Source organism: Citrobacter sp. GW821-FHT07H02 (assembly GCF_059418505.1).
This window is the reverse complement of the sequence record NZ_JBWKPZ010000027.1, coordinates 1-53,346: the sequence shown is the minus strand read 5'-3', so window position 1 is coordinate 53,346 and position 53,346 is coordinate 1. Positions and strand designations below refer to the sequence as shown.

Genomic DNA, 53,346 nt, shown 5'->3' with positions numbered 1-53,346 from the left:
ACTAATTCCAGACGGCGCGCCAGCAAATCCAGCAGCGCCTTGTCCACTTCATCTATTTGATCGCGTAATGCGGTCAACTCAGCAACCATAACAAGCCTCTTATGCTACACGCGCCGCCAGATGACCGTTCAGATTTCCACGAATTTCACGCAGCAGTGCGTCGGTGGCTTCCCAACTAATACACGCATCTGTCACAGACACACCGTATTTCATATCGTTGCGCGGCTGCTCAGAAGACTGATTGCCTTCGTGAATGTTGCTTTCAATCATTAAGCCAATGATTGAGCGATTTCCATCTTTAATCTGCGCAACCACAGACTCAGCCACGGCAGGCTGACGGCGGTAATCTTTATTTGAATTACCATGGCTGCAATCTACCATCAGAGAAGGATGCAGTCCTGCCTGTTCCATCTCTTTTTCGCATTGTGCGACATCGGCAGGGCTGTAGTTAGGTGCTTTGCCGCCGCGCAGTATCACATGGCCATCAGGATTCCCCTGAGTCTGCAACAGCGCGACCTGGCCCGCCTGATTGATCCCAACGAAACGGTGAGACTGTGCTGCGGCACGCATCGCATTGATCGCTGTCGCCAGGCTGCCATCCGTCCCATTTTTAAACCCAACCGGCATGGAAAGACCCGATGCCATTTCGCGGTGAGTTTGCGATTCAGTGGTACGAGCGCCAATAGCGGACCAGCTGAACAGATCGCCCAGGTATTGCGGGCTGTTAGGATCCAATGCCTCTGTTGCCAACGGCAGTCCCAGATTGACCAGGTCAACCAGCAGCTGACGCGCAATTTTCAATCCGGCTTCCACATCAAAAGAGCCATCCATATGAGGATCATTAATCAACCCTTTCCAGCCAACGGTAGTCCGGGGTTTTTCAAAATAGACGCGCATCACCAGGTAGAGGCTATCGCTGACCTCTTCGGCAAGGGCTTTAAATCGACGAGCATATTCCAGCGCAGTTTCAGGATCATGAATAGAACACGGCCCACACACCACCAGCAGACGAGGATCGCGACCGGCGATAATGTCAGAGATGATTTTACGTGACTGGGCGATTTGCGCCTCTTGTGACAAACTCAGCGGGAATTCCGCTTTCAGTTGTTCTGGCGTCATCAGTACCTGTTCGTCAGTGATGTGTACGTTGTTCAGCGCGTCTTTTTGCATGATGGTGATCCTGTTTAGCTCGTTTGCGATAGTTTTCCTCAGTGAGGATGGCGTAACGATACCACAACAGGTAAAGATTTCAATCCACATTCCGTAAATTTTATTTTACAGGCATCAACTTTAGTGCAGCCAGTAAGCATCTTTATGTAATTATAAATTTACACTCCGGTATTTATTAATCCGCTATGCTTTGAAAAACACAGGAGAACCGGCAATGAAGCGATTCACAGGCGCACTACTCATAATACTTCTCAGCGGATGTCAGATAGATCCTTATACGTTCTCCCCTACCTGGACCGGTACTGACTGGTACGATGCCGGTATTGAAGATGCCATTGCAGGATATGCCGTTAAAGATAACGACATGCTTGCCGATACCTTTAATGACCCGGAAGTCGACCGGGCGCAATACCTTAAAGGCTATGCGGAAGGCCAGCGAAAAACCTGCCAGCAAGATTTAGCGTATGCCAGAGGCCTGGCAGGGAAAACATTCCCCGCCAGCTGCGATACCGTAGAAAATGTCAGCGAGATACGCAGCGCCTGGCAAAAAGGTGCCGACGAAGGGGCAAGCGCAATACGGCTCAATTAATAAAAACCTTACGAATAAATACTCGCATGAGATTTACCTTAAGAGACATCTATTAATCTGTAGGGTGTAATGACTCTCAGGCAAAATAATGTTATTTTGTTGTAAACAATCACGGATGTATTTAAATGCTTTACAGCTGATGCTGGTGAGGACCTGTCTATGATATTTTCTCACCGACTCATATTACTGCTAACTCTTTTAATGGCGGGATTGCCACTTTACGCTGCGAGCATGACCGACGAAGCCAAATCTGTGCGTTCGATAGTTTCTGGCATCGTCAGCTATACACGCTGGCCTTCGTTATCAGAACCACCAAGGTTGTGTATTTTCTCCTCGTCTCGTTTCACCAGTGCACTTGGAGATAGTCATTCGGGGCCATTACCCTACCAGCCAGTTATCATCCGCTCGGAACAGGAAGCACTGACCGCGCGTTGCGATGGTTTTTATTTCGGAAATGAATCCCCTACCTATCAGGTGGAATTAACGAATAAATATCCGTCTAAGGCATTGTTATTAATTGCAGAACAAAATCCCAAGTGTATTATCGGCAGCGCTTTTTGTTTGATTATTAACAATGATGAAGTCAGATTCTCCGTTAATCTGGATGCACTCTCGCGCAGTGGCGTCAGAGTAAATCCGGACGTATTGATGCTTGCACGGAATCAAAAGCATGGGTAAGAATCTCTCCCCAATCACGCGGCCGACGTTCAAACGGACATTACGACGCATCAGTATGATTAGCGTCGTGGTGACGATGACCCTGATCTGGTTGCTGTTATGCGTGGCGTCTGTTTTGACGCTGAAACAGTATGCGCAAAAAAATCTGGATTTGACCGCCGCCACAATGACCCACAGCCTTGAGGCTGCGCTGGTGTTTTCTGATGGGACTGCTGCGGCAGAAACGCTGGCGGCGTTGGGGCGACAAGGCCAATTTTCAGCGGCAGAAGTCCGCGATAAAAATCAGAAATTGCTCGCAACCTGGCATTATGATGCCAGAGCCACCGACGACAAGCTGAGTAGCTTAGTCAACCACTGGCTGTTTCCGCTACCGGTCACTCAACCGGTCTGGCATAACGGCAATGTGATCGGTGAAGTTCGCCTGACCGCCCGTGACAGCCTCATCAGCCATTTTATCTGGTTGTCTTTGGCGGTCCTTACCGGGTGTATTTTACTGGCGACAGGCATTGCGATTCTTCTCACTCGCTATTTGCACAATGGCGTGGTTGACGCACTGCAAAATATCACGGACGTGGTACACGACGTGCGCACTAATCGTAATTTCTCACGCCGGGTTTCCGAGGAGCGCATTGAAGAGTTTCATCTATTTGCGCAGGATTTCAATAGTCTGCTGGATGAGATGGAAGAGTGGCAATTACGACTGCAGGCTAAAAATGCCCAGTTGTTGCGTACTGCACTGCACGATCCATTGACCGGTCTTGCAAATCGGGCTGCATTTCGCAGCAGCATTAACGCGTTGATGAACGATAATTCCGCCCGTAGCAGCTCGGCATTGTTATTCCTGGATGGTGATAACTTTAAATTAATTAATGACACCTGGGGTCACGCAGCTGGCGACCGCGTTTTAATTGAAGTGGCGAAAAGGCTGGCGGAATTTGGCGGTAAACGCCATCACCCTTACCGCCTCGGCGGGGACGAATTTGCCATGGTACTTTATGGCGTTCATTCAGAATATGAAGTCCAGCGCATTTGCGCCGCGCTTTCGCAAGAGTTTAACCGGCCTTTTGATCTGCTTAATGGGCATCTAGCGAACATGACGCTGAGTATTGGTTTCGCCCTGACGTGGGAAAATGCGACCGCTGAAAAATTACAAGAATTGGCCGATCGTAATATGTATCAGGCTAAACATCAGCGTTCTGCACGCTGGATTAAATAATAAGGAATTACACACATGATGAAGCGTCTTTTTTCTCCACTTATTCTGGCCACCTTGATTTTGACGGGTTGTCAGGCACAGCCGCAGGGCAAATTTACCCCCGAACAGATTGCAGCGATGAAGTCATACGGATTTACCGAATCCGCCGGAGACTGGTCTTTGGGACTTTCCGATACCATCCTGTTTGATAAAAATGACTACAAACTGCGCCCTGAAAGCCAGAAGCAGATCCAAAGTATGGCTTCCCGATTATCGTCTACCGGACTGAACCATGCCCGCCTGGACGGTCACACAGATAACTACGGCGAAGACAGCTACAACGAAGCGTTATCACTCAAGCGTGCAAATGTGGTGGCAGATGCCTGGGCTCAAGGTGCGAACGTTCCGCGAACGAATCTGACGACGCAGGGTTTAGGCAAAAAATACCCGGTCGCCAGTAATCAAACGGCAAAAGGCCGTGCTGAAAACCGCCGCGTCGCCGTCGTTATCAGCACGCCTTAATCATTAGTCGGCTGACTGCGCCTGGAGAGCACGAGAAGCACTGAACCAGCGCAGCCAGTCAACAACCATAAACAGCAAGAGACTGACTCCCAACACTGGCATCACTACCCCCAGCGCGGCAGCCAGAACCGCCAGGCCGACCCTTCCTTGCCAGTTGATCGCAAGAATCCCCTGAGCAAGCGTCTGAACGGGATTAACCTCCGAGCGTGCCGGGCGACGGTTCCACCACAGTCGATAGCCGATCACAATCATCAGACATAGCCCAACCCCGAACGCGATCAACGCGACTTGGTTTAACACGCCAAACAGTATCCCCATATGAAAATCCACACCCCAGCGCGTCAGTTTCGCCATGAGCGGGAAATCAGAAAAATGCGTACGATCGATAACGTGCAGGGTTTGCGGATCCACAGAGACAGCATCAACCTGAGTTGGCCAACGGCGATCGATTTCCGTCACCGTCCAGCCATGCTGCGCGTCCTTTGGCGGTCGGATCTCCAGTCGGCTGGCATCGATTCCTGACACCTGCGCAACATGCAACACTGCATCAAACGCGTTTGCATCAACGCTTTTTGCAGGCATCTCCATTCCCACAGAGTGCCCATGATGACCAGCATGTTCATCCTGCACTGGCATAACGCCATCCCGTTGTGTGTTCACCTGCGGTGTTAGCCAGCCAAAAGTGGCCCGCATTTTATCCACATTGCCGCCAGCCCACTGCGACCATGTCAGGCCGGTTGCCGAGAAAAGCAGCATCCCCACGAGCAAAATCCATCCCAGCGTGACATGTAGACGGCGATGACTCTGTTCGCGGTTTTTCAGCCGACGTTTAGGACGGGTAAAATACCAAAGCGTAATGCCGCCCAGCGCCGCCACCCACATCCAGGAGGCGGCCAGCTCGCTATAAATTCGCCCAACATCGCCGAGCAGCAAAGAGCGGTGCGCATAGTCGATCCATTGTCGCAGCGGTAAAATACCGCTGGTGCCATAGACCGTCATATCGCCTGTTACCGCCAGCGTAACCGGATCAATAAAAATTGCCCGGTTCTCCGACGCATTCAATACAGGGTCGGCAAACATGACGCGTGTCGTTTGCCCCGCTTCCAGAGCCGGACGCACAGCATGCAATCGCAAATGTCCGCCGGTTACCTGTTCAGCGATGGCGATTTGGGCCGCCAGCGGCTGCGTCTCACCCTGAACACTGCCTTGCAGCGCTTGCGAATAGAGCGCCTCCTCCAGCTGTGGCGTCGCCACATACAGCGTCCCTGTTAAGGCCGCCACGAAAATAAATGGCCCGACGAACAGACCAATATAGAAATGAAGACGTCGCAGCAGGGTAATCCATGCCGCGCGTGAAGTGCAGGTGGTCATACTTTTCCTCAGAACAAGCAAAAGAGTGCCGTGACGCTTTCGCGCACAGACTTATTGTAAGAATCAGGAAATAGCAGACCTGCGCGGCGGCGCGCGCGTATTGGGGAGAAGCCAGGGAAAGAAATGCCAGTGTTTAACAATCGGTCGCGGGGGCGCACTTTTCTGCCGGAGCAATATTGCGCATAGCAGAAGCACAATCGCCAGAATCAACCCAGGAACATGCGCGAACAAGACACAATAGCCGCACGCTTCTCCATGGTCGACGGGCATCGTTGCGGGCGCAGACTGTTGATGATGCTCATCGGGTTCAGCCATCATGCTCATCTCATGATACATGCCCGGCATTGCACTCATGGGGTCTTTTTGCAGAGAAACCGAGATCAGCGGCGCGACAACAACCAGCAGGATCGCGAACAGCGCGAGCCATGCCGCGTTGTATTGATGACCTGACTGGCGAAATGTCCCGATATCCACGGTTCCTCCTGCGACGACGGAGGCATTGTAAATGATACATGACAAAAAAGTTAACAAAATGAACCAATCAGTCATAAAAAAAGGGCCAGCCAATTGGCCAGCCCTTTTTAACAGGATGTCGCCTGAGCGATATCTTAGTTAAGACGCTCCTATTAACACCCTCTAACAAACAACCACTTATCTTAAAAAACAATTAGTTAATGTAATTTTTAATGCAGTGAATTGCAGTATTATGCAAGCTCTGCCGCCATATTGCCGCCAACATAAAGCGACAATGGATTAAGGGTAACAGCTTGCTCAAGATGGTCAGGAGCAAAGTGCGCATACTTCATTGTTTCTCGAATGTTGGCATGCCCGAGTATTTTCTGCAGCACCAGTATATTTCCGCCGTTCATCATAAAATGCGCACCAAAAGTATGACGCAAAACGTGAGTCTTCTGCCCTTCCGTCAACTCAATGTTCGTAAGTTTGAGCATCTTCTTAAAGTCCTGATAGCAGGGCTTGAACATTCTACCCTGACGTTCGGACAACTCGTCGTACAGCCATTTAGGAATCGGAACCGTGCGATTCTTCTTACCTTTGGTTTTGGTGAAAGTCAGCTTGCAGGGGGAAAGTTGGGGACGTGTAAGTCTCTCGGCTTCTCCCCATCGTGCGCCGGTAGCTAGGCACACCTTAACAATCATCGTAAGATTTTCTTTGCCATATTGTTCACAGGCTCGGAACAGCTCCGGGAGCTGAGACAAAGTTAGCCAGGACATTTCTTTCTCAGCTTCTTTGAATACGCGAATCCCGTCCAGTGGATTGGGTAAACTCCACTCCCCTAATCGTCGCAGTTCATTGAACACCGCTTCAAGGTATTGCTGCTCGCGATTGACAGTTATAGGTTTGGCGATCCATTTCGCCGGGTCTTTGTGATAGCCGTTGTCTATTTCGCCACGTAATCGACGGTCACGGTAATGAGCCCAATCTTTAGCGGTAAGACGAGATGCAATAGGGTCGCCCAACCCGTTACATACAATTTGAAGCTTAGCTAACCGCGACTTACTGGCAACCAACGCCTGTCCATGTAAATTATGCCAAAGCTGGATAATCTCACTTAAGCGTCGGCGGTCTTCTTTCTTGCCAAGCCACGGCTTATCCTCACTCTCATTTTTCGTGAATACCTCGAATGCCTCGGCCTCGCCTTTGGTATTAAACTGCCGACGTATACGCCGCCCTTCTCGGCCATTTGGATAAAGCTCACAGAGCCATTTGCCATTTTTCTGCTTACTTATAGTCATTACATCCCCCCCGACCGAGAAGCCATTTCTTACTGCAAATCTTTCATTGTAGTAACATGCGTGTTAGATAAAATTGTGATTTTAGACTGTTCTTCTTGTTCTTCTCCGGCCTTATCACAAGTTGCTTTTGGCTTCTCAAGCACATAACCCATAGCACTAAATTTATTGAGAATCCGAACAGATGTAGTGTTTTTCAGATATGCAGTGTTTTCCTTATGCAACCATGCAGGGGAACAAACGCTATAAACTGCGGTATCATAAATTTCAGGCGTGATACTTGCGGCATCCAAAACAACAGTAATCACGCCCTTACTATCTTTTATCGACAGTGGTTGCATTTCGTTAAAGGATTTATTCAGCACAGATAAATTAGAGGGTTGAGCTGCTACTGCGAAAGAGGCGAGTAAAGCCAGAGCAAAAATAGAACGTTTCATTATTGCATCATCCTTAAATATGTTTTTCCAGAGTAAATACAACAGCACCAGATGGTGTGATTTCTGATAGGTTGCATTCAAAATCAACAGACTTATTTGATAGCCTGACTTTATTACCCGGCAGTCGCACAACGTCGAAAACGTCGAACGCGCCATCTATCCCGATGAGCCAACGGCCATTGCCAATTTTGCATGCTGAATTATCGACAAGCCAAGATGAGCTAACGCCATCTACAAAAACCAAATCGTTAGAGTTAGCAGGAATCATTGATGGGTCAGGTCGCCAACGTCCAGCGTCTTTTAGCTCGCCCGATTCAAGGCGGGATTTTTTTATCGTTAAAATGTCCGAAAAGCCAACCTCCTTACTTTCTCGCATTTTTCCCTTTCCGGTCGCTAACCATTCCAGCGATACACCAGTATCAAGCGCGCATGTCACAACCACGTCACCGGGGAAGAAATCTCGTCTTACCCAAGTGCTGATAGTGCCTGAGGAGATATCCAATAAATCCCCAAGCTCCTTTTGCATTGTAAAACCATACGCATCAAGGATGCGCCTTAAAACAGGTTTACCACCACTCGCCAAAATCTCGTCATAAAGTGACTTTCCTTTCAATGGCGACGAATCTTGCAAATTCAAATTGGAAATTTGACCAGTCAGCAGCCAGTTTAAATCGGCACCAGTATCTAATGAGCACTGAATGATTGCTTTGCCTGGAAAACTGTTTCGCTGAACCCAAGTGCTGACGCTGTTTGACGGGACGCCAAGCACTTCTGCCAAAGCCTTTTGCGTGCTGACACCATACGCCGAACTTATCCGCTCAATCACATTTTGCGTATTCAAATCTTCATCATTCATTTATCAATCACTCAAAATCGATTTACAGAAACTCATTTTCGATTTAAAGTGGCATTCATCGACCAAGATGCACGCCACTGCACTACATTTCAAACAACAGGAGATAATGCGATATGTCAGATGCAAAATCAATCTCGACGCATGATTCGCAAAACTCACAAAATCAAACTGTGCTGTTAGATCCAACACAATTTGATGCCATCGTTACTGCCATGCTGCCAGCTCTGCAGACAATGATTCGCTCCGCTATGTCAGACACGATGACAGTGAAAGACTTTGCCGCCACTCGCGGTGTAAGCGAGCGCTTGGTCTGGCAATGGCTCGATGAGGGCATCCTTCTCAAAGCTCCGACCAAAGACTTTTCCAACAAAGAGGAAGCCGGTAAACGAAGCCGCACCCTCGTAAACGTGAAAGCATGGCGCGACAAACTAACCCAACAAGCAATTGATTGTCGTTACATCGACCATCGCACCGCTCTCAACTGAATTTGATTATGCAAGTTAGAGGGAATTTAACCATGTTTGATTTTCAGGTTTCCAAACATCCTCACTATGACGAAGCGTGCAGGGCTTTCGCGCAGCGTCACAACATGGCGAAGTTGGCCGAGCGTGCAGGCATGAATGTTCAGACGTTACGTAACAAGCTCAACCCGGAACAGCCTCACCAGTTCACGCCGCCTGAGTTATGGCTGCTTACTGACCTGACCGAAGACTCAACCCTCGTTGATGGTTTTCTGGCACAGATTCATTGTCTGCCATGTGTGCCGGTTAACGAGCTGGCTAAAGACAAATTGCAGACTTATGTCATGCGCGCAATGAGCGAACTCGGCGAACTGGCGAGCGGTGCTGCATCTGATGAACGACTGACCTCTGCTCGTAAGCACAACATGGTTGAAAGCGTTAACGCCGGTATTCGCATGCTGTCATTGTCGGCGCTGGCGTTACAAGCGCGCATCCAGGCTAACCCGGCAATGTCGAGCGTGGTCGACACCATGACCGGCATTGGCGCAACATTCGGTTTGGTGTGAGGTGCCTGTGCTGAAAAATGAACCTTCATTCGCCTCTCTGCTCGTTAAGCAAAGTCCCGGTATGCATTACGGTCACGGCTGGATTGCGGGGAAAGATGGTAAGCGCTGGCATCCGTGCTGCTCACAGTCCGAATTATTAAAAGGGCTGGAAACAAAGCCGCCGAAGTCGTCAGGCTTTTTAATTATTCGTATTGTCCACTTTATTATTAAAGGGATTAAACATGTCACGCGATGAATTAAGAATTGTTTTGGGAGCCATGATTCCGAATATGGAAGACGGTTTTGAAATTAAAACTCGCGACGGTGCAATACTTCGGGTTGACCCTGAGTGGGAGTGCTGCAAAGAGTTTAAAGATGGCCTGAAAGCTGAAATTATCAGCCAGTTAAAAAGTAAACCTGCCGTTGTATTTGGCTATAGCTAATTAATCACAATTAATTATCTGGCGTAAACCCGCCGGGCATTTTATTGCCCGAAATCAGGAGAGTTAGTTATGCGCAATATCGAACCCCATAATTTTAATACTGATAGTGACGCGTTGGCCGTGCTGCTGACTGATGCCAAAAAAGAAGAACGCAAAGACCGCGCACTCGCCGTTTCAATCCGTCTTGAGGCGCTGGCTATCCATATAACCAAAGAAGGCATGAACGGCAAAGAGGCCGCCGAGCTGCTGCGCCGTGAAGCCACCCGCTTTGAAAACGAATCTCAGGAGTTGCACTAATGGCCGACGTTATGGATGGAGTGCAGGAGCGCGAACAAACCGAGCGTGAGCGCCATATTAACAACGTGCGCAGCCGTATCACTGCGCCTTCTCGTTTCCTCTGTGAAGTATGTGACGCACCAATCCCGGAAGCTCGCCGCATTGCGATTCCGGGCGTGGAGTTTTGCGTGACGTGCCAACAAATCAATGAGCTCAAATCTAAGCATTACAGGGGCGTGTGATGGGCGAAAGCGTGTCTGAGGTTATCCACTACCACGGAACGCCCGTTTGGGGTGACGCCGGTAACGTTCACCGTATCGCGGTAAACGGTGCTGGCGCATTCGTATCTTATGCACGGCCTGACCAACTGGCAGCATCAGTAAAATACGCCCTCTCTATTGCCATTGATAATGGAGCGTTTTCTGCCTGGAAGCGCGGCCTTGTTCTTGACTGGCAGCAATTCTATCAATGGCTTATTCCTCATTATCATCATCCAAAGCTGTCTTTTTTTGTCATCCCTGATGTGGTGGAGGGCGGTGAGGCTGATAACGATGCGCTTATCGCGAAACTACCACGCTGTTTCAGGGGCAAGGCGGCACCAGTATGGCATCTTCATGAATCGCTGCACCGTCTGATTGAGCTTTGCCGGGAGTGGCCGCGAGTGTGCTTTGGTTCGTCAGGTGAGTACGCAACTATCAGAACCCAGCTCTGGCATCGAAGGATGTCAGATGCGTTTGAAACCATCTACTGCAAACATAATTTCACGACCCAAATACATGGGCTTCGCATGCTTGATGGTCGAATTCTGGGTAACTACCCACTGGCGACCGCAGACAGTACCAATCTTGCCTGCAACGTACCTAAATTCGAGGTTAAGTATCCTGAGCTCACAAAAGTCATTCGTGAGGCGGATTATGCAAGGAATCTCTCAGAGGAAGAATTGAAGGCCGTAATACTCAAACGTCGCTGCGCAATTCTTAAAAACACCATCGAGGCTGTAATACCACCGTCAATTTCGAAGTGGCAATCGAAAGGGTTGACTCCATGCCAACTGGAGCTGGCCATCGTATGACAAAATATACTTTTGCTTTTCCGTGGAATGCTCCACGGTCAGCAATAGCCAGTCCATATCTTACCTACGACCAACAGTATCGCCGCGACCGTATGTTCGCGGCTTTGCTGCATGCGAGAAAAGTGCTTTCGCTCCAGCCCGAGTGTGTTCGTTTTGACGCTTATCGAACTGCTGCAGTACTGGAGCAAAATCAGGGCAGTCAACGAGCCAATGCTTTTTTAATCAGCTTCTGCAAAAAGGCATTGCCACGTCTTGAACTGGTCGCAAAAAAATACGAATGCACAGGTATCAAAAGCAATGTGTCAGCCGCTGTTTTCGGTTGTCATTTCGATACTCAGCTTATGCAATATTTGGCGTCACGCATGGTTAATATGGTCGCCCGATATAACCGCCTCCCGGACATGTCGCGCTCTGATGTTGACCTGTTGGCCGCTGATATTGCTAATTTCATTCGTGGTGAACTTGCCAACATTGATGACCACGGATTCGGCGAGCTTAAAACGCTGTACACCTGGTATATCCGTGCTGGCTTTATTTCCCTCCAATTCAACGTTATTCCACCACATTGGGATCGGGTTGCAAAAAAATATGTCGCAGCGGATGAAATCGCACCGGCTATCGCCAAGATGTTTAACGATGGGTGGTGGCGTGGTCGTTTGCGCCGTGTTGCGGCTACGTGGCGCGAACACCTGCAAATTGCAGTCGGCAACGTCAGCAAGAAAAAAAACACCTACGCGAGTAAAAACTGCGTGACTGACTGGCGTGAACAAAAGCGCCGCACTCGTGAATTTCTCAAAGGTCTGGATCTCGAAGACGAAGACGGCAACCGTATCAGCCTGATTGAAAAATATGATGGTTCAGTTGCTAACCCTGCCATTCGCCGCTGTGAGCTCATGACCCGCATTCGTGGGTTTGAAAACATCTGTAATGAGCTCGGTTATGTTGGTGAGTTTTACACTCTGACCGCGCCGTCAAAATATCACGCCACGACTAAAGCCGGTTACCGTAACAGCAAATGGAGCGGTGCCAGCCCGGCTGACACGCAAAACTATCTAACCGGTATCTGGGCACGTATCCGTGCCAAACTGCATCGGGAAGATGTCCGTATTTTCGGTATTCGTGTCGCCGAGCCCCATCACGACGGTACTCCACACTGGCACATGCTGATGTTCATGCTGCCAGAAGATGTTGAATATGTTCGCTCCATCGTCCGTAAATACGCATGGAAAGAAGACCGCCACGAACTGAAAAGCGATAAAGCCAAAAAAGCACGTTTCCACGCCGAGGCCATTGACCCGGAGAAAGGCAGCGCAACCGGCTATGTTGCTAAATACATCTCAAAAAATATCGACGGTTATGCCCTCGATGGCGAAACCGATGATGAAAGTGGTGAGCTGCTGAAAGAGACCGCCCCTGCCGTTTCAGCATGGGCGGCACGCTGGCACATTCGTCAGTTTCAGTTTGTTGGTGGTGCGCCAGTGACGGTTTACCGTGAGTTACGTCGCCTCGCTGATACCGAAACCGCGCACGGTCTGAGCGTTGAGTTTGCCGCCGTCCATGATGCCGCCGACGCTGGTGACTGGGCTGGTTATGTTAATGCGCAGGGTGGGCCGTTTGTCCGTCGCGATGATTTACAGGTGCGCACACTGTATGAACCGCGTACCGAGCTTAATCAGTACGGTGAGGAAACGGTATGTATTAAGGGGGTCTACGATTCCTCCATAGGTGCAGGGAGCCCGATTTTAACCAGGCTCACTCAGTGGAAGATTGTTCCGAAGCGTGCTGTTGATTCGGCCGTTGACCTTCAGGACGGCAAAGCCGTCCCTCGGAGTTCTGTCAATAACTGTACGGGAAGCGAAAGCGATCCACCGGAACTCGATTTATCAAAACCCCTGAGTCGACGTCAAAGGCGAGAGCTCACGAACCGAATCAGGAAACCAAAGCCACCTAAGAAGCCGAAATTTATCCACGGAACAGATGAGCAAAATGCTCCGATAGAAAAAACTATCGACGAGATCCATCTGACAACCGGCATTACCATCAGCCGGGGAGAAGCCCTGCACCTGATAGCAGGTGGCAAAAGTTGTTTTAACGGTAAATGGTTGCGTGGAACTTCCAAAGGTGAAATCTTCTCCGCAGCGCCATCGCTTCAGGCAAAGACTAGGGAAATCCTTAATCGTGTTGCGGTGCTGGCAGAAACATCAAAATTCACAGGTGACTAATTTACATCCATATCATGTACATACAACACCTACCCGATTCACTTTTTCGCTTCCCATCTTTTTCCAATACGTTATACTGTATAAATATACAGTAACCCTATTGGGAGGGATTTCATGGTTGGGGAACATTTCAGCCGAACGCAGCAAAAGTGGGCTTGTGTGCAATTCATCGCCGAGGTATCTCTTATTGCCAACTGCAAACCGGCAGATTTGAAGCTGGCACTAACTCTGATTGCCGACCTAGCTAACAGCGAAAGCGACGAAGAAAAAGACGAAATTTTCTATAAGGCTGAATAGGTAAACGCGCTGATGCAAAAACTAGATTTTGGCGTCAGCGGGTTTGAACAACGAGCCTCGCGAGGCGTTAGCCTGCCCCGCAGAGACCGATCCCTACCGGCACTATTAAAGCCATTTTTATTATGCCATTTTCACTCGATTACCCTGTTTTTTAGCCGTGCATGCAACAGGTGCATTGTTTTGCATGCGCCGAGGTTGCCCGTTCTGGCCGTGCGCCGCCAGAGCTGGCACGGATCCAGAGTAGTCATACAACTGCATTAAAACCGACCCATAAAGCGGGCAGGCGTGGCGGGGAAAGCATTGCGCGCCAGCGGTGGTGCGTAATATTAAAAATTATCGTCTGAGCGCGTCGTGATGGCGCTGTCGTGGTTGCTGTCGGTTCGTTGGTGGTCGGGCGTGGTAGTGCGCGTGTGGCGCGTCTGAGGCGTGATGGTGGGGGGGCATGGAAAAGCCGCTTAGAGACAGCGGCTTAACTGGAGTGGCGGAATTCAAACTGCTAATTATGTTTCTACAACGATTAAACTAATTTACATGTATGTAGAGTCCACAGTCGCTAGACCAGTCGGGGCACTCTAAAACAAGCCCAAACTGCTTGAATATTTCACCAATGACTATTGTTATCTCCCGATAATCATCAAAACCTGTAATGTGTTGGTCATTGAATTTTTCATAAAGATTCTGAAAGGTAACGCCTAACTCTGATAATTGACTTCTTATCTTTGAGTTGGATAGTGTAAGGGCTAGCTTTGGGTCGTACTCATTAATGTTGATGTTTAGAGAATGAACATAACCTATCGCATAAGCATAAGAGTTGATAATTAGCTTGATACGCTTTTTTGCTTCGAGATACATTTCATTCAGAGAAATATTATCGCTTTTATAGCTCCAGATGAGCTGTTCAATCTCGTCAGACACTTCATTTACAACAGTATCAAGATTCTCTAGAAATAAATCGATAGTCTCTTGAGGGGCTGACCCCGAAGACATGTAATTAGCGAGATATTCTGACCATGCACGCGTGGCTGAGATAAGCAGCGCGTCGCCATACTCGTTGACCGTAAAGTTTTGGTCTAAGCATGTTAGCAAGTTTTTTTCATGTACGTGCACTAATTCATGGTGAATAAGATGGATGACTGCGCGGTATCCTTCTTCATTCAACTTTAAGAAACTACCATCATTAAAAAGCTCAACAAAAAAACCAATAGATAGCACAAGGGTATATTCTTCACATAGCCCATTACTGCCAATTTTTGATACTAACTGTCCGACGGCTGCGCCCTGTTTGCAATTGGTGAATGAACTAGGGGATTTGTGTTGGTAAAGGGATGTCACATTTTGAAGGGCTTCACTAAAGTTATAGGAAACAACCACACATTTTAATTTTGAGATGTCAAGATTGAGGTTATTAGTTAAAGCTCGAATAGCGTCTAGCGTGAAATTACCTATATTATTTGCTTCTTCTTCAGTAGCGAAACCTTCGAGGGTTATTTTAAAATCAGTTTCCAAAATATTAATCTCCGCACCCATTATTTTGATATCTGATGCACTATAGCTTTCGCAGATTACATCTTCAATGATGAGCGCAGAGATTGAGACGACCTAAGTTATTCCGGGTTGTCGAGGGTGTACTCTTTGAACCTGATGACCTCCATGCCGAGCCAGTCGTTTACCTCCCTGAACCTGTCCTGTAGTGGCGACAGCTCGTTACGCACAAAGACTTTTGCCACCTTCTCAACGTCGCCGAGTGAACCGATATTCTCTGGTTTGCCGCCCATGAGCTGGAACGGTACGCGGTGCGCGTCCATCAGGTCGGCGGCGCTGGCTTTCTTGATGTTGAAAAAGTCATCCTTTGTGGCGACCTCACTCAGTGGCACGATTTTTATGCCGTCCGGTTTTCCGCCGGGAGCGTAGAAAAACAGGTTCTTAAAGTTGCCAAGCCCTTTCGAGTTGCGCATCGCCTCACGTAGCGATTCGACGTCGGTCGCGCTTTGCGCCGGGTCAGTGACATACATGATGTAACCAGCATGCGCACCGTTCTGGTAATACTTCCTGCGAAACAGCGTCGCGGCTTCATTCAGCCAGGCGGAATTAAGTGCGCTGAGGTATTCGGGCAGGCCGTAAATCTCTTGGTTAATATCGGGCTCCAGCAGGTGAAACACGGTATCAGGCGCGAACTCATGCGGTAGAGTGAAGTTTTCCACAAACCAGAATATAGAATCGTCGACCCCACGTCGGGTGTATTTGGCCGGTGAGGCAAGTAGTTTGATTAACTGGCCGGTGACGCTGTGGCGCTGCTCAAGAAAGGCGTTGCCGAATACCAGATAGTCGAGTGCAAAGCGGCTGAAATCCTGACGGGACAGCAGCGGATGCGGAATGTAGGTGCTCGCGAGCACGTTGCGTTTAACGTAAATCGGCGAGCTGTGATGCACGGCAGAGCGCAGGCTCTTTGCCAGCCCGGAGAAACTAACCGGCGGCTCGTACCATTTGCCGTTACTGATGCACTCGACGTAATCCAGAATATCGCGCTTATCGAGTACCGGCACCGGCTCGCCGAAGGTGAAAGCTGTTGTTTTTGGCGGTGCACTGGCGGTCAGGTGTTGTGGCTTGCTGGCCTTCTGCGCAGCGGCTTTGCGGGATTTTTGCTTACCCATTAGTTGAACTCCAGAATAGATTTAGGCTGCATGCCACTACCGGCGGAAAGCGGTTCGTTTAACAGAGCGTGCATGGTCGCCCATGCGATATCGGCGTGACTGGCTTCCTCGGTGCGACTGGCCTCGTAGGTGGCGCTGCGCCCGCTGCTGGTCATGGTTTTGCGGATGGACATAAAAGACTGCGTGACGTCGGTTGCCCCGGCGTCGTACTCCAGACAGCCGCGGCGAATGGTGTCTTTTGCCTTGAGCACCATTGCGGTTTTCATTTCAGGCGTGTAACGGATGCCACGTGCCGCCGGGTAGAATGAGCGCACCAACTGGAACACGCCGAGGCCGAGGCCGGTTGCGTCAATGCCGATGTATTCGACGTTGTATTTCTCGGTCAGTTTGCGGATGCCCTCTGCCTGCGCGGCAAAGTCCATGCCTTTCCACTGATGGCGCTCCAGCATGCGGAACTTGCCACCCGAGACCACCGGCGGCGCGAGTACGACGCACCCGGCACTGTCGCCGGTGTGTGAGGGGTCGTAGCCAATCCAGACAGGTCGCGAGCCGAACGGATGGTCGGCAAACGGGGCAAAGTCCTCCCATTCTTCCATCACGTCGACCATGCAGCGCTGCAGCTCCTCGAACGGGAATACCGACGCTTTATCGTCGACAAACTCGCACATAAACAGGTTCTTAAAGTCCTCATCACTGTTTTCGCGTTTGAGCTGGTCGAGGTCGAACAGGGTGCAGCCACCGGCAAGGGCGTCCTCAATAGTGACAATCTGCCGCCACTGGCCATCATCGCAGAGCTGGCCACCGGCGAGCGCGCTGTGACTGATGTCGATTTCGATGCGGTCAGCAATACGGCTGCGCCCCTTGTTGAACAGTTCGCCAGACCAGAAGGGGTAAGCGCCGTGCGCCAGCGTGGAAGGTGTCGAAAAGTAGGTTGAGCGCAGGTGCTTCTGCGAGGCCATGCCCGACGCGACTTTGCGCAGCTTCTGAAAATTCGGGATCCAGAATATTTCATCGACATACAGGTCGCCGTTATGGCTCTGCGCGGTGTTGGAATTGGTACCGAGAAAAATCAGCTTTGCGCCATTGTTGCCGATGACAATCGGGTCGCCGGTCAGGTCGACATCGACCAGCCGCGCAAACTGGATGATGTATTCACGGAACACGTAAGCCTGCGTTTTACTGGCCGACAGAAAGATTTGGTTGTGGCCGGTCTTGAGCGCGCGCAGCAGTGCCTCGCGGGAGAAATAAAACGTCGCGCCAATCTGTCGGGATTTGAGTATGTCACGAATGCGGTGCGCCAGCCCGGCGCGGTACCACTGTAACTGGTACTCGAACGACTGGTCGAAAAATAACTCCTCCAGTTTTTCAATAGCCTCGTCGCTGAAAAAGTTCTTTTTCGGCTTCTTACGCTCGCCCTTGTTGCGGTTGGCGACGTTGGGGTTAAGGTCAACCTCGTTGCCGGTCTGGCTGTAACGGCTAACGCGCGCCAGTCGTTCAATCTGCCGTCCGAGCAGGTCAATCTCTTTGAAGTCGCCGCCTGATTTTTGCGGCTTGGCAATGAGCTGAATCAGGCGCGCCTCAAGGCTGCTTTCGACGCGGGAAATCGGTGCGATGCCGTCCCAGCCATCGCGCTGCTTCCAGCTCTGAACGGTCGGGCGTTTGACCTGCAGCATTTCGGCAATCTGTGGCACGGAAAAGCCCTGCCAGTAAAGCAGCGATGCCTGCCGTCGCGGGTCATGCATTAGCGTTGTATCGGTGGAAATGGTCATTGATGCCTCGCCGTGATGGATTCAGGTCAAGGCTACTTAATGGCCGTCAGTGATTCGCTAAGGTGCTGTTGTGTGAGATGTTGTCCAGTCGTGACAGGTGGCTGAGGGTGTCCTGAGTCTGGAAACTGGTGGTGACCAGTAACCCCAACCTCAGGACTCCTGACAATGGCAAAAAAAGTCTCAAAATTCTTTCGCATCGGCGTCGAGGGTGATACCTGCGACGGCCGCATTATCAGCGGTAACGATATTCAGGAAATGGCCGAATCGTTTGACCCGCGTGTCTACGGTTGCCGTATCAACCTCGAACACCTGCGCGGCCTGCTGCCCGATAGCGTATTCAAGCGCTTAGGCGATGTGGTCGAGCTGAAAGCCGAGAAGATTGATGACGATTCTGCGCTTAACGGCAAATGGGCGTTATTCGCTAAAATCACCCCGACCGATGACCTTATCGCGATGAATAAAGCCGCGCAGAAGGTCTACACCTCAATGGAAATTCAGCCGAATTTTGCCAATACCGGCAAATGCTACCTCGTCGGCCTTGCGGTCACCGATGACCCGGCGAGCCTCGGTACTGAATACCTCGAATTCTGCCGCACCGCGAAGCACAACCCGCTGCAGCGCTTTAAGGCCAACCCTGAAAACGTTTTTTCCGTTGCCACGCTGGCCGAGCTGGAATTTGAAGACGTTCCCGACACGGTGCTCAACAGCCTTGCCGATAAGGTGAAAGCCATTTTCAGCCGTAAGCAGGTCAGCGACGATGCGCGCCTGAATGATGTGCATGAGGCGGTGACCACCGTCAGTGAGCATGTGCAGACCAACCTGACCAAACAGGAGGAGCGCATTTCCGGTATGGAAGCCGCGTTTGCCTCTTTCAAACAGGAAGTGACCGGCAAGGTTGAAGAAACCAGCCAGGCATTTTCCGCCCTGAAAACAACCCTCGATAAAACCGAAAGTTTCAGCCAGCCGCGACGCACGAAAGCCAGTGGCGGCGGTGGCGATGAGCTGCTGACCGACTGCTGATAAACCGCAGACCGAAACCGGGCGGCAACCCCGCCCGATGCTGTGACCAACCGATTAATTCAAACAGGAAATACTATGCGTCAGGAAACCCGTTTTAAGTTCAATGCCTATCTGACCCAGCTCGCTAAACTGAACGGCATCAGCGTTGATGACGTCAGCAAAAAATTCACCGTCGAGCCGTCCGTCACGCAGACGCTGATGAACACCGTGCAGGCGTCATCCGCATTTCTGCAGATGATTAACATTCTGCCGGTCGCAGAAATGAAGGGTGAGAAAATCGGCGTCGGTGTGACCGGCACCATCGCCAGCACGACCGACACCTCGGGCGACAAAGAGCGCCAGACCGCAGATTTCACCGCGCTTGAGTCAAACAAGTACGAGTGCAATCAGATTAACTTTGACTTCCACCTGACCTATAAACGCCTCGACCTGTGGGCACGTTTTCAGGACTTCCAGCGCCGCATCCGCGACGCCATTGTCCAGCGTCAGGCACTGGATTTCATCATGGCCGGGTTCAACGGTACCACCCGCGCTGATACTTCAGACCGCAGCAAAAACCCGATGCTGCAGGATGTGGCCGTCGGCTGGCTGCAGAAGTACCGCAATGAAGCACCGGCGCGCGTGATGAGCAAAATCACCGCTGAGGACGGTAGCGTTATTTCTGACGTGATTCGCGTTGGTAAAAACGGCGACTATGAGAACCTCGACGCGCTGGTGATGGACGGTACCAACACCCTGATTGACGAAATTTATCAGGATGACCCGAAACTCGTTGCTATCGTCGGCCGTAAGCTGCTGGCCGACAAATATTTCCCGCTGGTAAACAAACAGCAGGAAAACACCGAGTCGCTCGCGGCGGATATCATCATCAGCCAGAAGCGAATCGGCAACCTCCCTGCCGTGCGTGTGCCGTACTTCCCGGCGAATGCGGTATTCGTGACCACGCTGGAAAACCTCTCTATCTACTTCATGGATGAGAGCCACCGCCGCAGCATTGACGAGAACCCGAAAAAAGACCGCGTGGAAAACTACGAGTCGATGAATATCGACTATGTGGTCGAGGCTTATGCTGCCGGGTGCCTGCTGGAAAACATCACCCTTGGCGATTTCACCGCACCAGAAGCACCGGTAAGCGGAGAGTAAGACCATGACGAGCCCCGCACAGCGTCACATGATGCGGGTCTCGGCCTCTCAAGCCGCGCAGCGGGAACAAGCCCCGCTGCGCCATGCAACCGCCTATGAGCAGATGCTGGTAAAGCTGGCCGAAGACCGCCGCACGTTAAAAAACATCCGTTCAAACGAGCGTAAAGCCGAGAAAAAGCGCGAGCTGCTGCCGTTCTATGCGCCGTGGGTCGCCGGTGTGCTGGCTGATGGCCGTGGTGCGCAGGATGACATTCTGATGACCGTCATGCTGTGGCGTCTCGATGCCGGTGATATCGCTGGCGCGCTGGAAATTGCGCCCTACGCGCTGAAATACGGACTCACCTCAGACCATCGCCGCACCACACCTTACATGCTTGTTGAGGAGGTGGCGCTTGCCGCACTGCGCCTGCGCGATGCCGGTGAGCCTGTCGACCTCGCATTACTGCTGACCACCATCAGCCTGACCGACGGCGCTGACGTTCCCGACATGGTGCGCGCCCGTCTGCATAAGGTGACCGGCCTGACCCTGCGCGATACCGGTCAGAACGCCGAAGCGCTGGCGCAGTTTCAGCGCGCGATGCAGCTCGACCGCAATGCCGGTGTGCGCAAAGAGATTGAGCGGCTGGAACGGGCATTAAAGCCAAAACCTGAGGCGACACCCCGTAAAACGACTAAACCGCGCACGCGCAAACCTGCCACCAAACCGGCAGCAAAGCGCGGGCGTCCACCAAAGGCGGTAAAAACCGCCGGTTAACTGAACGCTCCCCGAGCCGGGCGGCACGCCGGTCAAAGCGGGTATTGACCCTGACGGCGACCGGCGTCCACCGCCCAACCTAATGAGGTTGTCATGACGACAGTAATACTGAATCAGCCCGACGAACCGCAGGACGTACCGGGCGTGGTGATTCCCGCACCGGAGACGGGTGACGCAGTGATTAAAAACACGTTCTTTTTCCCTGATGTGGATCCGAAGCGCGTGCGCGAACTGATGCGACTTGAGCAGACGGTTTCCGATGCGCGACTGCGCAACGCCATCAAGACTGGCATGGCGGAAACCAATGCGGAGCTTTACGACTACCGGCTGCGCCAGATGGCCGCAGGGTTTAAGCAACTGGCCAACGTGCCTGCTGAGGAAATCGACGGCGAGAATGTGCGTGTTTTCCACTACCTCAGCGCTGTGACGGCGATGGCAACCGCCACCCTGTATGAGCGTTATCGCGGCGTTGAGGCCACCGGCAAGGGTGACAAAAAAGCCGACAGCGTCGAAACCACCATTGATGACCTGTGGCGGGATATGCGCTGGTCGGTCTCGCGTCTGCAGGATAAGCCGCGCTGCATCGTGGGTCAGCTCTGATGAAAGTCTACGCGATGCAGGGTGACACCCTCGACGCACTTTGCGCCCGGTATTACGGGCGCACTGAGGGCGTGGTCGAGACGGTGCTGAAGGTTAATCCCGGTCTGTCTGAGCTGGGCGTCATTCTGCCGCATGGCACGGCGATTGACCTGCCAGACGTTGAAACATCACCCACGGCGGAGACCCTGAACCTATGGGACTGAGTATGGAAAAAATCACCACGTTTATCGCCTACTGGCTGGCCGTGGGGCTGGCGTATTTCGGGGCAATGTCGCCCGAAAAACTGGCGCTGTATGTGGGTAGTCTGTGTGCCATTTTTACGGCGGCGGTGAATTTCTGGTACCGGCGCAAAACCTTTCGTTACCTGACAGAAATGGGAATCGACAAAGGGGTGACCCGTGAGCTCAATCGTTAAACGTTGCAGTGTGGCCGCAGTGCTAGCGCTGGCGGCACTGATGCCTGATTTTCGTCTGCTGAATACCTCGCCTGACGGTCTGGCACTGATTGCCGACCTCGAAGGGTGTCGCCTGACACCTTACCAGTGCAGCGCGGGCGTGTGGACGTCAGGCATCGGCCACACTGCCGGGGTGGTACCGAAAGGCGATATCACCGAGCGCGAAGCGGCGGAAAATCTGGTCGCCGACGTGCTGAACACCGAGCGCCGTCTCGCGGTCTGCGTGCCGGTCACCATGCCGCAGCCGGTTTACGACGCGCTGGTCAGTTTCTCTTTTAACGTTGGCACCGGCGCGGCTTGTCGCTCGACGCTGGTCTCTTACATCAAGCGTCATCAGTGGTGGCAGGCATGTGACCAGATCACCCGCTGGGTGTACGTCAATGGTACTAAAAACAAAGGGCTGGAAAACCGCCGCGCGCGGGAACTGGCGTATTGCATGAAAGGAGTAACCCAATGAAAAAATATTTACGTTCCCTGATGTTCGATGCCCTGCTGGCACTGATTCTGATTTGGGGGCTGGTATCGCCGCAAAGCGCTGCCGTTAATTTTGTAGCCGCATGGGCGCTATTCGGCAGTTTTGTCTGCATTACGGCGAGCCTGGCCGGTGTGGTCGCCTATGAGCACTGGCTACGAAATACGGGCAAAAGTATTCCCGCCAATCCAGACCTAATGAAGGTATTTCGCGCCGTTTTTTGTCGCAAACCTTCGCAGGCGCGCCACGCATGGTCTCTCATTATTTTCTCTGCTACCACGGGCTGTCTGCTTGGGGCTGGCTGGATCTTTACAGCGCTGGTCTACCTGCTTTGTGTTCTGACCTTTAAGGCCGTTCGCGAGACTTACCGCCAGCGCATTGAGGGGGCTGGTCTGTGTCCAGAATCATTGTGATGTTTCTGGCCTCTGCGCTGGTGATGACTGTGCTCGGGCTGCTGTGGTTGCGCCATGAGAACGGCAATTTATCCCGCTCCTTTGAGACGGCAAACCGCGTCGCGAGCGAGCAAAAGACGACGATTGGCATGTTGAAAAATCAGCTCAGTGTTGCCGGAACGCTCGCCCGACGTAATGAATCCGCGCAGGTGGCACTGCGCGAACAGCTCGCAAAGGCAAGCGCAGAGGCCAGCCGCCGTGAGCAGACGATAACGAGGTTACTTAATGAAAATGAAGCCTTTCGCCGCTGGTATAACGCCGCTCTGCCTGATGTTGTGCGTCGGCTGCACACCCGCACCGCCTGCGCCAGCGCCGGTGATTGTGGTCAGCGGATGCCCGAGAGTGAGCCTTTGCCCGATGCCGGGAAGTGACCCGAAAACTAATGGTGACCTGAGTGCGGATATTCGCCGTCTTGAGGGCGCACTGACTGCCTGTGCGCTGCAGGTTAAAACCGTAAAACACTGTCAGGATGAACTCGATGCAGAAGCACAAAAGCCTGCGCAAAGCGCTGATTAACGCCGTGCCGCAGCTCCGAAATAACCCCGATATGCTGCGCCTGTTTGCCGACAACGGCCATACCGATTCCCGACTGGCGAGCTCGCTGTCGTTTGAAAAGGTGTACATGCTTAACGTGGTGGTGACCGACTTTACCGGCGACCTCGATTTGATATTCGTGCCGGTGCAGGCGTGGCTGCGTGAACATCAGCCGGACATTATGACCACCGACGATGGCCGGGAAAAAGGTTTCACCTGGATTACTGATATCAATAACGACGATTCGCTCGATATCAGTATCAGCCTGAGGCTGACCGAGCGCACGCTCGTCAAAGAGGTCGACGGCGCGCTGCATGTCAGCTATGCCCCTGAGCCGCCGCTGCCTGAGCCAGTGACGCGTCCGGTCGAGCTGTACGTTAACGGCGAACTGGTGAGTAAGTGGGATGAGTGACTTAACCGCGCTGCAGGAACGTCTTGCCGGTCTGATTGCCAGCCTGTCACCGGTGGCGCGTCGGAAAATGGCGGCTGAGATTGCGAAAAAACTGCGTACTAGTCAGCAACAGCGCATCAAGCGCCAGCAGGCGCCAGACGGCACCCCGTATGCGGCGCGAAAGCGCCAGCCTGTGCGGAGCAAAAAAGGCCGAATTAAGCGCGAAATGTTCGCCAAACTGCGCACCAATCGTTTTATGAAAGCCAAAGGCAGCGACAGTGCGGCGGTGGTGGAGTTTACCGGCAAGGTGCAGCGAATGGCGCAGGTGCATCAGTACGGCCTCAAAGACCGGCCAAACCGTCATGGCCGGGATGTTCAGTACGAGGCTCGCCCGTTGCTCGGTGCTTCACATGAGGATAATAACACCATCTTGAAGCTTATTATTTCCCATCTTCACGGTTAACAGTACTATGCATGAAGTGGTTGTTTAATCACTTCACTCTTCTAACATAATCCCCTATATTTACATTTAAAAGAGGCTTGATTCTTTTCTCTGGGGATATTCTCACTTTTTTCGAGGGAGTACGGCCACCTTCATAGCGATCGTTAATTAATCTGCGATGCGCAAAAATATCACGTTTATATATAGTTTCTTCCTTTACTGGCTCTTCTATAAATTCACGTGAAATTAACGTGGTCATTTTTTCTTGTATATGATGTACAATAGCCTCACCTTTTACTATTTCAAGTCGACCTAAATCTATTCCCGTGTCAGGATCTATAATATTTTCCCCAAGTGAATAAATTAAAAACACCATCCCGTTACGTATATTTCCATTCTCACCCTTATTGATAACAAATTGAGTAAAATTGTCGTTAATATGAATAATTTTTGCATCGTGTAGTTCAGACATTAGTCTCTCTCTCCAAACTTTTCGAGTAATTCGTAAGGTATGTTAGGCCTGACAATTAACATTGAACTTGCACCCTTTGTATTTATTAAATCAAGCTCTTCATCTGTACAATAACTATCAATTATTTTTAACTGCAATAAATTTTCCTGGATATGATAGACGTGTGCTGAAAATGCGATTTTTTCAAATTCATCATTAATAAGATAGCAACCAACTATTATATTGTTAGAGAAACTTGCATTTTTCTTTATCAGAATAATCCCGTCATCACTTAATATTTTAATTGGCTTTTCATATGGTGCAGGAAAAGATGTTCTGTTCTCTTTTTCGAGATCATCAATACGCTTAATCAAAAGGATAAAAATAGTTATGCTCAACCATGTTAAAAATATAAACCATTTAACCGATAGCTCAGATTGAACGTTTACAAACATAGTTACTAATGCAGATAAGAAGCCCGCACCACCTATAGCGGCAGACGAAATGCTGGGTTTTAAAGCATTAAAGTTCACAATTCCCTCGCTCAATAACACATATGTCTTTGCTATCGACAGGATTACCTTGCCAAATGCTTTTTGTACCAAAGATCAGACATTTGATCCAGTTTGGAATGGTTGTTTGCTTAGTGAATGATAGCGAAATGAAAACTCTATCTTCAATCCAAGAGCTAGCGCGCGCGATTCGCAACCTCATCCGCTCAGGTGTGGTGACTGAGGTTAATACCGTACAGGGGCTATGCCGAGTACAAAGCGGTGGGATCCAGACGACATGGTTAAACTGGCTGACCTGTCGCGCTGGTCGCTCGCGGGTGTGGTGGGCTCCCTCCGTTGGTGAGCAGGTGCTCATTCTTGCCATTGGTGGCGAACTCGACACCGCCTTTGTGCTGCCCGGCATTTTCTCTGATGACCATCCCGCGCCGTCTGCCTCGCCTGATGCGTTTCATATCGCCTTTCCTGACGGGGCGGTTATCGAGTACGAGCCCGAAAACGGGGCGCTCACCGTATCCGGTATCAAAACCGCCGACGTCATTGCATCAGAGTCCATTACTGCCACTGTGCCGCTGGTACTGGTTAAGGCATCCACCCGCATCACGCTCGATACACCCGAGGTGGTGTGTACCAATAAGCTGACAACCGGCACGCTCGAAGTGAAAAAAGGCGGAAAGATGTCGGGGAACATCGAGCACACCGGCGGGCAATTTACCTCAAATGGCGTGCAGGTCGATGACCACGACCACGGCGGTGTGGAGCAGGGTGGAAACTGGACGAAGGGGGTCAAATGACGGTGCGTTATCTGGGAATGAACAGCCACACCGGCCTCAGTATTTCTGAGGTTGAGCACATCAGGCAAAGCGTGCGCGACATTCTGGTCACGCCGGTGGGCTCGCGCGTCATGCGCCGCGAATATGGCTCGCTGTTGTCTGCACTGATTGACCAGCCGCAGACCCCGGCGCTGCGCCTGCAGATTATGGCCGCGTGCTACTCCGCGATCCAGAAGTGGGAGCCGCGCGTCAGTTTGTCGACCATCACCTTTGAACGCGGAGAGGATGACGGCGCGATGTACGTCGATATGACCGGCACGCGTTCGGCATCAGGCCAGCCTTTTTCTATCACCCTTCCACTGAGTTAAACGTTATGGCTATTGTTGACCTGAGCCAGCTCGCCGCACCTGATGTTGTGGAAGAGCTGGACTATGAAACCATCCTGACAGAGCGAAAGGCGACGCTTGTCTCGCTCTATCCCGAAGAGCAACAGGACGCGGTCGCGCGCACGCTGACGTTTGAATCTGAGCCGATTGTTAAGCTGCTGCAGGAAAATGCTTATCGGGAGGTTATCTGGCGTCAGCGGGTGAATGAGTCGGCACGGGCGGTGATGCTGGCCTGTGCTGCCGCAAACGACCTCGACAATATCGGCGCAAATTACAACGTTGAGCGTCTTGTTATTACGCCTGCTGATGAAACCACGTTGCCGCCGACACCTGCCGTGATGGAGTCGGACACCGATTATCGTCTGCGTATTCAACAGGCTTTTGAGGGAATGAGTGTGGCCGGGTCGACCGGTGCGTATCAGTTTCATGGCCGCAGCGCTGACGGGCGGGTCGCCGATATCTCTGTTATTAGCCCGGAGCCTGCCTGCGTGACCGTGTCGGTACTGTCCCGCGAGAACAACGGTGCGGCATCCGGGGAACTGCTCGCCGTGGTGCGTAATGCGCTCAACGATGAGGATGTGAGGCCGGTTGCTGACCGCGTGACCGTGCAGTCGGCGGTCATTGTCGACTACACCATCGATGCCGCGCTTTATCTTTATCCCGGCCCCGAAAGCGAGCCAGTGCTCAGTGCGGCAAAAGCGAAGCTGCAGACCTATATCAACGCGCAGCACCGGCTCGGGCGTGACATCCGCAAGTCCGCCATCTATGCCGCGCTTCACGTTGAGGGTGTGCAGCGTGTCGAACTTGTCACGCCGGTGGCTGACATCGTACTCAATGAGACTCAGGCGTCATATTGCACTGCGTACAGCGTAAATATCGGGGGCAACGATGAGTGATACCCGTCTGCTGCCGGTGGGCTCGTCGCCGCTTGAGGTGGCGGCGGCGCGCGCCTGCGCGGATATCGAAAATACCCCCGTCCCGCTGCGTCGCCTCTGGAACCCTGACAACTGCCCCGCAAATCTGCTGCCGTGGCTGGCCTGGGCGTTTTCGGTTGACCGCTGGGATGAGAGCTGGCCGGAAGAGACCAAACGCGAGGTTATCCGCAGCGCGTGGTTTATCCATGCGCACAAAGGAACGATAGGCGCAGTGCGTCGTGTGGTCGAGCCGCTCGGGTATCTGATTAACGTGACGGAGTGGTGGGAGACGAACGACCCGCCGGGGACGTTTCGCCTTGATATCGGTGTGCTGGAGACAGGTATTACCGAGGAAATGTATTACGAAATGGAAAGGCTTATTGCCGATGCAAAGCCAGCCAGTCGCCATCTTATCGGCCTGAATATTATCCAGGACATACCGGGTTATCTCTTCACCGGAGCCCTGACCTATGACGGCGACATCATCACGGTTTACCCCGGATAAGTGAGAACACAATGACAGTGAAATATAAAACCGTTATCACCCGAGCCGGTGCGGAAAAACTGGCGGCGGCCACGCTCCCGAACGGGAAGAAAGTCAATTTTGCGGTGATGGCCGTCGGGGATGGTGGCGGTAAACTGCCCGAACCGGACGCCAGCCAGACAAAACTCGTCAATGAAGTCTGGCGTCATCCGCTGAATAAAATCAGCCAGGACAAAAAACATAAAAATTATGTCGTGGCGGAGCTGGTGATCCCCCCGGAGACCGGCGGTTTCTGGCTGCGTGAAATGGGGCTTTACGATGACACCGGCACGCTGATTGCGGTCGGCAACATGGCCGAAAGTTATAAGCCCGAACTGGCGGAAGGGTCAGGCCGCGCGCAGACGCTGCGCATGGTGATCATGGTGAGCGACATCGACACGGTCGAGCTGTCCATCGATACGACACTGGTGATGGCGACGCAGGATTATGTCGACGACAAGCTCGCAGAGCATGAGCAGTCCCGCCGCCATCCTGACGCCACGCTCAAAGAAAAAGGGTTCACACAGTTAAGCAGTGCGACCGACAGCGGGTCTGAGGCGCTCGCCGCGACACCGAAAGCGGTCAAAGTGGCGTATGACCTTGCGAAAGGTAAATACACGGCTCAGGACGCGACCACAGCGCAGAAGGGGATTGTCCAGCTCAGTAGCGCCACCGACAGCGTGTCTGAGACCCTCGCCGCAACACCGAAAGCGGTTAAGGCGGCGTATGACCTTGCGAAAGGTAAATACACGGCTCAGGATGCGACCACGACGCAGAAAGGGATTGTCCAGCTCAGTAGCGCCACCGACAGCGTTTCTGAGACCCTCGCCGCAACGCCGAAAGCGGTCAACGTGGCGTATGACCTTGCGAAAGGCAAATACACGGCTCAGGACGCGACCACGTCGCAGAAGGGGATTGTCCAGCTCAGTAGCGCCACCGACAGCGTGTCTGAGACCCTCGCCGCGACCCCGAAAGCGGTTAAGGCGGCAAATGACAACGCCAGCGGACGTGTACCCTCTGGGCGTAAAGTAAATGGTCGCTCGCTGGCCGCTGATATCAGTGTGACCGCGCAGGATATTTTCAACGGTCAGACGGTGGGTATCGGCAACGCTATCGACTTAAACAGCCACACCACACCGGGACTGTATTACCAGCCCGCAAATGCGCAGGCGCAAACAGGGAAAAACTACCCCGAGGCTATTGCCGGTTCTCTGGAGGTGTATAAACACGCCGGGATAACGCAGGTTTACCGGGTCTACAACAATTCCCGCTCATACATTCGCACGCTCTACGGTGGAGTCTGGTCTGCCTGGACGAAGCAATATGATGCGGCAAACAAGCCCACTCCGGCTGAAATTAGTGCGATTTCTCAGGATGGATGCGTTACCGCAGGCTTTAATTCAGGCAATGCGGCAAAACCGTACATGCGGCATACATCCAGTAACGCCGTGGTGCAACTGGCAACCGAAGTGTGGGTTAACGGAGCCTTTCAACCAAAAGGTAATTACACCCCTAACGGTCAGTCATATTCGAAGGCTGAATCCGATGCGCGCTATAACCTGAAAAACACGGCAAGCCTTGGTCAGAACGGCTGGGAGCGCGACGGTACAACAGGAAGGATCCGCCAGTGGGGTTACACCAACCAGACCGGCGGATATCAGAACATCACATTTCCGACAGCGTTTCCAAATGCGATGAGAAATATTCAGGTCACGCCTTATACGGCGAATGTGGCCGGTACGCTTGAATGTTCGGTTTCACAATATTCCAGAACCGGCGCAAGGCTTAATGCTAACCAAAACTTTCCCTTATTCTGGGAAGCAACAGGACATTAACCGATGGACGAGCAATATTTTTACAGCCCCTCATTGAATGGCTTTTACTTTTATTCGATGAAAGATTTATATGAAAACTCAGAGTCTGGCTGGCCTGATGATGCGCTTGCCATCTCACCGCAATGGTATCAGACCCTGATGACAGGCCAGTCCGATGGCCGAATTATTGTGGCGAATGAATATGGGCAGCCGGTGTTGTCCGATCCGCCGCCGCTCACGACAGAAGAGCTTGTCGCCCGCGCTGAAACTCAGAGGACAGCACTCATGCAGGAGGCGGAAATTATCATTGCCCCCCTGAGCCGTGCGGTTAAGCTGGGGATTGCCACCCCCGAAGAGGTAAAACGGCTTGAGCAATGGGAGACATACACCGTGCTTCTGAGCCGGGTTGATACCTCCGATCCGTTGTTAATCGACCTGCCGCCAGTACCTGAATAACGCAAGCCCTCCACCCGGAGGGCTTTTTGCTTGTTGTGTTGTATCCCCGCCAACGCCATTTCATCGCGCCTGTCGCTTACACAACAGAAAATAGTTGCACCCCTTAACCACGGAGTTAAACGGATGAGCGACTATCATCACGGCGTCGAGGTCATCGAGATTAACGATGGCGTCCGCACCATTTCCACCGTTTCAACGGCCATTATCGGCATGGTCTGTACGGCCAGCGATGCTGACGAAAAAACATTTCCCCTCAATGAGCCGGTGCTTATTACGAACGTGCAGAGCGCTATCGGTAAAGCCGGTAAACAGGGCACGCTGTCGACGTCCCTGCAGGCTATCGCTGACCAGTGCAAACCGGTCATCGTGGCCGTGCGTGTGGCCGAAGGTATCGAAGACCCGGAGAACCCCGAGGCGGCACACAAACAAACCATTTCCAATATCATCGGCACCACCGATGAAAACGGCAAATATACCGGGCTGAAAGCCCTGCTGACGGCGAAAACCGTCACCGGCGTTAAGCCTCGTATTCTCGGCGTGCCGGGGCTGGATTCGCAGGAAGTGGCGACCGCGCTCGCGTCCACCTGTCAGAGCCTGCGCGCCTTTGGCTATGTCAGCGCGTGGGGCTGTAAAACCATTTCTGAGGCCATCGACTACCGCGAGAATTTCAGCCAGCGCGAGCTGATGGTCATCTTCCCTGATTTTCTGGCATGGGACACCACGGCGAACGCGACAGCAACAGCCTGGGCGACGGCGCGCGCACTCGGCCTGCGTGCCAAAATCGACCAGACGATCGGCTGGCATAAAACCCTGTCTAACGTTGGCGTTAACGGAGTGACCGGCGTCAGCGCCTCAGTATCGTGGGATTTGCAGGAACCGGCGACCGACGCCAACCTGCTGAATCAGGCCGGTGTCACTACGCTTATCCGCAATGATGGTTTCAAGTTTTGGGGCAACCGTACCTGCTCGGATGACCCGCTTTTCCTGTTTGAGAACTACACCCGCACCGCGCAGGTACTGGCCGACACGATGGCGGAGGCGCACGCGTGGGCGATGGATAAACCCATTACCCCGACCCTCATTCGCGACATCGTTTCCGGTATCAATGCCAAATTCCGCGAGCTGAAAACCAATGGTTATATCGTTGACGGCTTCTGCTGGTACGACCCGGAGTCGAACGACACCGCGACCCTGAAAGTGGGGAAACTGTATATCGATTACGACTATACCCCCGTCCCACCGCTGGAAAACCTGACCCTTCGCCAGCGCATCACCGATACCTATCTGGCGAACCTGTCGGACTCGGTCAACAGCTAAGGAGCCCTGAGCATGGCGTTACCCCGCAAACTGAAATACCTGAATATGTTCAACGATGGCCTGAGTTATATGGGCGTTGTTGAATCCGTCACCCTGCCAAAACTGACCCGCAAGCTGGAGAAATATCGCGGCGGCGGGATGCCGGGGGCGGTGTCGGTTGACCTCGGCCTCGATGACGATGCGCTGTCGCTTGAGTGGACGCTAGGCGGTCTGCCTGACATTGAATTGTGGGCGCAGTACGCCTCGCCGGGTGCTGACAGCGTGCCGCTGCGTTTTACCGGCTCTTATCAGCGTGACGACACCGGCGCGATTTCTGCCGTCGAAGTAGTGATGCGTGGCCGTCATAAAGAATACGACGGCGGTGAAAATAAGCAGGGCGAAAGCGGCACGACCAAAATGGCGACCGAGTGCGCCTATTACCAGCTCACGATCGACGGCAAAGAAGTCATCGAGATTGACGTGATCAACATGGTGCTGAAAGTCGACGGTGTCGACCGTATGGCAGAGCACCGCAAGGCGATTGGCCTGTAATCCCTTAACCGGTCAGCGGGGCTGGCCGGTCACTTATTCTGACGAGAGAGAAAATGAAAAATATCAATGAAACTGCTGTTGCTGACACTGAAAACGTCAATCCAAATGTCGTTATTTTTGACACCCCGCTGATGCGCGGTGAACAGAAAATTGAGCAGGTCACCTTAACCAAACCGAATGCGGGAACCCTGCGCGGGGTGTCACTGGCGTCGCTGGCAAGTTCCGACGTTGATGCGCTGATTAAGGTGCTGCCGCGCATGACGTATCCGGCACTGACCGAGCACGAGCTCGCGCGTCTGGATGCGTCAGACCTGATTTCGCTGGCCGGTAAGGTGGTCGGTTTTTTGTCACCGGCTTCGGGTCGCTGACCTTCCCGGAAAAACTGTCGGTCGATGACCTGATGGCGGATATCGCGGTGATCTTCCACTGGCCGCCATCAGAGCTGAATTCCCTGAGCGTGACCGAACTCCTGACATGGCGCGATAAGGCGCTGCAACGAAGCGGAAGCCATCATGAGCAATAACGTCAGAATCGAGGTGCTGCTGAACGCAGTCGACCGGGCAAGCCGCCCGCTAAAAGCGATTCAGAACGCCAGCAAATCCCTGTCCGGTGATATCCGCAATTCACAGAAAAGCCTGCGCGAACTTAACGCGCAGGCGTCCCGTATTGACGGATTCCGCAAAGCCAGCGCACAGCTTGCCGTGACCGGTCACTCGCTTGAGAAAGCGAAACAGGAAGCGCAAGCCCTTGCCACGCAGTTTAAAAACACCGAGCGCCCGACACGTGCGCAGGCGCAGGTGCTTGAATCGGCGAAGCGTGCCGCCGACGGGCTGCAGACGAAATACAACAGCCTCACTGAGTCTGTTAAACGCCAGCAACGCGAGCTCGGTGCGGCGGGGATTAATACCCGCAATCTGGCAAATGATGAGCGGGGGCTTAAATCGCGCATCAGTGAGACGATCGCACAGCTCAATCGTCAGCGTGAGGCACTGGCGAAAGTCAGCGCACAGCAGGCGAAGTTAAGCCGGGTAAAAGCGCGGTATCAGGCCGGTAAATCGCTTGCCGGTAGCATGGCGGCGGCTGGCGCGGCCGGTGTCGGTATTGCGACAACAGGAACCATGGCAGGGGTTAAGCTGCTGACGCCGGGTTATGAATTTGCACAGAAAAACTCAGAGCTGCAGGCGGTGCTCGGTGTCGACAAACAGTCGCCCGAAATGCAGGCGCTGCGTAAACAGGCGCGCCAGCTCGGTGACAATACCGCTGCCTCTGCCGATGATGCGGCGGGTGCGCAGATTATCATTGCCAAAAGCGGCGGCGATGCGGCGGCTATTCAGGCGGCGACGCCGGTCACACTGAATATGGCGCTGTCCAACAAGCGCACGATGGAAGAGAACGCCGCGCTGCTGACCGGCATGAAATCCGCTTTCCAGCTCTCTAACGATAAAGTCGCGCATATTGGCGATGTTCTCTCGATGACGATGAACAAAACCGCCGCTGACTTTGACGGGATGAGCGATGCGCTGACCTATGCCGCGCCGGTGGCGAAAAATGCCGGGGTGAGTATCGAAGAAACCGCCGCAATGGTGGGGGCGCTGCACGATTCTAAAATCACCGGCTCAATGGCGGGTACAGGGAGCCGTGCCGTTCTGAGTCGCTTGCAGGCACCAACCGGTAAAGCGTACGACGCCATCAAAGAGCTCGGCATTAAAACGTCAGATAGCAAAGGCAATACGCGCCCGATATTTTCCATCCTGAAGGAAATGCAGCGCAGTTTTGAGAAAAACAATCTCGGAACGGGTCAGAAAGCCGAATACATGAAAACCATTTTCGGTGAAGAGGCCAGCTCGGCGGCGGCCGTTCTGATGGCCGCTGCATCAAGCGGCAAGCTCGACCAGCTCACTGCCGCGTTTAAAGCCTCGGACGGTAAGACCGAGGAACTGGTTAAGGTGATGCAGGATAACCTCGGCGGCGACTTTAAAGAGTTTCAGTCTGCCTATGAGGCGGTCGGCACTGACCTGTTTGATCAGCAGGAGGGCTCACTTCGTAAGCTGACGCAGACGGCCACGCACTATGTGCTCAGGCTCGACGGCTGGATTCAGAAAAATAAAGGGCTGGCGACCACCATCGGCGTGGTGGTCGGGGGCGCGCTGGCGCTGATAGGTGTGATGGGCGGGATTGGCCTTGTTGCATGGCCGGTGGTGATGGGGATTAATGCCATCATTGCGGCGGCTGGCGTGCTCGGTGTGGTTTTCAGCACGGTTGGCGGCGCGATTGTCACGGCCATTGGCGCAATCAGCCTGCCGGTGCTGGCGGTTGCCGGTGCAGTGGTGGCCGGTGCGTTGCTGATCCGTAAATACTGGGAGCCGCTCGGTGCATTCTTCTCAGGCGTGGTGGAGGGACTGAAAGCCGCCTTTGCACCGGTGGGGGACATGTTTACCCCGCTCGCGCCGGTGTTTGACGCCATCGCTGAAAAGCTGGGTGTCGTCTGCCAGTGGTTTAAAGACCTGCTTGCGCCGGTGAAAGCCACGCAGGACACCCTCGACAGTTGCAAAAATGTCGGCGTTGCGTTTGGTCAGGCGCTGGCTGATGCGCTGATGATGCCGCTCAAGATGTTTAACAGCCTGAGCGGCAAGGTTGGCTGGCTGCTGGAAAAACTCGGCGTTATCAAAAAAGAATCCAGCGACCTCGACCAGACGGCAGCGAAAGCGAATAAGGCGTCCCCGAATGGCGGGTATATCCCTGCGACCGCAGGTTATGGCGGCTATCAGGCGTATCAGCCGGTCACAGCGCCCGCAGGCCGATCTTATATCGACCAGAGCAAAAGCGAATACAACATCAATCTACAGGGCGGGGTCGCGCCGGGCAGTGACCTTGACCGCCAGCTCCGTGACGCCGTCGACAAACTTGACCGCGAGAAACGTGCGCGCCAGCGATCCAGTATGAGACTCGACTGAGGGAGGGATAAAAATGCTTATGGTGCTGGGCTTTTTTGTGTTTGAACGGCGCACCCTGCCGCATCAGTCAATGCAGTATTCGAAGGACTACCGGTGGGTGTCAAATGATCGTATCGGCAAGCCACCGGCTTACCAGTATCTCGGGGAGGGTGAAACCTCGCGCACCCTGTCGGGCACGCTTTACCCTGAAATCACCGGCGGTCGTTTGTCACTGACGGCCATCGAACTGATGGCCGACGAGGGGCGCGCATGGCCGCTGATTGACGGAACCGGCATGATCCACGGGATGTATGTCATCGATAAAGTGACCCACAACCACACCGAGCTTTTCAGCGACGGCGCAGCGCGAAAAATCGAGTTTAGCCTGTCGCTTAAGCGGGTGGATGATTCGCTCGCGGCCATCTACGGCGACCTGAAAACGCAGGCTGATAATCTGGTTACGTCTGCCGGTAACTGGCTCGGGGGGCTGGCAGGATGATAACGGGAATGAACATTCAGGCTGGCGCGCGCATCGCCCCTGACTTTATGCTCACGCTCGATGGCGCAGATATTACACAGAATTTCAGCGACCGGCTTATCGGGCTGACCATGACCGACAATCGCGGATTCGAGGCTGATCAGCTTGATATCGAGCTTGATGATTCTGACGGGCTGGTCGAGCTGCCGCCGCGCGGGGCATCGCTGACACTGTGGCTGGGCTGGCAGGGCTCGGCGCTGATAAACAAAGGGAGTTTCACGGTCGACGAAATCGAGCACCGGGGCGCGCCTGACAGGCTGACCATCCGGGGGCGCAGCGCGGATTTTCGTGGGACGCTGAACTCGCGCCGCGAGCAGTCATGGCACGACACCAGGCTCGGGGTGATTGTTGAGGCTATCGCGCAGCGTAACAAACTGACGGCCAGCGTGGCTGATACCCTGAAATCTGTTGCTGTGCCGCATATCGACCAGTCTCAGGAATCCGACGCGGCGTTTTTGTCCCGACTGGCGGATCGTAACGGGGCAACGGTTTCGGTCAAGGCCGGGAAATTGTTATTCCTGAAAGCCGGTAGCGCGATGACGGCCAGTGGTAAGCCTATCTCACAAATGACCGTCGAACGCGGTGACGGCGACCGCCATCAGTTCGCCATTGCAGACCGTGAGGCTTACACCGGCGTAACGGCGAAATGGCTGCACACCAGAGACCCGAAACCGCAAAAGCAAAAGGTGAAGCTCAAACGCAAACCCAAAGAGCAGCACCTGCGTGCGCTGCAGCACCCGAAGGCCGCCAAAACATCGGCAAAGGCTAAAAAGAAAAAGGAGCAGGAAGCGCGGGAAGGTGAGTATATGGCCGGTGAGTCCGACAATGTTCTGGAACTCACGACCATCTACGCGACAAAGGCGCAGGCCATGCGCGCAGCTCAGGCGAAGTGGGACAGGATACAGCGTGGGGTGGCGGAATTTTCGATTACACTCGCCACTGGCCGCGCTGATTTATTTCCTGAAACACCGGTTGCGGTAAAAGGCTTTAAGCGCGTTATAGACGAACAGGCGTGGATAATCAGCCGTGTGGTGCATAGCCTTAACGGGAACGGCTTCACGACGGGGTTAGAGCTTGAGGTTAAGCTCTCCGATGTTGGCTATGACTCGCTGTTAGAAAACTGACGAAGTGTTACTAACGCTTTAAGGCAGCATTAATCTCCATAGTTTGACATGTCCTTTGACTCTAGAACACATTAGCTATCCCCGCTATTGCGGGGATTTTTTATAGTAAAAAGCCATCGGTCACATTCAAGAATTGATATCTATCAGATAATTAGTAGATTATTTTAAACATCGTTAAATGCAATGGTCTCACAATGGAAAAAGTAATAATTAAACTTGATAGGCGCTGGGAGTTAGCAGAGTTTGCGGTATTTACGAAAGAGTATCTGCAATTATATGGCTTCTTTTACGCCTTACAGTGCCGTTCAAGAGAGGTTACCAGTCCAACTGAAAAGGATGGTGAGGTATGGGGATATTCTACGATGCCCTGGGAAGGCGGTCATAGTGTTGTGAATTTTTTCAGAGGGGTTTACACCTCGACGCCACCGGACTATCGCCCTGTAGTGAAGAAAATTCAGTATGCCTCTCCCGGCTTTATAGAGCTTTCCGCACTCACTGACATTGCCTGGCAGATTGCAGAACTTGTCGCTGCCGTCGCTGCAAGCATCTTTACAGCCAATAAAGTTTACGATCGAGTAATGCGTACATATAGGCAAAGAGAGTGGGCAAAACTAAAATCTGACAAACTACGCTTGCAGAACCAAGAACGTGAAATTCAACTCGTAGCCAGCTCTGTGAAAGCGCTTGAAAAGGTTATGGGACTGAGTGAAGAACAGCATAAATATCTTGTCCGGCTTTCAGGCGCAGACGAACTAGTACAGCTAAAGATGCTACTAGCTGTATTCAGAAGAGCGACCCCTCTTGCCGAGCTTCAAGAAAGTGGAAAGGCTGACTTTAAGGGCGAGAACGATAAAGGTGGTAAAGCACCACAGCACCCAAACTGAAAAAACAAGTCAAAACTTGCAAATGCAACATTAAGGTTTATCATCCCCATAAACATGCCAGTCGGGGAAAAAACTATGATGCATTGCCCGTTATGCCAAAATGCCGCACATGCTCGCACCAGTCGATATCTGAGTACTGAAACGAAAGAACGTTACCATCAATGCCAAAATATCAACTGCGGTTGTACATTTATCACATTCGAAACGCTCTCGCGTTTTATAGTAAAACCGGGAGCTGTTGATCCAGCGCCACCCCACCCTGTCAGAAACCAGCAACAGCAACTCTGGCTTTAAACCTGCTTCGGCAGGTTTTTTTATATCTGTCGCCATCGAGCCAATCTCTGCCGCCAATTTGCCGCCACCACCAATAAAAAAGGGGCTAGCAATTCGCCAACCCCTTGTTTTACAACACGCTTTGGATGTAGCGTGAATGCGTTATCAGTTAAGACGCTCTTTGATACGAGCAGACTTACCAGTACGCTCACGCAGGTAGTACAGTTTAGCTTGACGAACAGCACCACGACGTTTGACAGAGATGCTGTCAACTACCGGAGAGTGAGTCTGGAAGACACGCTCAACGCCTTCGCCGTTGGAAATTTTACGAACAGTGAATGCAGAGTGCAGACCGCGGTTACGAATAGCGATAACCACGCCCTCAAATGCCTGCAGACGTTTTTTGGAACCTTCAACAACCCATACTTTCACTTCCACGGTATCACCCGGACGGAAGGAAGGTACGTCCTGCTTCATCTGCTCTTGTTCAAGTTGCTTAATAATGTTGCTCATAATTTAATCTCTTATCCTGGGTAAACTGATATATCGGGAGCGTGTTACGCATGCCCATCATGTTTATGTTGCTGTTGTGCGTGTTCCGTTTTGAACTCCGCCAGCAACCTTGCTTGCTCTTCAGTCAGAGCCAGGTTTTCCAGAAGTTCAGGTCTTCTAAGCCAGGTACGGCCCAGCGACTGCTTCAAACGCCAGCGACGTATCTCAGCATGGTTCCCCGACAGTAACACCGCCGGTACTTCCATCGTCTCTAACACTTCAGGTCGGGTATAGTGTGGACAGTCCAGCAATCCATCGGCAAAAGAATCTTCCGTTGCCGAAGCTTCATGCCCCAGTACCCCCGGAATGAACCGGGAAACGGAGTCGATCAGCGTCATTGCTGGTAACTCACCACCACTGAGAACGTAATCGCCGATTGACCATTCTTCGTCAATTTCGGTTTGGATCACGCGCTCATCTATGCCTTCGTAGCGACCACACACCAGAATCAGTTTTTGATTCGTTGCCAGTTCGCTAACGCCCGCTTGATCAAGCTTGCGTCCCTGAGGTGACAGATAAATCACCTTTGCGCCTTCACCCGCCGCGCTTTTTGCTGCATGAATAGCATCCCGCAAGGGTTGCACCATCATTAACATCCCCGGTCCGCCGCCGTAAGGACGATCGTCCACGGTACGGTGCCGGTCATGCGTGAAGTCCCGAGGACTCCAGCTCTGGATGCTCAGCAGGCCATTTTTTACTGCCCGGCCAGTTACCCCGTAATCGGTAATTGCGCGGAACATTTCAGGAAACAGGCTAATTATGCCAATCCACATAGCGCCGTCTTTTACCGTTTATCCGGTGGTTTAAAAACCAGGATCCCAATCTACTTCGATAGTACGAGTAGCGAGATCGACTTTCTTGATAACCTGCCCATCGAGGAACGGTACGAGACGTTCCTTGATACCAAACGCATCTTTCAGGTTTGCCTTAATGACGATGACGTCATTTGATCCGGTTTCCATCATATCGACGATTTTACCGAGATCGTAGCCTTCAGTGGTTACTACCTGGCAGCCCATCAGGTCTTTCCAGTAGTAGGTTCCCTCTTCAAGCGCAGGCAACTGCGAAGAATCCACGACAATTTCGCAATTGGTCAGCAGATTCGCAGTATCACGATCGTCAACGCCTTTCAGCTTGATGATCAGATCCTGATTGTGGTGCTTCCAGCTTTCCAGCTGTACTTGCTGCCACTGACCCGCCTTCTGGATAAACCAGGGCTGATAGTCAAAAATGCTTTCGGCGTCTTCAGTGGAAGAAAACACTCTGAGCCAACCACGAATACCGTAAGAAGAACCCATTTTCCCCAGAACTATGGGTTCAACAGGGACTTGTGCGGCGAGTTGCTTGCTCATCATGACCACCGTGACAGATTAAGCTGCTTTGTTTGCTTCTTTGATCAGCGTAGCTACGCGATCAGAAATAGTCGCGCCCTGGCCAACCCAGTGAGCGATGCGATCCAGATCCAGGCGAGTGCCTTCTTCTTTTTCGCTAGCGATTGGGTTAAAGAAGCCAACGCGCTCGATGAAGCGACCGTTACGTGCATTACGGCTGTCAGTAACAACAACCTGGTAGAACGGACGCTTTTTAGCGCCGTGACGAGCTAAACGAATAGTTACCATAACATCCTCTTGTGTGAATAGAACACCCGGGCCCCATCGAGGGACGGGGCCCGGGTGTCATATTAAAAGCCCGAAAATTTTACTCATTTCTGGGGAAATTGCAATCAGCATATGCTTCACATATGCCAAACAAGGGATATAAGGCGTATATCGGTGCAGCCAGTTTAGTTCCGGCGTGCGCGCAAAAAGCGGAGCGTACATGCAGTACGTGAGCATTTTGAGCACACCCCGGGGCTAAAATGGTAAACAAGATAGCCTTATTCCCTTGTTTTTAGCGGCCAGGGAACCCGGGGGGCATCATCCCTTTCATACCACGCATCATTTTCGCCATACCGCCTTTCTTCATTTTCTTCATCATGCGCTGCATGTCGTCGAACTGTTTCAGAAGACGGTTAACGTCCTGTACCTGCATGCCGCAACCGGCTGCGATACGACGTTTACGGGAACCTTTGATGATTTCCGGCTTGGCGCGCTCTTTCAGGGTCATCGAGTTGATGATGGCTTCCATACGCACCAGCACTTTGTCATCCATCTGCGATTTGACGTTGTCAGGAATCTGCCCCATGCCCGGCAGCTTGCCCATCAGGCTCGCCATTCCGCCCATGTTTTTCATCTGACGCAGTTGGTCAAGGAAGTCGTTCAGATCGAAGCCGTCGCCTTTTTTCAGCTTGCTGGCCAGTTTCTCAGCCTGCGCGCGGTCAACTTTGCTTTCGATATCTTCGATCAGCGACAGCACATCGCCCATGCCGAGAATTCGGGAAGCGATACGGTCCGGATGGAACGGCTCCAGCGCTTCAGTTTTCTCGCCGACGCCGAGGAACTTAACGGGCTTACCGGTGATATGGCGAATAGAGAGCGCCGCACCGCCGCGGGCGTCACCGTCCACTTTCGTCAGTATCACACCCGTTAACGGCAGCGCTTCGTTAAACGCTTTTGCCGTATTGGCGGCATCCTGACCGGTCATGGCGTCAACCACAAACAGGGTCTCAACCGGATTAATCGCGGCGTGTACCTGTTTGATTTCGTCCATCATCGCTTCATCAACGTGCAAACGACCGGCGGTATCCACCAGCAGCACGTCGTAGAATTTCAGCTTCGCTTCTTTCAGCGCCGCATTAACGATATCAACCGGCTTCTGACCTACGTCAGATGGGAAGAAATCGACGCCAACTTGCTCAGCTAACGTTTCCAGCTGTTTGATCGCCGCCGGGCGATAGACGTCGGCAGAGACAACCAGCACTTTCTTCTTGTGCTTCTCGCGCAGGAATTTACCCAGCTTACCGACGCTGGTCGTTTTACCTGCACCCTGCAAACCCGCCATCAGCACGACAGCTGGTGGCTGTGCAGCCAGATTCAACGTCTGGTTTTCTTCGCCCATTGCCGCAACCAGTTCGTTACGGACAATCTTGACGAACTCCTGCCCTGGCGTCAGGCTCTTGTTAACTTCATGACCAACCGCTTTCTCTTTTACGCGATTGATAAACTCACGCACTACCGGCAGCGCAACGTCAGCCTCCAGCAGCGCCATGCGCACTTCGCGCAGCGTCTCTTTAACGTTGTCTTCAGTAAGGCGTCCACGGCCACTGATATTGCGCAGTGTGCGCGACAAACGATCGGTTAAATTATCAAACATTGTCTCTCGCCTGGGGTGGAAACGGTTGGTCGCTAGCGCGACACATCTACAGAATTTTGCCGCAGTATAACATGAAGCCGTCTTTGTTGTTATGCAACGGTTGGAGCAGCGGTCACGTAACGCTATACTGCTTCTCTTCCTACTGGCCAACTGTCGACACTTAATATGCCCGTTTTTGCCCTGCTCGCCCTTGTCGCCTATTCCATCAGCCTTGCGCTGATCGTTCCTGGTCTGCTGCAAAAAAACAGCGGCTGGCGGCGTATGGCCATTCTCTCCGCAGTCATCGCGCTGGTGTGTCACGCGTTCGCGCTGGAAGCCCGCATTCTGCCTGGCGACGGCAGCGGACAAAACCTGAGCCTGTTAAACGTTGGCTCGCTGGTCAGCCTGATGATTTGCACCGTGATGACCATTGTTGCCTCACGCAATCGCGGCTGGCTTTTGTTGCCTATCGTCTACGCATTTGCGCTGATCAATCTGGCCTTCGCCACGTTCATGCCGAATGAGTACATTACTCACCTCGAAGCAACGCCAGGCATGATGATACACATCGGATTGTCGCTGTTCTCTTACGCAACGCTCATTATTGCTGCGCTGTATGCCTTACAACTGGCGTGGATTGACTACCAGTTAAAGAACAAAAAGCTGGCCTTCAGTAATGAAATGCCACCGCTGATGAGCATTGAGCGCAAAATGTTTCACATCACGCAGATTGGCGTCGTACTGCTGACGCTGACTCTTTGTACTGGTCTGTTTTACATGCATAACCTGTTCAGCATGGAAAATATCGACAAGGCGGTGCTCTCCATCGTGGCATGGTTTGTCTATATTGTCCTGTTGTGGGGGCATTACCATGAAGGCTGGCGCGGACGCCGTGTCGTCTGGTTTAACGTTGCTGGCGCGGGCATTCTGACAATGGCCTATTTTGGCAGTCGTGTATTGCAGCAGTTTGTAAGCTAAACCCTCTAAGGAGTTTCCCCTGGAACATATTTCCACCACCACGCTGATCGTCACGCTGATCATCATGGTGGTTATCTCAGCCTATTTTTCCGGCTCCGAAACCGGAATGATGACGCTGAACCGCTACCGCCTTCGTCATCTGGCAAAACAAGGCAATCGCCCTGCAAAACGCGTGGAAAAATTGCTGCGCAAGCCGGACCGTTTGATCAGTCTGGTGCTGATCGGCAATAACCTGGTGAATATTCTGGCGTCGGCGCTCGGCACGATTGTCGGTATGCGACTGTACGGTGATGCTGGCGTAGCGATCGCCACCGGCGTGCTCACTTTTGTGGTGCTGGTGTTCGCGGAAGTCTTACCAAAAACCATCGCCGCGCTGTACCCGGAAAAGGTCGCTTATCCAAGCAGCTTCCTGCTTGCGCCATTGCAGATACTGATGATGCCGCTGGTCTGGCTGCTCAATACCATTACCCGTCTGCTGATGCGAATGATGGGCATCAAAACGGATATCGTTATAAGTAGTTCGCTGAGTAAAGATGAACTGCGGACCCTTGTGAACGAATCGCGCTCGCAAATTTCCCGTCGCAATCAGGATATGCTGCTGTCGGTGCTGGACCTGGAAAAGGTCAGCGTTGACGACATTATGGTTCCGCGCAACGAGATTATCGGGATCGACATCAACGACGACTGGAAGTCGATTGTGCGTCAGCTTTCGCACTCGCCGCACGGGCGCATCGTGCTCTATCGTGAGTCACTGGATGATGCCATAAGCATGCTGCGGGTTCGTGAAGCCTGGCGACTGATGTCGGAAAAGAAAGAGTTCACCAAAGAGACGATGCTGCGCGCCGCCGATGAAATTTACTACGTACCGGAAGGAACACCGCTCAGTACGCAGCTGGTAAAATTTCAACGTAATAAAAAGAAAGTCGGTCTGGTGGTCAACGAATACGGCGATATTCAGGGGCTGGTGACGGTTGAAGACATTCTGGAAGAGATTGTTGGTGACTTCACGACCTCCATGTCCCCCACCCTGGCAGAAGAAGTGACGCCGCAAAATGACGGTTCGGTAATCATTGACGGTAGCGCCAACGTTCGTGAAATCAACAAGGCGTTTAACTGGCATCTCCCCGAAGACGATGCCCGGACGGTAAACGGCATTATCCTGGAAGCACTGGAAGAGATCCCGATAGCGGGTACCCGCGTACGTATCGGTCAGTACGATATCGATATTCTCGACGTGCAGGACAATATGATTAAACAGGTGCAGGTATTGCCGGTAAAACCGCTGCGGGAAAGTGTGGCGGAATAAGGTCAGGAATTGTAGGCCGGGTAAGGCGTCAGCCGCTACCCGGCACTATGAGAGGCAGATTAGCCCTTCGCTTTTGCCACGGTGACCATGGCAGCACGAATGGTACGACCGTTCAGCGTATACCCTTTTTGCATCACACCCAGTACATTGCCCGGCGTAACATCTTCAGATTCCACCATAGCAATCGCCTGATGCACGTTCGGATCTAACGGTACGTTGACGTCTGCAATCACTTCAACACCAAATTTACGCACAACATCCAGCATGGATTTCAGCGTCAATTCAATACCTTCCACCATAGATGCCATGTCCGGGTTAGCTTTATCGGCCACTTCCAGCGCACGATCCAGGCTATCCACTACCGGCAGCAGCTCATTGACGAATTTTTCCAGCGCAAACTTGTGCGCTTTTTCTACGTCCAGCTCAGTACGGCGGCGCAGGTTTTCCATTTCCGCTTTGATACGCAACACGCTGTCACGTTCACGCGTCTGGGATTCAGCAAGCTGAGCTTCCAGATTCGCAATTTTTTCATCGCGCGGATCCACCTGCTCAGCAGAAGCGTCTGGTTCAACCGCCTCAACTTCTTCGTGCTGATCCATGATAATTTCTTCCGGGGCTTGCCCCTCAGGCGTTTTCTGTTCTTTACTACTCATGAATTTCTCCGCGTTTTTTTCGCATTCATCTCGCTAACTTCGCTTATTATGGGGATCAGATTCAGGGATTCAAGGGAAGCACTCACATTGTCATCAATCTTCGCTACAAGGACCTCGAGAAAATGAATAATCATTTCAAGTGTATTGGCATTGTGGGACATCCACGTCACCCCACGGCACTGACCACACATGAAATGCTCTACCGTTGGCTATGCACCAAAGGTTATGAGGTCATCGTGGAGCAGCAAATCGCCCATGAATTACAGCTCAACAATGTGCAAACCGGCACGCTTGCGGAGATTGGTCAACAGGCTGACCTCGCGGTGGTGGTCGGCGGCGACGGCAACATGCTCGGCGCGGCGCGCACCCTCGCGCGCTATGACATCAAGGTCATCGGCATCAACCGCGGCAACCTCGGATTCCTGACTGACCTTGACCCTGACAACGCCCTGCAGCAGTTAGCCGATGTGCTGGAAGGCCACTACATCAGTGAGAAACGCTTCCTGCTTGAAGCCCAGGTGTGCCAGCAAAACTGCCAGAAGCGCATCAGTACCGCTATCAACGAAGTGGTTCTGCACCCTGGCAAAGTCGCGCACATGATCGAGTTCGAAGTCTATATTGACGAAATTTTTGCGTTTTCTCAGCGCTCCGATGGATTGATTATCTCCACCCCTACGGGTTCCACGGCCTATTCGCTCTCCGCTGGCGGCCCCATTCTGACCCCCTCGCTGGACGCGATCACTCTGGTGCCCATGTTCCCCCATACGCTCTCGGCTCGCCCGCTGGTAATCAACAGCAGCAGTACGATTCGCCTGCGTTTTTCGCATCGCCGTAACGATCTTGAGATCAGCTGCGACAGCCAGATTGCGCTTCCTATACAGGAAGGAGAAGATGTCCTGATTCGCCGCTGTGATTATCACTTGAATCTGATTCACCCTAAAGATTACAGCTATTTCAATACATTAAGCGCCAAGCTGGGCTGGTCAAAAAAATTATTCTAATTTAGCGCCAGGCTCTTTACTGTATAAAAAACCAGTTTATACTGTACGTAATTACAGTTATGGTTTTTCATACAGGAAAACAGCTATGTTGGCACAACTGACCATCAGCAATTTTGCTATCGTTCGTGAACTCGAGATCGATTTTCAGAGCGGAATGACCGTCATCACCGGTGAAACCGGGGCGGGTAAATCCATTGCAATTGATGCGCTCGGCTTGTGTCTGGGCGGACGGGCCGATGCCGACATGGTGCGCGTTGGCGCCTCGCGCGCCGATTTGTGCGCCCGTTTTTCTCTGAAAGATACCCCGGCCGCGCTACGCTGGCTCGAGGAAAATCAGCTTGAAGAGGGCCGCGAGTGCTTGCTACGTCGCGTAATCAGTAGCGATGGTCGCTCACGCGGCTTCATCAACGGTACCGCCGTTCCCCTGTCGCAACTGCGCGAACTCGGCCAGTTGCTCATTCAAATTCATGGTCAACACGCACATCAGCTCCTGACCAGGTCTGAGCATCAAAAAAATCTGCTTGATGGCTACGCGAACGAATCCACGCTGATTCAGGAAATGGCTGCGCGTTATCAACTGTGGCATCAAAGCTGCCGCGATCTGGCGCATCACCAACAACAAAGCCAGGAACGCGCCGCCCGGGCCGAATTGCTGCAATACCAGCTAAAAGAGCTTAACGAATTCAATCCACAACCCGGTGAATTTGAACAAATAGACGAAGAGTACAAACGTCTGGCCAACAGTGGGCAATTGCTCACAACCAGCCAGAATGCGCTGGCAATCATGGTCGACGGCGAAGACGTTAATTTGCAAAGTCAGTTGTATACGGCAAAACAGCTGGTCACTGAACTGGCCGATATGGACGGTAAACTTTCTGGCATTCTCGACATGCTGGAAGAAGCCACAATTCAGCTTAGCGAAGCCAGCGATGAACTGCGCCACTACTGTGACCGTCTGGATTTAGATCCCAATCGCCTGTTCGAACTGGAGCAGCGGATTTCAAAGCAGATCTCACTGGCCCGTAAACATCACGTTAGTCCGGAAGCATTGCCGCAATTTTATCAGTCTCTGCTGGAAGAACAGCAGCAGCTTGACGACCAGGCTGACTCTCTGGAAACCCTGACACTGGCAGTAAATAAACATCATCTTCAGGCGCTGGAAACAGCGAAAGCGCTGCACGGTCAGCGTCAGTTGTATGCGCAGGAATTGGGGCAACTCATTACCGAAAGCATGCATCTCCTTTCCATGCCGCATGGGATTTTTGCCATCGACGTGAAGTTTGACGAGCACCATTTAAGTGTGGACGGTGCTGACCGTGTTGAATTTAAGGTCACCACAAACCCGGGGCAACCTATGCAGCCGATTGCTAAAGTGGCCTCTGGTGGCGAACTGTCACGTATTGCGCTGGCTATTCAGGTGATCACGGCACGTAAGATGGAAACCCCAGCGCTCATCTTTGATGAAGTGGATGTGGGTATCAGTGGTCCAACCGCTGCGGTCGTCGGTAAACTGCTGCGTCAGCTTGGTGAGTCTACTCAGGTGATGTGCGTCACCCACTTGCCGCAAGTAGCGGGATGTGGTCATCAACACTTCTTCGTCAGCAAAGAAACCGACGGCGCAATGACCGAGACGCACATGCAACCACTGGACAAACGTGCACGACTGCAAGAGTTAGCACGTTTACTCGGTGGTAGCGAAGTGACGCGCAATACCCTCGCAAACGCGAAAGAACTGCTGGCGGCGTAAACTTTTTTTCACCTTCAGGGTCAGAGTACACAACGAAATCGCCGTAAGAGCCGACACCAAAAGGTTTTAAAGTGGTGAAAGGTCTATTATCATCGGCATATTACATATGAGCCGCGTACTGCTCGGGCCCGAAAAGGAATCAAATCACTATGCGCTGTAAAACGCTGACTGCTGCCGCAGCAGTACTACTGATGTTGACTGCAGGCTGTTCCACTCTGGAGCGAGTGGTTTACCGTCCTGACATCAACCAGGGGAACTATCTGACACCTAACGATGTATCCAAAGTACGTGTCGGCATGACGCAACAACAAGTTGCTTATGCTCTGGGTACTCCAATGATGTCCGATCCGTTTGGCACAAACACATGGTTTTATGTGTTCCGTCAGCAACCAGGGCACGAAGGTGTGACGCAACAAACACTGACGCTGACCTTTAACAGCAACGGCGTGTTAACTAACATCGACAACAAGCCAGCACTGACCAGCAATAAATAAGCTCGCAAATATCAAAAAAGGTGCTCGATGAGCACCTTTTTTATTGTGGCTGTCATCTCACAGCTACTTATTGCCTGACTTTTCTGCGCGCTGTCGCCGCAACTCTTTCGGGTCAGCAATTAATGGCCGATAAATCTCAACCCGATCACCATCATGAACCGCATCGGCAAGTTTTACCGGGCGACTATAGATACCAACTTTGTTCTTCGTAAGATCGATATCGGTGCGTAATTCCAGCAACCCGGAAGCACGGATAGCCTCTTCAACCGTCGCGCCTTCTGCCAGCGTCACACGCTGCAGATACTGTTTCTCAGGCAAGGCATAGGCGACCTCTACGACAATTTTAGCCGGCACTGTAAACCTCTTTAGCGCGAACGGTGAAAGCCTGCACCATGTTGGAGGCCAGCTCCTTGAAGACACGCCCAAACGCCAGCTCAATAAGCTTATTGGTAAACTCAAAATCAAGCTGAAATTCAATGCGACACGCTTCATGACTCAACGGTGTAAACTTCCAGCCGCCAATCAGTTTTTTAAACGGCCCATCGACCAGATGCATCAGGATGCTCTGATTATCCGTCAGTTGATTACGCGTGGTGAACGTTTTGCTGATCCCCGCTTTCGAGACGTCCACTGCCGCAGTCATCTGCCCTGGCATCGACTCCAGAACACGACTGCCAATGCAGCCCGGTAAAAACTGGGGGTAGGACTGAACATCATTCACTAACTGATACATCTGCTCCGCACTGTAAGGTACCAAAGCTGTCCGGCTTATCTGAGGCATAGTTATTTCCATCAACATAAATCGAACAAATAATACCATTTATCATCTGGTAAAAAAAACGCTATACCTCCGGTCAGGTGCTTGCGGGTTCATGCTAAGATAATGCCTTCCCCCCGCAGGATGATAATGGGGTGTTTTTCGATTCCAGATTACCTATACTGAGCGGCATTATGACGAAGAAAAAAGCACACAAACCTGGCTCAGCCACCATCGCGCTTAACAAACGCGCCCGACACGAATACTTTATCGAAGAAGAGTTCGAAGCTGGACTTGCCCTGCAAGGTTGGGAAGTCAAATCCCTGCGCGCGGGCAAAGCCAACATTGGCGACAGCTATGTGATCCTGAGAGACGGCGAAGCATACCTGTTTGGCGCCAACTTCACGCCAATGGCTGTAGCCTCTACGCACGTCGTGTGCGATCCGACCCGTACCCGTAAACTGCTGCTTAATCAGCGTGAGTTAGACTCTCTCTATGGCCGCGTGAACCGGGAAGGCCACACCGTTGTGGCGCTCTCCTTGTACTGGAAGAACGCCTGGTGCAAAGTGAAAATTGGCGTCGCGAAAGGTAAAAAACAGCACGATAAACGTTCGGATGTGAAAGAGCGTGAATGGCAGTTGGATAAAGCCCGTATCATGAAAAATGCGGGACGATAACCGCCAGCCAAACTTTGTGGCCAGTATCATGATTGCAACTGGCCACTCCTCAATACTCACCTCCTGGCAATATCCCCAAAATTTAACCAGCAACGACAACCTGCGTTGATCGTCAGTAAGCGGAAACCGTCTCTGACGCTCTGAATAAACCGCATAACCGCATGAAATAAGCGCTATATGAGCGCTAAGCGACCAGATACAGACTGGCATTGAGCTTCACAAATCTGTTATACTTGCTTTAACACATTGGGGCTGATTCTGGATTCGACGGGATTCGCGAAACCCAAGGTGCATGCCGAGGGGCGGTTTGCCTCGTAAAAAGCCGCAAAAAAATAGTCGCAAACGACGAAAACTACGCTTTAGCAGCTTAATAACCTGCTCTGAGCCCTCTCTCCCTAGCTTCCGCTCTTAAGACGGGGATCAAAGAGAGGTCAAACCCAAAAGAGATCGCGTGGAAGCCCTGCCTGGGGTTGAAGCGTTAAAACTAATCAGGCTAGTCTGGTAGTGGCGTGTCTGTCCGCAGGTGCCAGGCGAATGTAAAGACTGACTAAGCATGTAGTACCGAGGATGTAGGAATTTCGGACGCGGGTTCAACTCCCGCCAGCTCCACCAAAATTCTCCATCGGTGATTACCAGAGTCATCCGATGAAGTCCTAAGAGCCCGCACGGCGCAAGCCCTGCGGGCTTTTTTGTGCCTTGAATTTGTCCCGCGAAGTCTGATGCCAACTAATTAAATCCGAACCTTTTAGGCACCTTGTTAGGCACCTCATAAAGCTTTATTGTTTTTGAGGTGCCTAAAACTATGGAAACCCGGCAATGGCAAGACAAACCAAACCTCTATCCGTTAAAGAAATCGAATCTGCTAAACCCAAGGAAGCGGACTACGTTCTCTATGATGGCGATGGCCTTGAGCTACTTATCAAATCCAGCGGGAGTAAAATCTGGCAGTTTCGCTACATTCGCCCTGTCACCAAGAAACGTGCGAAGAAGAGCATAGGCCCCTACCCGTCAGTTACGCTTGCCGATGCCAGAAACTACCGGGCAGAGTCACGCTCTCTCCTGGCGAAACAAATCGATCCACAGGAACATCAGCAAGAACAACTTCGTAGTTCGCTTGAAGCTAAAACCAATACTTTCCAACTCGTGGCTGAACGATGGTGGAATGTGAAGAAAGCCAGCGTGACAGAGGACTATGCCGACGATATCTGGCGCTCTCTTGAAAGAGATGTCTTTCCTGCAATTGGCGACGTTAGCGTTACAGATATTAAAGCTCACACACTGGTTCAGGCCGTCCAACCAGTTCAGGCCAGAGGAGCACTGGAAACCGTTCGTCGCCTGTGCCAACGCATTAATGAGGTCATGATCTATGCCCAAAACACAGGGCTGATTGATGCTGTTCCCAGCGTTAATATCGGTAAAGCCTTCGAGAAGCCTCAGAAAAAGAACATGCCCAGCATTCGACCGGATCAGCTACCTCAACTGATGCAGACAATGCGAACAGCCAGCATTAGCCTTTCCACACGCTGCCTGTTCATGTGGCAACTTCTTACTATTACCCGCCCTGCCGAAGCGGCTGAAGCTCTCTGGGAAGAGGTAGACATAGAAGCGCGAGAGTGGAAGATCCCTGCAGCACGCATGAAAATGAACCGCGACCATACTGTTCCATTGTCAGATGAAGCAATTGCGATACTGGAGATGATGAAGCCGTTAAGTGGAAATCGAGAATTTATCTTTCCCAGCCGCATCAAGCCAAACCAGCCGATGAACAGTCAGACCGTAAACGCATCGCTAAAACGCGCAGGTTTTGGTGGGGTGCTCATTTCACACGGCCTGCGATCTATCGCCAGTACAGCCCTTAATGAACAAGGCTTTCCGCCTGATGTCATTGAGGCAGCACTTGCCCATGTAGACAAGAATGAAGTTCGTCGCGCTTATAACCGCAGCGATTACCTGGAGCAGCGTCGTCCAATGATGCAATGGTGGGCTGATTTCGTTATGGCTGCTGATCACGGAAATATGATTGGAGATGGCATTCGAGGTATAAGGCTTGTCGGCTAATACACGAATAAGCGCTTCATAGGGAGCGCTTATTCTTATTATCCAAATTCACATAAAAGATTACTACAACTGACTAGTTCTTTTTTTTCTGCTTACAGTGTCCTCGAAAGCCTGCCTCACACTTTCAACATTTGTAGACCATGATTTCAAAATAGTATCGGCTAAGGCTTCCTGACTGGTAGTTGGCATTCGGTATTTTTTATCCTGCTTATTAACATTCAATTTTGACTCCTCTATAAATAGCCACAAAGGTTCAATGAGAACATTCACCGCTGCAGCTTTACTTCTCCATCCTTCTTCAGGAGCCAAATCATTGATAAGTTCCACCAGTTTTTCCTGAATAGGTCGATACATTTCAGATTTTTTTATTCCACCGTTTCTTCCTGATCTATTCCTGGTAGATAAAAGTTTAGTTTGTTTATCTACAGAGATCTTATACCAAACCATCCCCATGCTTTTATCAAATAACTCAGATGCTTTTTTAAATGCTTCAAATGCAACATCCTCATTGTCTGATATAACTAATTCACCCCATTTATAGCACTTCTGTGCATACCTAAGGTGAAATTTAAAAAGCTCATCCATAGAGATATATTCAGGAATAATGACAGCAACATTATCTCTCAGAAGTTCAGCCTCCAATGTACTCCAATAACGTTCAATAAGCTTAGCTAACTCGATGCTTTTCTCATTTGATGGAAAGTCCTTATGAGAGTCACTGTAGCTATGCTCCTTCAAATAAGATGATGAATACAATAATATTCCGGGACCAAACTTCTTGGAGTTCCAGACCCGCTCTTTCATCATAGTCAACTCAGCCTGCATGCCTGTATGTTTTTCATCCAGAATTTGGGCATGCTTGCTCCATTCACAGTCTTTCATCTCACTGGAGAGAGCACTGCGTTTTCGACTAATTTCTTCACTAAAAACTTTAATAGAAAACATTTAGCCCCACAATATCAACAAGTTAAACCTGTTAAAAATAAACCTTTGCTAGCCGTATTTTTTCGAAGAATCCTTGCAGCTATTCTTTGCTGGAACCAAACTGAGCTAACAAGAGGCAAACTAGTATGAACACTTCATCAGCAGTCAGGATACTCCGCTTACCTGCTGTTATCCATAAAACTGGTATCTCACGAGCCACGATCTATGACTGGTTGAACCCGAGATCGCCACGCTATGATCCAACGTTCCCAAAGAAAAGAAAGCTTGGAACACAATCAGTTGGATGGCTTGAATCAGAAATTGATGAGTGGTTGTTACATCGTAGTCTTATTAATTAATCTAAAAGAGGAGTTAGATAGGATGTATGTCTAAAAAAAACAGTTCAACGCAAAACATAGAACTCTGTCTTAAATTCCAGACACTTCCCACTTTTGCACAACAGTTAATAAGTTACATAAATTATAAAACAGGAGCTGCCGCCGAGCTTATTTTAACAGTGTTACTTGGGATAATGGCATTTGCTTGCCAGGATAAATTTGATATTCAGCTTAAAAATGGGAAAACCTTTACATCGCTTTATCTTCTGTTTTTAGCAAAATCAGGCAGCAGGAAATCAACAGTATTCAGGTTGTTGATGGAGGAAATCTATCGGCTGGAAAAAGAGTTGAAAGATGATTTTCTGTTAAAGGAGAAAGTTTATGAGCAGAAATACGCATCCTGGGAAGTAGAGTTAAAAGAGTATAAAAAACAATACAGTAAAGCTATTCGTCAGAAGATCGATGTAACTGAAGCGCTTGAAGCGCTGGAGGAGTGCCAAAGAAGAAAACCAGTAGTTCCAGCAAGAAAGTATCTTACTAAGAACGATTCAACAAGTGAGGTGATCCTACCCACGTAATGTGGACACGGCCCTAAGCGAGGTTCTGGTTTTCAAACTGTTCCGGGCTGAGTCCGCCA

General features: G+C 51.8%; 70 protein-coding genes and 1 other RNA gene (1 of these 71 only partly in view). 50 read left to right on the top strand and 21 right to left on the bottom strand.

The annotated features are described in order from the left end of the window. Together tyrA and aroF are read right to left on the bottom strand one after the other, a co-directional pair. On the bottom strand, positions 1-89 hold the beginning of the coding sequence (gene tyrA / locus AC07NP_RS20750) for a bifunctional chorismate mutase/prephenate dehydrogenase (protein ID WP_276294277.1). It extends 1,033 nt beyond the left edge of the window; only the first 89 of its 1,122 coding nucleotides appear in the window; its start codon is at positions 87-89; its stop codon lies off the left edge, out of view. A 10-nt stretch (positions 90-99) separates the two neighbouring features. After that, complete coding sequence (gene aroF, locus AC07NP_RS20745; RefSeq protein ID WP_494661597.1) at positions 100-1,170, bottom strand: 3-deoxy-7-phosphoheptulonate synthase AroF; 1,071 nt, start codon at positions 1,168-1,170, stop codon at positions 100-102. 214 nt (positions 1,171-1,384) lie between these two features. Here aroF and AC07NP_RS20740 point away from each other — a divergent pair, with 214 nt between their 5' ends. The 4 genes from AC07NP_RS20740 (at position 1,385) to AC07NP_RS20725 (ending at position 4,154) form a co-directional block, all read left to right on the top strand. Next, positions 1,385-1,759 carry a DUF2799 domain-containing protein gene (locus AC07NP_RS20740; protein ID WP_494661596.1) on the top strand — a complete coding sequence of 125 codons (375 nt, stop codon included), beginning with the start codon at positions 1,385-1,387 and terminating at the stop codon, positions 1,757-1,759. 159 nt (positions 1,760-1,918) lie between these two features. Then, entirely contained in the window at positions 1,919-2,437 is a 519-nt protein-coding gene (yfiR, locus tag AC07NP_RS20735; protein WP_494661595.1) for a regulatory sequestration protein YfiR, read from the top strand. After that, a complete protein-coding gene (dgcN, locus tag AC07NP_RS20730) occupies positions 2,430-3,653 on the top strand; it encodes a diguanylate cyclase DgcN/YfiN (protein ID WP_203360346.1) in 1,224 nt (407 codons plus the stop codon). The genes yfiR and dgcN overlap by 8 nt, the downstream gene beginning before the upstream one ends. Positions 3,654-3,668: 15 nt before the next feature. Beyond that, complete coding sequence (locus tag AC07NP_RS20725; RefSeq protein WP_494661594.1) at positions 3,669-4,154, top strand: OmpA family protein; 486 nt, start codon at positions 3,669-3,671, stop codon at positions 4,152-4,154. Positions 4,155-4,157: 3 nt separating this feature from the next. Here the strand turns inward: AC07NP_RS20725 and AC07NP_RS20720 are convergent, their stop codons facing one another. From AC07NP_RS20720 to AC07NP_RS20700, 5 genes are all read right to left on the bottom strand, one after another. Continuing rightward, positions 4,158-5,525, bottom strand: a complete 1,368-nt coding sequence (locus AC07NP_RS20720; protein WP_494661593.1) for a PepSY-associated TM helix domain-containing protein — start codon at positions 5,523-5,525, stop codon at positions 4,158-4,160. 63 nt (positions 5,526-5,588) lie between these two features. Further along, complete coding sequence (locus AC07NP_RS20715; protein ID WP_494661592.1) at positions 5,589-5,999, bottom strand: DUF2946 domain-containing protein; 411 nt, start codon at positions 5,997-5,999, stop codon at positions 5,589-5,591. Positions 6,000-6,229: 230 nt separating this feature from the next. Continuing rightward, positions 6,230-7,279 (bottom strand): site-specific integrase, encoded by a 1,050-nt coding sequence (locus AC07NP_RS20710; RefSeq protein WP_494661591.1) that lies wholly within the window; start codon positions 7,277-7,279, stop codon positions 6,230-6,232. Between the two features lie 29 nt (positions 7,280-7,308). Further along, a complete protein-coding gene (locus tag AC07NP_RS20705) occupies positions 7,309-7,713 on the bottom strand; it encodes a hypothetical protein (RefSeq protein ID WP_494661590.1) in 405 nt (134 codons plus the stop codon). A 13-nt stretch (positions 7,714-7,726) separates the two neighbouring features. Beyond that, complete coding sequence (locus AC07NP_RS20700; RefSeq protein WP_494661589.1) at positions 7,727-8,569, bottom strand: phage repressor protein CI; 843 nt, start codon at positions 8,567-8,569, stop codon at positions 7,727-7,729. A 113-nt stretch (positions 8,570-8,682) separates the two neighbouring features. On the opposite strand from AC07NP_RS20700, the gene AC07NP_RS20695 reads away from it, so the two are divergent. The 9 genes from AC07NP_RS20695 (at position 8,683) to AC07NP_RS20655 (ending at position 13,885) form a co-directional block, all read left to right on the top strand. After that, positions 8,683-9,054, top strand: coding sequence for a Cro/Cl family transcriptional regulator (locus AC07NP_RS20695; RefSeq protein WP_494661588.1), 372 nt, complete (start codon positions 8,683-8,685; stop codon positions 9,052-9,054). Between the two features lie 32 nt (positions 9,055-9,086). Then, positions 9,087-9,596 carry a phage regulatory CII family protein gene (locus AC07NP_RS20690; RefSeq protein WP_494661587.1) on the top strand — a complete coding sequence of 170 codons (510 nt, stop codon included), beginning with the start codon at positions 9,087-9,089 and terminating at the stop codon, positions 9,594-9,596. 7 nt (positions 9,597-9,603) lie between these two features. Further along, positions 9,604-9,831 (top strand): phage filamentation protein Fil family protein, encoded by a 228-nt coding sequence (locus AC07NP_RS20685; protein ID WP_165406942.1) that lies wholly within the window; start codon positions 9,604-9,606, stop codon positions 9,829-9,831. Then, a complete protein-coding gene (locus tag AC07NP_RS20680; protein ID WP_000085637.1) occupies positions 9,818-10,018 on the top strand; it encodes a hypothetical protein in 201 nt (66 codons plus the stop codon). Before AC07NP_RS20685 ends, AC07NP_RS20680 begins: the two co-directional genes overlap by 14 nt. Positions 10,019-10,087: 69 nt before the next feature. Further along, a complete protein-coding gene (locus AC07NP_RS20675) occupies positions 10,088-10,315 on the top strand; it encodes a DUF2732 domain-containing protein (RefSeq protein ID WP_494661586.1) in 228 nt (75 codons plus the stop codon). Further along, the gene (locus AC07NP_RS20670) at positions 10,315-10,536 is read left to right on the top strand and encodes a TraR/DksA family transcriptional regulator (RefSeq protein ID WP_494661585.1); all 222 of its coding nucleotides are present in this window, start codon (positions 10,315-10,317) and stop codon (positions 10,534-10,536) included. Before AC07NP_RS20675 ends, AC07NP_RS20670 begins: the two co-directional genes overlap by 1 nt. Continuing rightward, complete coding sequence (locus tag AC07NP_RS20665) at positions 10,536-11,366, top strand: hypothetical protein (protein WP_494661584.1); 831 nt, start codon at positions 10,536-10,538, stop codon at positions 11,364-11,366. The genes AC07NP_RS20670 and AC07NP_RS20665 overlap by 1 nt, the downstream gene beginning before the upstream one ends. Next, entirely contained in the window at positions 11,363-13,588 is a 2,226-nt protein-coding gene (locus AC07NP_RS20660; protein ID WP_494661583.1) for a replication endonuclease, read from the top strand. Before AC07NP_RS20665 ends, AC07NP_RS20660 begins: the two co-directional genes overlap by 4 nt. Positions 13,589-13,702: 114 nt before the next feature. Further along, positions 13,703-13,885: a hypothetical protein gene (locus tag AC07NP_RS20655; RefSeq protein ID WP_373357382.1), complete on the top strand. Its 183-nt coding sequence runs from the start codon at positions 13,703-13,705 to the stop codon at positions 13,883-13,885. 522 nt (positions 13,886-14,407) lie between these two features. On the opposite strand, the gene AC07NP_RS20650 is transcribed toward AC07NP_RS20655, so the two are convergent. The 3 genes from AC07NP_RS20650 to AC07NP_RS20640 all read right to left on the bottom strand — a co-directional run bounded on the left by AC07NP_RS20650 (position 14,408) and on the right by AC07NP_RS20640 (position 18,305). After that, entirely contained in the window at positions 14,408-15,412 is a 1,005-nt protein-coding gene (locus AC07NP_RS20650) for a hypothetical protein (RefSeq protein ID WP_494661582.1), read from the bottom strand. Positions 15,413-15,489: 77 nt separating this feature from the next. Next, complete coding sequence (locus AC07NP_RS20645; protein WP_494661581.1) at positions 15,490-16,536, bottom strand: phage portal protein; 1,047 nt, start codon at positions 16,534-16,536, stop codon at positions 15,490-15,492. Continuing rightward, the gene (locus AC07NP_RS20640; RefSeq protein WP_494661580.1) at positions 16,536-18,305 is read right to left on the bottom strand and encodes a terminase ATPase subunit family protein; all 1,770 of its coding nucleotides are present in this window, start codon (positions 18,303-18,305) and stop codon (positions 16,536-16,538) included. The genes AC07NP_RS20645 and AC07NP_RS20640 overlap by 1 nt, the downstream gene beginning before the upstream one ends. A gap of 165 nt (positions 18,306-18,470) precedes the next feature. Here AC07NP_RS20640 and AC07NP_RS20635 point away from each other — a divergent pair, with 165 nt between their 5' ends. From AC07NP_RS20635 to AC07NP_RS20580, 12 genes are all read left to right on the top strand, one after another. Next, entirely contained in the window at positions 18,471-19,325 is an 855-nt protein-coding gene (locus AC07NP_RS20635) for a GPO family capsid scaffolding protein (RefSeq protein ID WP_494661579.1), read from the top strand. 75 nt (positions 19,326-19,400) lie between these two features. Next, the gene (locus AC07NP_RS20630) at positions 19,401-20,468 is read left to right on the top strand and encodes a phage major capsid protein, P2 family (RefSeq protein ID WP_494661578.1); all 1,068 of its coding nucleotides are present in this window, start codon (positions 19,401-19,403) and stop codon (positions 20,466-20,468) included. Positions 20,469-20,472: 4 nt separating this feature from the next. Further along, positions 20,473-21,222 carry a phage terminase small subunit gene (locus AC07NP_RS20625; protein WP_494661577.1) on the top strand — a complete coding sequence of 250 codons (750 nt, stop codon included), beginning with the start codon at positions 20,473-20,475 and terminating at the stop codon, positions 21,220-21,222. Between the two features lie 93 nt (positions 21,223-21,315). Then, positions 21,316-21,822, top strand: a complete 507-nt coding sequence (locus AC07NP_RS20620) for a head completion/stabilization protein (RefSeq protein ID WP_494661576.1) — start codon at positions 21,316-21,318, stop codon at positions 21,820-21,822. Continuing rightward, entirely contained in the window at positions 21,822-22,025 is a 204-nt protein-coding gene (locus AC07NP_RS20615; RefSeq protein WP_494661575.1) for a tail protein X, read from the top strand. The genes AC07NP_RS20620 and AC07NP_RS20615 overlap by 1 nt, the downstream gene beginning before the upstream one ends. Then, positions 22,016-22,237 (top strand): phage holin family protein, encoded by a 222-nt coding sequence (locus AC07NP_RS20610; protein WP_001437784.1) that lies wholly within the window; start codon positions 22,016-22,018, stop codon positions 22,235-22,237. Before AC07NP_RS20615 ends, AC07NP_RS20610 begins: the two co-directional genes overlap by 10 nt. After that, complete coding sequence (locus AC07NP_RS20605; protein ID WP_494661574.1) at positions 22,221-22,733, top strand: lysozyme; 513 nt, start codon at positions 22,221-22,223, stop codon at positions 22,731-22,733. The genes AC07NP_RS20610 and AC07NP_RS20605 overlap by 17 nt, the downstream gene beginning before the upstream one ends. Next, positions 22,730-23,161: a DNZ54_00345 family protein gene (locus AC07NP_RS20600; protein ID WP_494661573.1), complete on the top strand. Its 432-nt coding sequence runs from the start codon at positions 22,730-22,732 to the stop codon at positions 23,159-23,161. The genes AC07NP_RS20605 and AC07NP_RS20600 overlap by 4 nt, the downstream gene beginning before the upstream one ends. Beyond that, entirely contained in the window at positions 23,161-23,571 is a 411-nt protein-coding gene (gene lysB / locus AC07NP_RS20595; RefSeq protein ID WP_494661600.1) for an Rz-like lysis system protein LysB, read from the top strand. Before AC07NP_RS20600 ends, lysB begins: the two co-directional genes overlap by 1 nt. Further along, complete coding sequence (gene lysC, locus AC07NP_RS20590) at positions 23,471-23,716, top strand: Rz1-like lysis system protein LysC (protein WP_229045982.1); 246 nt, start codon at positions 23,471-23,473, stop codon at positions 23,714-23,716. The genes lysB and lysC overlap by 101 nt, the downstream gene beginning before the upstream one ends. Beyond that, on the top strand, positions 23,679-24,146 hold the full coding sequence (locus AC07NP_RS20585) for a phage tail protein (RefSeq protein WP_494661572.1): 468 nt from the start codon (positions 23,679-23,681) through the stop codon (positions 24,144-24,146). The genes lysC and AC07NP_RS20585 overlap by 38 nt, the downstream gene beginning before the upstream one ends. After that, on the top strand, positions 24,139-24,588 hold the full coding sequence (locus AC07NP_RS20580; protein WP_494661571.1) for a phage virion morphogenesis protein: 450 nt from the start codon (positions 24,139-24,141) through the stop codon (positions 24,586-24,588). Before AC07NP_RS20585 ends, AC07NP_RS20580 begins: the two co-directional genes overlap by 8 nt. A gap of 28 nt (positions 24,589-24,616) precedes the next feature. On the opposite strand, the gene AC07NP_RS20575 is transcribed toward AC07NP_RS20580, so the two are convergent. Continuing rightward, positions 24,617-25,039 (bottom strand): hypothetical protein, encoded by a 423-nt coding sequence (locus AC07NP_RS20575; RefSeq protein WP_494661570.1) that lies wholly within the window; start codon positions 25,037-25,039, stop codon positions 24,617-24,619. Next, complete coding sequence (locus AC07NP_RS20570) at positions 25,039-25,551, bottom strand: hypothetical protein (protein WP_494661569.1); 513 nt, start codon at positions 25,549-25,551, stop codon at positions 25,039-25,041. The genes AC07NP_RS20575 and AC07NP_RS20570 overlap by 1 nt, the downstream gene beginning before the upstream one ends. Before the next feature lie 128 nt (positions 25,552-25,679). On the opposite strand from AC07NP_RS20570, the gene AC07NP_RS20565 reads away from it, so the two are divergent. The 15 genes from AC07NP_RS20565 (at position 25,680) to AC07NP_RS20495 (ending at position 38,014) form a co-directional block, all read left to right on the top strand. Beyond that, positions 25,680-26,321 (top strand): phage baseplate assembly protein V, encoded by a 642-nt coding sequence (locus AC07NP_RS20565; RefSeq protein ID WP_494661599.1) that lies wholly within the window; start codon positions 25,680-25,682, stop codon positions 26,319-26,321. Then, a complete protein-coding gene (locus AC07NP_RS20560) occupies positions 26,318-26,668 on the top strand; it encodes a GPW/gp25 family protein (RefSeq protein ID WP_115768097.1) in 351 nt (116 codons plus the stop codon). Before AC07NP_RS20565 ends, AC07NP_RS20560 begins: the two co-directional genes overlap by 4 nt. A gap of 5 nt (positions 26,669-26,673) precedes the next feature. Then, the gene (locus AC07NP_RS20555) at positions 26,674-27,582 is read left to right on the top strand and encodes a baseplate assembly protein (RefSeq protein ID WP_494661568.1); all 909 of its coding nucleotides are present in this window, start codon (positions 26,674-26,676) and stop codon (positions 27,580-27,582) included. Next, positions 27,575-28,105, top strand: coding sequence for a phage tail protein I (locus AC07NP_RS20550; protein WP_040090175.1), 531 nt, complete (start codon positions 27,575-27,577; stop codon positions 28,103-28,105). Before AC07NP_RS20555 ends, AC07NP_RS20550 begins: the two co-directional genes overlap by 8 nt. A gap of 11 nt (positions 28,106-28,116) precedes the next feature. Beyond that, positions 28,117-29,958, top strand: coding sequence for a tail fiber protein (locus AC07NP_RS20545; protein WP_494661567.1), 1,842 nt, complete (start codon positions 28,117-28,119; stop codon positions 29,956-29,958). A gap of 3 nt (positions 29,959-29,961) precedes the next feature. Then, positions 29,962-30,393 (top strand): tail fiber assembly protein, encoded by a 432-nt coding sequence (locus AC07NP_RS20540; RefSeq protein ID WP_494661566.1) that lies wholly within the window; start codon positions 29,962-29,964, stop codon positions 30,391-30,393. A 123-nt stretch (positions 30,394-30,516) separates the two neighbouring features. Then, complete coding sequence (locus AC07NP_RS20535) at positions 30,517-31,710, top strand: phage tail sheath protein (RefSeq protein ID WP_494661565.1); 1,194 nt, start codon at positions 30,517-30,519, stop codon at positions 31,708-31,710. 12 nt (positions 31,711-31,722) lie between these two features. After that, a complete protein-coding gene (locus AC07NP_RS20530) occupies positions 31,723-32,241 on the top strand; it encodes a phage major tail tube protein (RefSeq protein ID WP_001207672.1) in 519 nt (172 codons plus the stop codon). A gap of 53 nt (positions 32,242-32,294) precedes the next feature. Further along, complete coding sequence (locus AC07NP_RS20525; protein ID WP_494661564.1) at positions 32,295-32,609, top strand: phage tail assembly protein; 315 nt, start codon at positions 32,295-32,297, stop codon at positions 32,607-32,609. Between the two features lie 32 nt (positions 32,610-32,641). Beyond that, complete coding sequence (locus tag AC07NP_RS20520; RefSeq protein WP_000763322.1) at positions 32,642-32,764, top strand: GpE family phage tail protein; 123 nt, start codon at positions 32,642-32,644, stop codon at positions 32,762-32,764. Further along, complete coding sequence (locus AC07NP_RS20515) at positions 32,754-35,195, top strand: phage tail tape measure protein (protein WP_494661563.1); 2,442 nt, start codon at positions 32,754-32,756, stop codon at positions 35,193-35,195. The genes AC07NP_RS20520 and AC07NP_RS20515 overlap by 11 nt, the downstream gene beginning before the upstream one ends. Positions 35,196-35,208: 13 nt before the next feature. Further along, the gene (locus AC07NP_RS20510; protein ID WP_494661562.1) at positions 35,209-35,673 is read left to right on the top strand and encodes a phage tail protein; all 465 of its coding nucleotides are present in this window, start codon (positions 35,209-35,211) and stop codon (positions 35,671-35,673) included. After that, entirely contained in the window at positions 35,670-36,836 is a 1,167-nt protein-coding gene (locus tag AC07NP_RS20505; RefSeq protein WP_494661561.1) for a phage late control D family protein, read from the top strand. The genes AC07NP_RS20510 and AC07NP_RS20505 overlap by 4 nt, the downstream gene beginning before the upstream one ends. A gap of 194 nt (positions 36,837-37,030) precedes the next feature. Next, positions 37,031-37,720 (top strand): hypothetical protein, encoded by a 690-nt coding sequence (locus AC07NP_RS20500; protein ID WP_494661560.1) that lies wholly within the window; start codon positions 37,031-37,033, stop codon positions 37,718-37,720. 75 nt (positions 37,721-37,795) lie between these two features. Then, positions 37,796-38,014, top strand: a complete 219-nt coding sequence (locus AC07NP_RS20495) for a DNA-binding transcriptional regulator (RefSeq protein WP_000972009.1) — start codon at positions 37,796-37,798, stop codon at positions 38,012-38,014. A gap of 144 nt (positions 38,015-38,158) precedes the next feature. Here AC07NP_RS20495 and rplS read toward each other — a convergent pair whose 3' ends face one another. From rplS to ffh, 5 genes are all read right to left on the bottom strand, one after another. Further along, the gene (gene rplS / locus AC07NP_RS20490; protein ID WP_203360309.1) at positions 38,159-38,506 is read right to left on the bottom strand and encodes a 50S ribosomal protein L19; all 348 of its coding nucleotides are present in this window, start codon (positions 38,504-38,506) and stop codon (positions 38,159-38,161) included. Between the two features lie 44 nt (positions 38,507-38,550). Continuing rightward, positions 38,551-39,318 carry a tRNA (guanosine(37)-N1)-methyltransferase TrmD gene (gene trmD / locus AC07NP_RS20485; RefSeq protein WP_192613132.1) on the bottom strand — a complete coding sequence of 256 codons (768 nt, stop codon included), beginning with the start codon at positions 39,316-39,318 and terminating at the stop codon, positions 38,551-38,553. A gap of 30 nt (positions 39,319-39,348) precedes the next feature. Then, positions 39,349-39,897 (bottom strand): ribosome maturation factor RimM, encoded by a 549-nt coding sequence (rimM, locus tag AC07NP_RS20480; RefSeq protein WP_192613133.1) that lies wholly within the window; start codon positions 39,895-39,897, stop codon positions 39,349-39,351. Between the two features lie 18 nt (positions 39,898-39,915). Further along, positions 39,916-40,164, bottom strand: coding sequence for a 30S ribosomal protein S16 (rpsP, locus tag AC07NP_RS20475; RefSeq protein WP_162382693.1), 249 nt, complete (start codon positions 40,162-40,164; stop codon positions 39,916-39,918). Between the two features lie 271 nt (positions 40,165-40,435). Further along, the gene (gene ffh / locus AC07NP_RS20470; RefSeq protein WP_203360308.1) at positions 40,436-41,797 is read right to left on the bottom strand and encodes a signal recognition particle protein; all 1,362 of its coding nucleotides are present in this window, start codon (positions 41,795-41,797) and stop codon (positions 40,436-40,438) included. Between the two features lie 165 nt (positions 41,798-41,962). Here ffh and AC07NP_RS20465 point away from each other — a divergent pair, with 165 nt between their 5' ends. Beyond that, positions 41,963-42,754, top strand: coding sequence for a cytochrome C assembly family protein (locus AC07NP_RS20465; protein WP_203360307.1), 792 nt, complete (start codon positions 41,963-41,965; stop codon positions 42,752-42,754). A gap of 19 nt (positions 42,755-42,773) precedes the next feature. Next, the gene (locus AC07NP_RS20460) at positions 42,774-44,060 is read left to right on the top strand and encodes an HlyC/CorC family transporter (protein WP_192614393.1); all 1,287 of its coding nucleotides are present in this window, start codon (positions 42,774-42,776) and stop codon (positions 44,058-44,060) included. Between the two features lie 59 nt (positions 44,061-44,119). Here the strand turns inward: AC07NP_RS20460 and grpE are convergent, their stop codons facing one another. Then, on the bottom strand, positions 44,120-44,713 hold the full coding sequence (gene grpE, locus AC07NP_RS20455) for a nucleotide exchange factor GrpE (protein WP_203360306.1): 594 nt from the start codon (positions 44,711-44,713) through the stop codon (positions 44,120-44,122). 122 nt (positions 44,714-44,835) lie between these two features. Between grpE and nadK the strand changes: the two genes are divergently transcribed. The 3 genes from nadK to bamE all read left to right on the top strand — a co-directional run bounded on the left by nadK (position 44,836) and on the right by bamE (position 47,955). After that, on the top strand, positions 44,836-45,714 hold the full coding sequence (nadK, locus tag AC07NP_RS20450; protein ID WP_203360305.1) for an NAD(+) kinase: 879 nt from the start codon (positions 44,836-44,838) through the stop codon (positions 45,712-45,714). An 85-nt stretch (positions 45,715-45,799) separates the two neighbouring features. Continuing rightward, entirely contained in the window at positions 45,800-47,461 is a 1,662-nt protein-coding gene (recN, locus tag AC07NP_RS20445) for a DNA repair protein RecN (RefSeq protein ID WP_494661559.1), read from the top strand. Positions 47,462-47,610: 149 nt separating this feature from the next. Beyond that, the gene (gene bamE / locus AC07NP_RS20440) at positions 47,611-47,955 is read left to right on the top strand and encodes an outer membrane protein assembly factor BamE (protein WP_192613139.1); all 345 of its coding nucleotides are present in this window, start codon (positions 47,611-47,613) and stop codon (positions 47,953-47,955) included. A 63-nt stretch (positions 47,956-48,018) separates the two neighbouring features. On the opposite strand, the gene AC07NP_RS20435 is transcribed toward bamE, so the two are convergent. Next, complete coding sequence (locus AC07NP_RS20435) at positions 48,019-48,309, bottom strand: RnfH family protein (RefSeq protein WP_203360303.1); 291 nt, start codon at positions 48,307-48,309, stop codon at positions 48,019-48,021. After that, the gene (ratA, locus tag AC07NP_RS20430; protein ID WP_203360302.1) at positions 48,299-48,736 is read right to left on the bottom strand and encodes a type II toxin-antitoxin system toxin RatA; all 438 of its coding nucleotides are present in this window, start codon (positions 48,734-48,736) and stop codon (positions 48,299-48,301) included. The genes AC07NP_RS20435 and ratA overlap by 11 nt, the downstream gene beginning before the upstream one ends. 170 nt (positions 48,737-48,906) lie before the next feature. Between ratA and smpB the strand changes: the two genes are divergently transcribed. The 3 genes from smpB to AC07NP_RS20415 all read left to right on the top strand — a co-directional run bounded on the left by smpB (position 48,907) and on the right by AC07NP_RS20415 (position 51,447). After that, a complete protein-coding gene (gene smpB, locus AC07NP_RS20425) occupies positions 48,907-49,389 on the top strand; it encodes an SsrA-binding protein SmpB (RefSeq protein ID WP_192613142.1) in 483 nt (160 codons plus the stop codon). A gap of 248 nt (positions 49,390-49,637) precedes the next feature. Further along, positions 49,638-50,001, top strand: a transfer-messenger RNA (tmRNA) gene (ssrA, locus tag AC07NP_RS20420). Between the two features lie 204 nt (positions 50,002-50,205). Continuing rightward, positions 50,206-51,447, top strand: coding sequence for an integrase (locus AC07NP_RS20415; RefSeq protein WP_494661558.1), 1,242 nt, complete (start codon positions 50,206-50,208; stop codon positions 51,445-51,447). A gap of 63 nt (positions 51,448-51,510) precedes the next feature. Here the strand turns inward: AC07NP_RS20415 and AC07NP_RS20410 are convergent, their stop codons facing one another. Next, complete coding sequence (locus tag AC07NP_RS20410; protein ID WP_181616842.1) at positions 51,511-52,392, bottom strand: hypothetical protein; 882 nt, start codon at positions 52,390-52,392, stop codon at positions 51,511-51,513. 125 nt (positions 52,393-52,517) lie between these two features. On the opposite strand from AC07NP_RS20410, the gene AC07NP_RS20405 reads away from it, so the two are divergent. Together AC07NP_RS20405 and AC07NP_RS20400 are read left to right on the top strand one after the other, a co-directional pair. Next, entirely contained in the window at positions 52,518-52,730 is a 213-nt protein-coding gene (locus AC07NP_RS20405) for an AlpA family transcriptional regulator (protein WP_013365117.1), read from the top strand. Between the two features lie 26 nt (positions 52,731-52,756). Further along, positions 52,757-53,287 (top strand): DUF3987 domain-containing protein, encoded by a 531-nt coding sequence (locus tag AC07NP_RS20400; protein ID WP_494661557.1) that lies wholly within the window; start codon positions 52,757-52,759, stop codon positions 53,285-53,287. The last annotated feature ends 59 nt before the right edge of the window (positions 53,288-53,346 follow it).

Excerpts from the sequence above, each read along its gene's own strand:
- AC07NP_RS20650 (WP_494661582.1), bottom strand. The coding sequence starts at position 15,412 with ATGGGTGCGGAGATTAATATTTTGGAAACTGATTTTAAAATAACCCTC.
- AC07NP_RS20565 (WP_494661599.1), top strand. The coding sequence starts at position 25,680 with ATGAAAACTCTATCTTCAATCCAAGAGCTAGCGCGCGCGATTCGCAAC.
- AC07NP_RS20560 (WP_115768097.1), top strand. The coding sequence starts at position 26,318 with ATGACGGTGCGTTATCTGGGAATGAACAGCCACACCGGCCTCAGTATT.
- AC07NP_RS20700 (WP_494661589.1), bottom strand. The coding sequence starts at position 8,569 with ATGAATGATGAAGATTTGAATACGCAAAATGTGATTGAGCGGATAAGT.
- AC07NP_RS20585 (WP_494661572.1), top strand. The coding sequence starts at position 23,679 with ATGCAGAAGCACAAAAGCCTGCGCAAAGCGCTGATTAACGCCGTGCCG.
- AC07NP_RS20555 (WP_494661568.1), top strand. The coding sequence starts at position 26,674 with ATGGCTATTGTTGACCTGAGCCAGCTCGCCGCACCTGATGTTGTGGAA.
- rpsP (WP_162382693.1), bottom strand. The coding sequence starts at position 40,164 with ATGGTAACTATTCGTTTAGCTCGTCACGGCGCTAAAAAGCGTCCGTTC.
- AC07NP_RS20550 (WP_040090175.1), top strand. The coding sequence starts at position 27,575 with ATGAGTGATACCCGTCTGCTGCCGGTGGGCTCGTCGCCGCTTGAGGTG.
- AC07NP_RS20415 (WP_494661558.1), top strand. The coding sequence starts at position 50,206 with ATGGCAAGACAAACCAAACCTCTATCCGTTAAAGAAATCGAATCTGCT.
- AC07NP_RS20620 (WP_494661576.1), top strand. The coding sequence starts at position 21,316 with ATGACGACAGTAATACTGAATCAGCCCGACGAACCGCAGGACGTACCG.
- AC07NP_RS20710 (WP_494661591.1), bottom strand. The coding sequence starts at position 7,279 with ATGACTATAAGTAAGCAGAAAAATGGCAAATGGCTCTGTGAGCTTTAT.
- ratA (WP_203360302.1), bottom strand. The coding sequence starts at position 48,736 with ATGCCTCAGATAAGCCGGACAGCTTTGGTACCTTACAGTGCGGAGCAG.
- lysC (WP_229045982.1), top strand. The coding sequence starts at position 23,471 with ATGTTGTGCGTCGGCTGCACACCCGCACCGCCTGCGCCAGCGCCGGTG.
- AC07NP_RS20640 (WP_494661580.1), bottom strand. The coding sequence starts at position 18,305 with ATGACCATTTCCACCGATACAACGCTAATGCATGACCCGCGACGGCAG.
- AC07NP_RS20575 (WP_494661570.1), bottom strand. The coding sequence starts at position 25,039 with ATGTCTGAACTACACGATGCAAAAATTATTCATATTAACGACAATTTT.
- AC07NP_RS20720 (WP_494661593.1), bottom strand. The coding sequence starts at position 5,525 with ATGACCACCTGCACTTCACGCGCGGCATGGATTACCCTGCTGCGACGT.
- ffh (WP_203360308.1), bottom strand. The coding sequence starts at position 41,797 with ATGTTTGATAATTTAACCGATCGTTTGTCGCGCACACTGCGCAATATC.
- AC07NP_RS20500 (WP_494661560.1), top strand. The coding sequence starts at position 37,031 with ATGGAAAAAGTAATAATTAAACTTGATAGGCGCTGGGAGTTAGCAGAG.
- AC07NP_RS20680 (WP_000085637.1), top strand. The coding sequence starts at position 9,818 with ATGTCACGCGATGAATTAAGAATTGTTTTGGGAGCCATGATTCCGAAT.
- AC07NP_RS20465 (WP_203360307.1), top strand. The coding sequence starts at position 41,963 with ATGCCCGTTTTTGCCCTGCTCGCCCTTGTCGCCTATTCCATCAGCCTT.
- AC07NP_RS20675 (WP_494661586.1), top strand. The coding sequence starts at position 10,088 with ATGCGCAATATCGAACCCCATAATTTTAATACTGATAGTGACGCGTTG.
- AC07NP_RS20625 (WP_494661577.1), top strand. The coding sequence starts at position 20,473 with ATGACGAGCCCCGCACAGCGTCACATGATGCGGGTCTCGGCCTCTCAA.
- rplS (WP_203360309.1), bottom strand. The coding sequence starts at position 38,506 with ATGAGCAACATTATTAAGCAACTTGAACAAGAGCAGATGAAGCAGGAC.
- lysB (WP_494661600.1), top strand. The coding sequence starts at position 23,161 with ATGTTTCTGGCCTCTGCGCTGGTGATGACTGTGCTCGGGCTGCTGTGG.
- AC07NP_RS20665 (WP_494661584.1), top strand. The coding sequence starts at position 10,536 with ATGGGCGAAAGCGTGTCTGAGGTTATCCACTACCACGGAACGCCCGTT.
- AC07NP_RS20655 (WP_373357382.1), top strand. The coding sequence starts at position 13,703 with ATGGTTGGGGAACATTTCAGCCGAACGCAGCAAAAGTGGGCTTGTGTG.
- AC07NP_RS20705 (WP_494661590.1), bottom strand. The coding sequence starts at position 7,713 with ATGAAACGTTCTATTTTTGCTCTGGCTTTACTCGCCTCTTTCGCAGTA.
- dgcN (WP_203360346.1), top strand. The coding sequence starts at position 2,430 with ATGGGTAAGAATCTCTCCCCAATCACGCGGCCGACGTTCAAACGGACA.
- AC07NP_RS20615 (WP_494661575.1), top strand. The coding sequence starts at position 21,822 with ATGAAAGTCTACGCGATGCAGGGTGACACCCTCGACGCACTTTGCGCC.
- yfiR (WP_494661595.1), top strand. The coding sequence starts at position 1,919 with ATGATATTTTCTCACCGACTCATATTACTGCTAACTCTTTTAATGGCG.
- bamE (WP_192613139.1), top strand. The coding sequence starts at position 47,611 with ATGCGCTGTAAAACGCTGACTGCTGCCGCAGCAGTACTACTGATGTTG.
- AC07NP_RS20690 (WP_494661587.1), top strand. The coding sequence starts at position 9,087 with ATGTTTGATTTTCAGGTTTCCAAACATCCTCACTATGACGAAGCGTGC.
- rimM (WP_192613133.1), bottom strand. The coding sequence starts at position 39,897 with ATGAGCAAGCAACTCGCCGCACAAGTCCCTGTTGAACCCATAGTTCTG.
- AC07NP_RS20510 (WP_494661562.1), top strand. The coding sequence starts at position 35,209 with ATGCTTATGGTGCTGGGCTTTTTTGTGTTTGAACGGCGCACCCTGCCG.
- trmD (WP_192613132.1), bottom strand. The coding sequence starts at position 39,318 with ATGTGGATTGGCATAATTAGCCTGTTTCCTGAAATGTTCCGCGCAATT.
- AC07NP_RS20660 (WP_494661583.1), top strand. The coding sequence starts at position 11,363 with ATGACAAAATATACTTTTGCTTTTCCGTGGAATGCTCCACGGTCAGCA.
- AC07NP_RS20400 (WP_494661557.1), top strand. The coding sequence starts at position 52,757 with ATGTCTAAAAAAAACAGTTCAACGCAAAACATAGAACTCTGTCTTAAA.
- grpE (WP_203360306.1), bottom strand. The coding sequence starts at position 44,713 with ATGAGTAGTAAAGAACAGAAAACGCCTGAGGGGCAAGCCCCGGAAGAA.
- AC07NP_RS20695 (WP_494661588.1), top strand. The coding sequence starts at position 8,683 with ATGTCAGATGCAAAATCAATCTCGACGCATGATTCGCAAAACTCACAA.
- nadK (WP_203360305.1), top strand. The coding sequence starts at position 44,836 with ATGAATAATCATTTCAAGTGTATTGGCATTGTGGGACATCCACGTCAC.
- AC07NP_RS20580 (WP_494661571.1), top strand. The coding sequence starts at position 24,139 with ATGAGTGACTTAACCGCGCTGCAGGAACGTCTTGCCGGTCTGATTGCC.
- AC07NP_RS20530 (WP_001207672.1), top strand. The coding sequence starts at position 31,723 with ATGGCGTTACCCCGCAAACTGAAATACCTGAATATGTTCAACGATGGC.
- AC07NP_RS20515 (WP_494661563.1), top strand. The coding sequence starts at position 32,754 with ATGAGCAATAACGTCAGAATCGAGGTGCTGCTGAACGCAGTCGACCGG.
- AC07NP_RS20495 (WP_000972009.1), top strand. The coding sequence starts at position 37,796 with ATGATGCATTGCCCGTTATGCCAAAATGCCGCACATGCTCGCACCAGT.
- AC07NP_RS20545 (WP_494661567.1), top strand. The coding sequence starts at position 28,117 with ATGACAGTGAAATATAAAACCGTTATCACCCGAGCCGGTGCGGAAAAA.
- AC07NP_RS20645 (WP_494661581.1), bottom strand. The coding sequence starts at position 16,536 with ATGGGTAAGCAAAAATCCCGCAAAGCCGCTGCGCAGAAGGCCAGCAAG.
- aroF (WP_494661597.1), bottom strand. The coding sequence starts at position 1,170 with ATGCAAAAAGACGCGCTGAACAACGTACACATCACTGACGAACAGGTA.
- AC07NP_RS20635 (WP_494661579.1), top strand. The coding sequence starts at position 18,471 with ATGGCAAAAAAAGTCTCAAAATTCTTTCGCATCGGCGTCGAGGGTGAT.
- AC07NP_RS20505 (WP_494661561.1), top strand. The coding sequence starts at position 35,670 with ATGATAACGGGAATGAACATTCAGGCTGGCGCGCGCATCGCCCCTGAC.
- AC07NP_RS20540 (WP_494661566.1), top strand. The coding sequence starts at position 29,962 with ATGGACGAGCAATATTTTTACAGCCCCTCATTGAATGGCTTTTACTTT.
- AC07NP_RS20610 (WP_001437784.1), top strand. The coding sequence starts at position 22,016 with ATGGGACTGAGTATGGAAAAAATCACCACGTTTATCGCCTACTGGCTG.
- AC07NP_RS20725 (WP_494661594.1), top strand. The coding sequence starts at position 3,669 with ATGATGAAGCGTCTTTTTTCTCCACTTATTCTGGCCACCTTGATTTTG.
- AC07NP_RS20535 (WP_494661565.1), top strand. The coding sequence starts at position 30,517 with ATGAGCGACTATCATCACGGCGTCGAGGTCATCGAGATTAACGATGGC.
- AC07NP_RS20630 (WP_494661578.1), top strand. The coding sequence starts at position 19,401 with ATGCGTCAGGAAACCCGTTTTAAGTTCAATGCCTATCTGACCCAGCTC.
- AC07NP_RS20405 (WP_013365117.1), top strand. The coding sequence starts at position 52,518 with ATGAACACTTCATCAGCAGTCAGGATACTCCGCTTACCTGCTGTTATC.
- smpB (WP_192613142.1), top strand. The coding sequence starts at position 48,907 with ATGACGAAGAAAAAAGCACACAAACCTGGCTCAGCCACCATCGCGCTT.
- AC07NP_RS20520 (WP_000763322.1), top strand. The coding sequence starts at position 32,642 with ATGGCGGATATCGCGGTGATCTTCCACTGGCCGCCATCAGAGCTGAAT.
- AC07NP_RS20670 (WP_494661585.1), top strand. The coding sequence starts at position 10,315 with ATGGCCGACGTTATGGATGGAGTGCAGGAGCGCGAACAAACCGAGCGT.
- AC07NP_RS20410 (WP_181616842.1), bottom strand. The coding sequence starts at position 52,392 with ATGTTTTCTATTAAAGTTTTTAGTGAAGAAATTAGTCGAAAACGCAGT.
- AC07NP_RS20600 (WP_494661573.1), top strand. The coding sequence starts at position 22,730 with ATGAAAAAATATTTACGTTCCCTGATGTTCGATGCCCTGCTGGCACTG.
- recN (WP_494661559.1), top strand. The coding sequence starts at position 45,800 with ATGTTGGCACAACTGACCATCAGCAATTTTGCTATCGTTCGTGAACTC.
- AC07NP_RS20525 (WP_494661564.1), top strand. The coding sequence starts at position 32,295 with ATGAAAAATATCAATGAAACTGCTGTTGCTGACACTGAAAACGTCAAT.
- AC07NP_RS20740 (WP_494661596.1), top strand. The coding sequence starts at position 1,385 with ATGAAGCGATTCACAGGCGCACTACTCATAATACTTCTCAGCGGATGT.